The sequence below is a fragment of the Nostoc sp. DedSLP04 genome (genome assembly GCF_034530775.1).
GTDB lineage: Bacteria > Cyanobacteriota > Cyanobacteriia > Cyanobacteriales > Nostocaceae > Nostoc.
The window spans coordinates 120,621-178,291 of record NZ_JAVRCL010000004.1; the positions used below are offsets into that span (position 1 = coordinate 120,621).

50 protein-coding genes, 1 tRNA gene, 2 pseudogenes, 1 CRISPR repeat array and 2 riboswitches (1 of these 56 only partly in view) are annotated in these 57,671 nt (G+C 42.0%); of the genes and pseudogenes, 27 read left to right on the forward strand and 26 right to left on the reverse strand.

The window, feature by feature from the left end:
* Positions 1-203 precede the first annotated feature (203 nt).
* From RMX89_RS03825 to RMX89_RS03855, 7 genes are all read left to right on the forward strand, one after another.
* Positions 204-443, forward strand: coding sequence for a helix-turn-helix transcriptional regulator (locus tag RMX89_RS03825; RefSeq protein ID WP_322685748.1), 240 nt, complete (start codon positions 204-206; stop codon positions 441-443).
* Between the two features lie 4 nt (positions 444-447).
* The gene (locus RMX89_RS03830) at positions 448-3,582 is read left to right on the forward strand and encodes a PAS domain S-box protein (RefSeq protein WP_322687985.1); all 3,135 of its coding nucleotides are present in this window, start codon (positions 448-450) and stop codon (positions 3,580-3,582) included.
* Entirely contained in the window at positions 3,579-4,055 is a 477-nt protein-coding gene (locus RMX89_RS03835; protein WP_322687986.1) for a response regulator, read from the forward strand. The genes RMX89_RS03830 and RMX89_RS03835 overlap by 4 nt, the downstream gene beginning before the upstream one ends.
* Positions 4,055-6,022 carry a response regulator gene (locus RMX89_RS03840; protein WP_322687987.1) on the forward strand — a complete coding sequence of 656 codons (1,968 nt, stop codon included), beginning with the start codon at positions 4,055-4,057 and terminating at the stop codon, positions 6,020-6,022. Before RMX89_RS03835 ends, RMX89_RS03840 begins: the two co-directional genes overlap by 1 nt.
* 574 nt (positions 6,023-6,596) lie before the next feature.
* A complete protein-coding gene (locus RMX89_RS03845; RefSeq protein ID WP_322687988.1) occupies positions 6,597-7,823 on the forward strand; it encodes a pentapeptide repeat-containing protein in 1,227 nt (408 codons plus the stop codon).
* A gap of 165 nt (positions 7,824-7,988) precedes the next feature.
* Positions 7,989-8,123 carry a hypothetical protein gene (locus RMX89_RS03850; protein ID WP_322687989.1) on the forward strand — a complete coding sequence of 45 codons (135 nt, stop codon included), beginning with the start codon at positions 7,989-7,991 and terminating at the stop codon, positions 8,121-8,123.
* Positions 8,124-8,217: 94 nt separating this feature from the next.
* Positions 8,218-8,541 carry a hypothetical protein gene (locus RMX89_RS03855; RefSeq protein ID WP_322687990.1) on the forward strand — a complete coding sequence of 108 codons (324 nt, stop codon included), beginning with the start codon at positions 8,218-8,220 and terminating at the stop codon, positions 8,539-8,541.
* 565 nt (positions 8,542-9,106) lie between these two features.
* Here RMX89_RS03855 and RMX89_RS03860 read toward each other — a convergent pair.
* A pseudogene (locus RMX89_RS03860) lies at positions 9,107-9,633 on the reverse strand (TRAP transporter large permease subunit); the annotation flags it as partial.
* 114 nt (positions 9,634-9,747) lie between these two features.
* Here RMX89_RS03860 and RMX89_RS03865 point away from each other — a divergent pair.
* Positions 9,748-11,277 (forward strand): YifB family Mg chelatase-like AAA ATPase, encoded by a 1,530-nt coding sequence (locus tag RMX89_RS03865; RefSeq protein WP_322672708.1) that lies wholly within the window; start codon positions 9,748-9,750, stop codon positions 11,275-11,277.
* 16 nt (positions 11,278-11,293) lie between these two features.
* Here RMX89_RS03865 and RMX89_RS03870 read toward each other — a convergent pair whose 3' ends face one another.
* Positions 11,294-11,587 carry a hypothetical protein gene (locus tag RMX89_RS03870; RefSeq protein ID WP_416211960.1) on the reverse strand — a complete coding sequence of 98 codons (294 nt, stop codon included), beginning with the start codon at positions 11,585-11,587 and terminating at the stop codon, positions 11,294-11,296.
* A gap of 251 nt (positions 11,588-11,838) precedes the next feature.
* Between RMX89_RS03870 and RMX89_RS03875 the strand changes: the two genes are divergently transcribed.
* From RMX89_RS03875 to RMX89_RS03900, 6 genes and pseudogenes are all read left to right on the forward strand, one after another.
* On the forward strand, positions 11,839-12,855 hold the full coding sequence (locus RMX89_RS03875; protein ID WP_322672710.1) for a YihY/virulence factor BrkB family protein: 1,017 nt from the start codon (positions 11,839-11,841) through the stop codon (positions 12,853-12,855).
* Positions 12,856-13,041: 186 nt separating this feature from the next.
* A complete protein-coding gene (locus tag RMX89_RS03880) occupies positions 13,042-13,593 on the forward strand; it encodes a DUF421 domain-containing protein (protein WP_322672711.1) in 552 nt (183 codons plus the stop codon).
* Between the two features lie 51 nt (positions 13,594-13,644).
* Entirely contained in the window at positions 13,645-14,940 is a 1,296-nt protein-coding gene (purB, locus tag RMX89_RS03885) for an adenylosuccinate lyase (protein ID WP_322687991.1), read from the forward strand.
* Positions 14,941-15,257: 317 nt separating this feature from the next.
* A pseudogene (locus tag RMX89_RS03890) lies at positions 15,258-15,437 on the forward strand (IS5/IS1182 family transposase); the annotation flags it as partial.
* Positions 15,438-15,480: 43 nt separating this feature from the next.
* Entirely contained in the window at positions 15,481-15,990 is a 510-nt protein-coding gene (locus RMX89_RS03895) for a nucleotidyltransferase domain-containing protein (RefSeq protein ID WP_416211961.1), read from the forward strand.
* A 289-nt stretch (positions 15,991-16,279) separates the two neighbouring features.
* Positions 16,280-16,834 carry a DUF4126 domain-containing protein gene (locus RMX89_RS03900; RefSeq protein ID WP_322687993.1) on the forward strand — a complete coding sequence of 185 codons (555 nt, stop codon included), beginning with the start codon at positions 16,280-16,282 and terminating at the stop codon, positions 16,832-16,834.
* 140 nt (positions 16,835-16,974) lie between these two features.
* Here the strand turns inward: RMX89_RS03900 and hemH are convergent, their stop codons facing one another.
* Entirely contained in the window at positions 16,975-18,141 is a 1,167-nt protein-coding gene (gene hemH / locus RMX89_RS03905) for a ferrochelatase (RefSeq protein WP_322687994.1), read from the reverse strand.
* A gap of 93 nt (positions 18,142-18,234) precedes the next feature.
* On the opposite strand from hemH, the gene RMX89_RS03910 reads away from it, so the two are divergent.
* The 3 genes from RMX89_RS03910 to RMX89_RS03920 all read left to right on the forward strand — a co-directional run bounded on the left by RMX89_RS03910 (position 18,235) and on the right by RMX89_RS03920 (position 21,516).
* Complete coding sequence (locus RMX89_RS03910; protein ID WP_322687995.1) at positions 18,235-18,858, forward strand: class I SAM-dependent methyltransferase; 624 nt, start codon at positions 18,235-18,237, stop codon at positions 18,856-18,858.
* 95 nt (positions 18,859-18,953) lie between these two features.
* Positions 18,954-19,475, forward strand: a complete 522-nt coding sequence (locus tag RMX89_RS03915; RefSeq protein WP_322687996.1) for a DUF29 family protein — start codon at positions 18,954-18,956, stop codon at positions 19,473-19,475.
* 14 nt (positions 19,476-19,489) lie between these two features.
* A CRISPR array of direct repeats spans positions 19,490-20,380; the repeat unit is 37 nt; unit sequence GTTTCAATCCCTAATAGGGATTTAGATAAATTGCAAT.
* A 305-nt stretch (positions 20,381-20,685) separates the two neighbouring features.
* The gene (locus tag RMX89_RS03920) at positions 20,686-21,516 is read left to right on the forward strand and encodes a dienelactone hydrolase family protein (protein WP_322688031.1); all 831 of its coding nucleotides are present in this window, start codon (positions 20,686-20,688) and stop codon (positions 21,514-21,516) included.
* Positions 21,517-21,610: 94 nt separating this feature from the next.
* On the opposite strand, the gene RMX89_RS03925 is transcribed toward RMX89_RS03920, so the two are convergent.
* The 4 genes from RMX89_RS03925 to RMX89_RS03940 form a co-directional block, all read right to left on the reverse strand.
* Positions 21,611-22,552: an alpha/beta hydrolase family esterase gene (locus RMX89_RS03925; protein WP_322687997.1), complete on the reverse strand. Its 942-nt coding sequence runs from the start codon at positions 22,550-22,552 to the stop codon at positions 21,611-21,613.
* Positions 22,553-22,665: 113 nt separating this feature from the next.
* Positions 22,666-22,908, reverse strand: coding sequence for a hypothetical protein (locus RMX89_RS03930; RefSeq protein WP_322672720.1), 243 nt, complete (start codon positions 22,906-22,908; stop codon positions 22,666-22,668).
* 278 nt (positions 22,909-23,186) lie between these two features.
* On the reverse strand, positions 23,187-23,459 hold the full coding sequence (locus RMX89_RS03935; RefSeq protein ID WP_322672721.1) for a hypothetical protein: 273 nt from the start codon (positions 23,457-23,459) through the stop codon (positions 23,187-23,189).
* A 290-nt stretch (positions 23,460-23,749) separates the two neighbouring features.
* A complete protein-coding gene (locus RMX89_RS03940) occupies positions 23,750-26,869 on the reverse strand; it encodes an MFS transporter (RefSeq protein ID WP_322687998.1) in 3,120 nt (1,039 codons plus the stop codon).
* Between the two features lie 725 nt (positions 26,870-27,594).
* Between RMX89_RS03940 and RMX89_RS03950 the strand changes: the two genes are divergently transcribed.
* The 3 genes from RMX89_RS03950 to RMX89_RS03960 are packed head-to-tail and all read left to right on the forward strand — an operon-like array spanning position 27,595 to position 28,306.
* Positions 27,595-27,798, forward strand: coding sequence for a high light inducible protein (locus RMX89_RS03950; RefSeq protein WP_322672723.1), 204 nt, complete (start codon positions 27,595-27,597; stop codon positions 27,796-27,798).
* Positions 27,799-27,839: 41 nt separating this feature from the next.
* Positions 27,840-28,052 (forward strand): high light inducible protein, encoded by a 213-nt coding sequence (locus RMX89_RS03955; RefSeq protein WP_322672724.1) that lies wholly within the window; start codon positions 27,840-27,842, stop codon positions 28,050-28,052.
* Between the two features lie 41 nt (positions 28,053-28,093).
* Positions 28,094-28,306, forward strand: a complete 213-nt coding sequence (locus tag RMX89_RS03960; RefSeq protein ID WP_322672725.1) for a high light inducible protein — start codon at positions 28,094-28,096, stop codon at positions 28,304-28,306.
* Positions 28,307-28,641: 335 nt separating this feature from the next.
* On the opposite strand, the gene RMX89_RS03965 is transcribed toward RMX89_RS03960, so the two are convergent.
* The 4 genes from RMX89_RS03965 to ntrB form a co-directional block, all read right to left on the reverse strand.
* Entirely contained in the window at positions 28,642-29,262 is a 621-nt protein-coding gene (locus tag RMX89_RS03965) for a universal stress protein (RefSeq protein WP_322672769.1), read from the reverse strand.
* A 203-nt stretch (positions 29,263-29,465) separates the two neighbouring features.
* Positions 29,466-29,654, reverse strand: a riboswitch (cyclic di-AMP (ydaO/yuaA leader).
* A 37-nt stretch (positions 29,655-29,691) separates the two neighbouring features.
* Positions 29,692-30,528 (reverse strand): nitrate ABC transporter ATP-binding protein, encoded by an 837-nt coding sequence (locus RMX89_RS03970; protein WP_322688032.1) that lies wholly within the window; start codon positions 30,526-30,528, stop codon positions 29,692-29,694.
* 50 nt (positions 30,529-30,578) lie between these two features.
* On the reverse strand, positions 30,579-32,021 hold the full coding sequence (locus RMX89_RS03975) for an ABC transporter substrate-binding protein (protein ID WP_322687999.1): 1,443 nt from the start codon (positions 32,019-32,021) through the stop codon (positions 30,579-30,581).
* 87 nt (positions 32,022-32,108) lie between these two features.
* Positions 32,109-32,960, reverse strand: coding sequence for a nitrate ABC transporter permease (gene ntrB, locus RMX89_RS03980; protein WP_322672727.1), 852 nt, complete (start codon positions 32,958-32,960; stop codon positions 32,109-32,111).
* A gap of 97 nt (positions 32,961-33,057) precedes the next feature.
* Positions 33,058-33,286, reverse strand: a riboswitch (cyclic di-AMP (ydaO/yuaA leader).
* A 416-nt stretch (positions 33,287-33,702) separates the two neighbouring features.
* Here ntrB and RMX89_RS03985 point away from each other — a divergent pair.
* Complete coding sequence (locus RMX89_RS03985; RefSeq protein ID WP_322672728.1) at positions 33,703-34,893, forward strand: HAMP domain-containing sensor histidine kinase; 1,191 nt, start codon at positions 33,703-33,705, stop codon at positions 34,891-34,893.
* Positions 34,894-35,016: 123 nt separating this feature from the next.
* Here the strand turns inward: RMX89_RS03985 and RMX89_RS03990 are convergent, their stop codons facing one another.
* The gene (locus tag RMX89_RS03990) at positions 35,017-36,327 is read right to left on the reverse strand and encodes an aminopeptidase P N-terminal domain-containing protein (RefSeq protein ID WP_322688033.1); all 1,311 of its coding nucleotides are present in this window, start codon (positions 36,325-36,327) and stop codon (positions 35,017-35,019) included.
* Between the two features lie 734 nt (positions 36,328-37,061).
* Between RMX89_RS03990 and RMX89_RS03995 the strand changes: the two genes are divergently transcribed.
* The gene (locus RMX89_RS03995) at positions 37,062-38,303 is read left to right on the forward strand and encodes a VCBS repeat-containing protein (protein ID WP_322688000.1); all 1,242 of its coding nucleotides are present in this window, start codon (positions 37,062-37,064) and stop codon (positions 38,301-38,303) included.
* Between the two features lie 133 nt (positions 38,304-38,436).
* Here the strand turns inward: RMX89_RS03995 and RMX89_RS04000 are convergent, their stop codons facing one another.
* The 8 genes from RMX89_RS04000 to RMX89_RS04035 all read right to left on the reverse strand — a co-directional run bounded on the left by RMX89_RS04000 (position 38,437) and on the right by RMX89_RS04035 (position 44,911).
* Positions 38,437-39,204, reverse strand: a complete 768-nt coding sequence (locus RMX89_RS04000; protein ID WP_322688001.1) for an MBL fold metallo-hydrolase — start codon at positions 39,202-39,204, stop codon at positions 38,437-38,439.
* A 3-nt stretch (positions 39,205-39,207) separates the two neighbouring features.
* A complete protein-coding gene (locus tag RMX89_RS04005) occupies positions 39,208-39,807 on the reverse strand; it encodes an aminodeoxychorismate/anthranilate synthase component II (protein WP_322686002.1) in 600 nt (199 codons plus the stop codon).
* Positions 39,808-40,101: 294 nt separating this feature from the next.
* Positions 40,102-40,557, reverse strand: a complete 456-nt coding sequence (locus RMX89_RS04010) for a diacylglycerol kinase family protein (RefSeq protein WP_322688002.1) — start codon at positions 40,555-40,557, stop codon at positions 40,102-40,104.
* Between the two features lie 153 nt (positions 40,558-40,710).
* Positions 40,711-41,238, reverse strand: a complete 528-nt coding sequence (ybeY, locus tag RMX89_RS04015; RefSeq protein ID WP_322688034.1) for an rRNA maturation RNase YbeY — start codon at positions 41,236-41,238, stop codon at positions 40,711-40,713.
* A gap of 124 nt (positions 41,239-41,362) precedes the next feature.
* Positions 41,363-41,518 carry a DUF3285 domain-containing protein gene (locus tag RMX89_RS04020; protein ID WP_322688003.1) on the reverse strand — a complete coding sequence of 52 codons (156 nt, stop codon included), beginning with the start codon at positions 41,516-41,518 and terminating at the stop codon, positions 41,363-41,365.
* A 130-nt stretch (positions 41,519-41,648) separates the two neighbouring features.
* Positions 41,649-42,771, reverse strand: a protein-coding gene (gene prfB / locus RMX89_RS04025) for a peptide chain release factor 2 (protein ID WP_322688004.1) whose coding sequence is annotated in 2 segments (ribosomal slippage) — positions 41,649-42,698 and positions 42,700-42,771 — 1,122 coding nt in all. Because the reading frame shifts where the segments join, the coding sequence is not laid out codon by codon here.
* 127 nt (positions 42,772-42,898) lie between these two features.
* Positions 42,899-44,051, reverse strand: a protein-coding gene (locus RMX89_RS04030) for a PCRF domain-containing protein (RefSeq protein WP_322688005.1) whose coding sequence is annotated in 2 segments (ribosomal slippage) — positions 42,899-43,975 and positions 43,977-44,051 — 1,152 coding nt in all. Because the reading frame shifts where the segments join, the coding sequence is not laid out codon by codon here.
* 131 nt (positions 44,052-44,182) lie between these two features.
* The gene (locus tag RMX89_RS04035) at positions 44,183-44,911 is read right to left on the reverse strand and encodes a Bax inhibitor-1 family protein (protein WP_322688006.1); all 729 of its coding nucleotides are present in this window, start codon (positions 44,909-44,911) and stop codon (positions 44,183-44,185) included.
* 656 nt (positions 44,912-45,567) lie between these two features.
* On the opposite strand from RMX89_RS04035, the gene RMX89_RS04040 reads away from it, so the two are divergent.
* Positions 45,568-46,353, forward strand: coding sequence for an RNA polymerase sigma factor SigF (locus RMX89_RS04040; RefSeq protein ID WP_229498888.1), 786 nt, complete (start codon positions 45,568-45,570; stop codon positions 46,351-46,353).
* 51 nt (positions 46,354-46,404) lie between these two features.
* Here the strand turns inward: RMX89_RS04040 and bchD are convergent, their stop codons facing one another.
* On the reverse strand, positions 46,405-48,435 hold the full coding sequence (gene bchD, locus RMX89_RS04045; RefSeq protein ID WP_322686006.1) for a magnesium chelatase ATPase subunit D: 2,031 nt from the start codon (positions 48,433-48,435) through the stop codon (positions 46,405-46,407).
* A gap of 121 nt (positions 48,436-48,556) precedes the next feature.
* On the opposite strand from bchD, the gene RMX89_RS04050 reads away from it, so the two are divergent.
* The 4 genes from RMX89_RS04050 to rnc all read left to right on the forward strand — a co-directional run bounded on the left by RMX89_RS04050 (position 48,557) and on the right by rnc (position 51,644).
* The gene (locus tag RMX89_RS04050; RefSeq protein WP_322688007.1) at positions 48,557-48,868 is read left to right on the forward strand and encodes a hypothetical protein; all 312 of its coding nucleotides are present in this window, start codon (positions 48,557-48,559) and stop codon (positions 48,866-48,868) included.
* A gap of 42 nt (positions 48,869-48,910) precedes the next feature.
* Positions 48,911-49,519 (forward strand): hypothetical protein, encoded by a 609-nt coding sequence (locus RMX89_RS04055; RefSeq protein WP_322688008.1) that lies wholly within the window; start codon positions 48,911-48,913, stop codon positions 49,517-49,519.
* A 513-nt stretch (positions 49,520-50,032) separates the two neighbouring features.
* Positions 50,033-50,818, forward strand: coding sequence for an NYN domain-containing protein (locus RMX89_RS04060; RefSeq protein WP_322688009.1), 786 nt, complete (start codon positions 50,033-50,035; stop codon positions 50,816-50,818).
* A gap of 139 nt (positions 50,819-50,957) precedes the next feature.
* A complete protein-coding gene (rnc, locus tag RMX89_RS04065; protein ID WP_322688010.1) occupies positions 50,958-51,644 on the forward strand; it encodes a ribonuclease III in 687 nt (228 codons plus the stop codon).
* A gap of 150 nt (positions 51,645-51,794) precedes the next feature.
* Here the strand turns inward: rnc and ftsH2 are convergent, their stop codons facing one another.
* The 5 genes from ftsH2 to RMX89_RS04090 form a co-directional block, all read right to left on the reverse strand.
* A complete protein-coding gene (gene ftsH2, locus RMX89_RS04070) occupies positions 51,795-53,681 on the reverse strand; it encodes an ATP-dependent zinc metalloprotease FtsH2 (protein WP_322688011.1) in 1,887 nt (628 codons plus the stop codon).
* 461 nt (positions 53,682-54,142) lie between these two features.
* Entirely contained in the window at positions 54,143-54,637 is a 495-nt protein-coding gene (locus RMX89_RS04075; RefSeq protein WP_322672743.1) for a hypothetical protein, read from the reverse strand.
* A gap of 223 nt (positions 54,638-54,860) precedes the next feature.
* On the reverse strand, positions 54,861-56,306 hold the full coding sequence (gene gltX, locus RMX89_RS04080; RefSeq protein ID WP_322688012.1) for a glutamate--tRNA ligase: 1,446 nt from the start codon (positions 56,304-56,306) through the stop codon (positions 54,861-54,863).
* Positions 56,307-56,439: 133 nt separating this feature from the next.
* Positions 56,440-56,513 (reverse strand) — tRNA-Asp (locus RMX89_RS04085).
* A gap of 110 nt (positions 56,514-56,623) precedes the next feature.
* A protein-coding gene (locus RMX89_RS04090) for a serine/threonine-protein kinase (protein WP_322672745.1) crosses the window boundary here: on the reverse strand, positions 56,624-57,671 show its 3' portion. Its footprint extends 467 nt past the window's final position; only the last 1,048 of its 1,515 coding nucleotides appear in the window; its start codon lies off the right edge, out of view; it ends in the stop codon at positions 56,624-56,626.

Genomic DNA, 57,671 nt, shown 5'->3' on the forward strand with positions numbered 1-57,671 from the left:
AACCTTTTAGCTTCATCGTTGAACCTTTGAGCTTCATCGTTGAGCCTTTGAGCTTCATCGCCGAACCTCTGAGCTTCACCGTTGAACCTTTGAACTCAAACGGTTCAGTTAGAGACGGAAACAGAGAAAATATTCCCTGAGTAAGAGACAATGAATAAGACATCTGTCCTACGCTAATTATCCTATGGGGATAAAACACAGAGATGTCTCTAACAAAGCAGCTGGAAATTTTAGATTTAATTCGGGAACTTCGTCAGCAGCTCAATCTTTCTCAGAAACAGTTTGCTGCTAAAGTCGGAGTTTCTTTCAAAACAGTCAACCGTTGGGAGAATGGGCATACAGTCCCTTCACTGATAGCGCTAAAACTAATAGAAGAAATGTTACGGAAGATGGGTGAACCTGGCAAAAGACTGCTAACTCAGTATTTTCCAGAAGCAGAGTAGGGTTATGAGTCGTAAGGCAAGGGCATCTGAATCTCAAACAATCTTTGCTGGCGGTAGAGACAAGGGCGCATTCATCCGGGAGAAACTGCTGCATTATGGTGTTGCTTTTCTATCCGTTGCCTTAGCACTATTGGCAACTCTGCTACTCCATCCATATCTCATGCCAACGCCTGCGGCACTATTTTTTGCTGCGGTGATGGTGAGTGCCTGGTACGGTGGCTTGGGGCCAGGGTTACTTGCTACCCTTTTGTCTACTTTTGCAGTCAATTACTTCTTTTTTAAGCCACTCGATGCGCAGAACATTACAAATCTGAATATTCTAGTTCCCTTGGTAGTGTTCATCCTGACAGCAGGATTAATCAGCTGGCTTAACGAATCACGCCGCGCAGCCCAACGGCAAGTAGAGGCAAGCCTGAAGTCACTATACGAAAGTGAAGCTCGGTTTAGTCGCTTAACCGAGTCCAATATTATTGGGATGATTGTGGCTAATCTGAACGGCTTAATCGTTGAAGCCAATGATGCCTTTCTCAAAATGCTCAATTATACCCATGAGGATTTGCGCTCTGGTCGAATCCGCTGGGGCGAGATCGTTCCACTCCAATATATTGAGGTAAGCGAGCAAGCGATTCAAGAACTAACAATGACTGGGAGTTGTAAGCCCTTTGAGCAGGAATACATCCGCAAAGACGGCTCTCTAGTTCCCGTTCTAGTTGGTTTTGCTAAACAGGGAGATCGGACAATCATTGGTTTTGTACTTGACTTAAGCGAACGCAAACAAGCCCAAGCAGAAGCCCAGCATCGCTCCCGCCAAGCAGAAGAAGCCCAGAGCATTTTGCAAATGCTTCTAGAACACGTCCCAGAGGGAATTACGATCGCTGGTGGCCCCCCTGATTTCCCAATCATCGCTAACAGCAAACTCGCGCAAAAACTTTTGGGCAGACCGAATGAATCTCTGATTGGTATGTCTTCTGAATCTTATGTTCAGCTTTACAGTCTGTTCTTGGCTGATGGTGTAACGCCGCTCACCTTAGAGCAACTACCTTTATACCGTGCTACGCGCTATGGCGAAATCATCCGCGATGAAGAATGCATCATTGAACGTCCAGATGGTACTACAATTACAGCGATCGCCAATGTCGTACCAATTCGAGATTCCCAAGGTGAGATTATTGGTGCAATAGATTGCTGGCGCGATATCACCAACCGTAAGCTCATAGAAGAAGCACTGCGGCAACGAGAAACAGAACTTCGTTTAATTACAGATACACTGCCAGTTCTGATTACCTTTGTAGATTCAGAACAACGCTACCGCTTCAACAACCGAGCCTATCAAGATTGGTTTGGGCATTCGACGGTAGAAGTTTATGGAAAGCATCTTTGGGAAGTATTGGGTGAATCCGCTTATGAAGTGCTTCGTCCTTATGTGGAACAAGTACTAGCAGGAGAACAGGTAACATTTGAAAGTCAAGTTCCTTATAAAGATGGTGGCACACGTTACATTAATGCTATTTACGTTCCCCAGTTTAATAGACAGGGAATCGTTGAAGGGTATGCGGCGTTAGTCACCGATATTAGCGAACAGCAAGCTGCGCTACGCGATCGCAACCAGGCAGAAGCAGCACTGCGCGAAAGTGAATCCCGCTTTCGCCAGATGGCAGATACCACTCCCATACTGGTGTGGATGTCCGGCACTGACACACTTTGTAACTACTTTAATAAATTCTGGCTAGATTTTACCGGGCGGACTCTGGAGCAAGAGATGGGCAATGGGTGGGCTGAAGGTGTACATCCCGATGATTTTCAGCGTTGCTTAGATACATACACCAATGCCTTTGATGCCCGACAAAAATTTACAATGGAATATCGCCTCAGACGCTTTGATGGCGAATACCGTTGGCTTTTGGATACTGGTGTGCCACGCTTGACACCAACAGGAGAATTTCTCGGCTATATCGGCTCTTGTGTTGATATCCACGATCGCAAGTTAGCAGAAAAAGCGCTACGTGACAGCGAGGAGCGATACCGAATTTTAACGGAAGTCTCACCGCAAGCTATTTGGATGGGCGATCGCGATGGTGGTATTACCTATTGCAATCAACACTGGTTGGATTTCACCGGACTGACAATGGAGCAGACTACAGGCTATGGCTGGATTTATGCCATTCACCCCGATGACCGCGATCGCGTCTTTAAAAGTTCGATGCAGGCTGTTGCTAACGCGACCAACTACGAAATAGAAATTCGCTTTCGTCAAGTTTCTGATGGTAGCTATCGTTGGCATATTGTCCGGGGTTTACCATTTCGAGATCCAAGCGGACAGATTATCAAATGGGTGGGCATCGCCAGCGACATTCACGATCGCAAAGTTGCCGAAGCCGCCCTGCAACAACTCAACGAAATGCTAGAGCAGCGAATTCAAGAGCGCACTGCCCAACTCGAAGCCGCTAATAAAGAACTCGAATCCTTCTCTTACTCAGTCTCTCACGACTTACGGGCACCACTGCGCCACATCGCCGGATTTGTCGAATTGCTTCAGAAGCGCCATAGCTCAACAAGCTTAGACCAAACAAGTCAGCGCTATTTAAAAATAATTGCCGACACTGCCAAACAAGCAGGAATACTGATCGATGAGTTGCTGACATTTTCTCGGATGGGGCGCACCGAAATGCGCTACATCAACCTCAATATGGAGGAATTGGTAGATGAGGTAAAACGCGATTTAATTGCAGAAACTCCAGGACGCACAATCCATTGGCACATCGAATCACTGCCAGAAGCGCAGGGCGATCCCTCCATGCTGCGGCTGGTGCTTCGCAACCTGATAGGCAATGCCGTAAAATATAGCCAGACTCGAAACCCAGCAGAAATTACTGTTGGCAGTATTGAGAATGAAAACGAAGTTGTCTTTTTTGTACGAGATAACGGCGTAGGCTTTAATATGCAATATGTCCACAAGCTATTCGGAGTATTTCAACGTCTGCATAGCGACCCACAATTTGAAGGCACTGGTGTTGGATTGGCAAACGTGCAACGCATTATTCATCGGCATAATGGTCGAGTTTGGGCAGAGGCTGTAGTTGACAGTGGCGCCACCTTTTATTTCTCGCTGCCTAAGTTGTCCAAGAAGGAGAGTGAATGAAAGAACTGAAGAGGATTTTGCTAATTGAAGACAGCGCCAACGATGCAGAGTTAATCCTAGCCGCCTTGTCAGAAAACCATCTCGCCAATGAAGTAGTGGTGGTACGTGATGGCGAAGAAGCATTAGATTATCTTTATCGCCGCGGGTTGTTCCGGTTGCGAATGGAAGGGTATCCTGTTGTGGTGTTGCTCGATTTGAAACTGCCTAAAATCGATGGACTAGAAGTGTTGGCGCAACTCAAATCTGACCCAGTAATGCGAGTAATTCCAGTGGTAGTATTGACCTCTTCCCGCGAAGAGCCTGACCTAGTTCGCTGCTACGAGTTAGGGGTCAATGCTTATATTGTCAAACCAGTAGATTACCGTGATTTTGCCGATTCTATTAAAGGTGTTGGCTTGTTTTGGGCAGTGATCAATCAGCCTCCAGTTGGGGCTTTACCTCCAGCACCTCATCCTCAAAAGGAGAGCAACTAATGAATCTCCTGCGTTTCCTCCTTTTGGAAGATAGCCTGTTAGATGCAGAGCTAGCCCAAATGATATTAACCGAAGGAGGAATTAATTGCGAACTGATCCGAGTCGAAACCGGTGCTGATTTCCTAGCTGCTTTGGAAACAGACGTTTTCGATTTAATTCTTGCCGATTATGCCTTGCCGTCTTTTGATGGAATTTCTGCCTTGGAAATTGCCCGGAATCGTTATCCTGAGATTCCTTTTATCTTTGTCTCTGCCGTACTGGGTGAAGAATTAGCGATCGAAGCTTTGAAGAACGGTGCAACCGATTATGTATTAAAGCAAAGACTAGGGCGGTTAGTTCCTTCGGTGCAACGCGCATTGCGGGAAGCTAAGGAGCGGCGTAAGCGCAAGCAAGCAGAGGAGTCTTTACAGAAGAGTGAAGCCAAGTATCGCCGAATTGTTGATACCTCTTATGAGGGAATCTGGATGATTGACTCCCAAACCCGAACCGAGTTTGTGAATCAGCGGATATCGCAGATGTTGGGTTATCCGGCAGCAGAAATACTCGGTCGTTCTATATTTGATTTTATGGATCTGGCTGATGAGATCGCAGATCGAGCAAAACTGGAGTGGTTCAAAGGAGAAGAGAGCGATCTTAAAGAAGGGCGATTGCGTTGCCAGGATGGTTCGTACATCTGGACACTGATTTCTGCAAGAGCGATTTTGAACGAACAAGGCGAGTGTTTAGGTGCGATCGCCATGCTAACTGATATCACCGATCGCAAACGCAGCGAATCAGAACGCGATCGCCTTTTGCAACTAGAGCAAAGAGCCAGAGCGGAAGCTGAGGCTGCTAACCGAATCAAAGATGAGTTTTTGGCAGTACTTTCTCATGAATTGCGATCGCCCTTGAATCCGATTCTCGGTTGGGCAAAACTGTTGCAGAGCCGGAAATTTGATGAGGCAGCACTCAAGAAAGCCCTGAAAACTATTGAGCGCAATGCCAAATTACAAGCTCAATTAATTGAAGACTTACTAGATGTTTCTCGCATCCTCCAAGGCAAACTCAGCCTCAACACGATCCCAGTCGATCTCGTATCCACCATTGAAGCCGCAATAGAAACAGTGCATTTAGCAGCAGAGGCTAAAACTATTCAGATTGAGACGAAGCTCGATCCAAATGTGGGGAAAGTTCTGGGCGATCCAGCGCGCTTACAGCAAGTTTTCTGGAATCTTTTATCGAATGCCGTCAAGTTTACTGAGACTAAAGGAAAAGTAAATGTGCGATTGGAGCGCATCGACGCTCAAGCGCAGATTACCGTCAGCGATACAGGTAAAGGCATTGACCCTGATTTTCTACCTTATATGTTTGATTATTTCCGTCAAGGTGATAGTACAACAACTAGAAGGTTTGGTGGATTAGGGTTAGGTTTAGCGATCGCTCGTCACTTGATCGAGATGCACGGCGGAACGATTGGGGCGGAAAGTCCTGGCGAGGAGCAGGGAGCGATTTTCACAGTTAAGTTACCGCTGATCGAGGATAGTACGACGATCGAGGATGACACAAATACTGATTCCTCAACTGCCGTTTTTCCCTCCTCTCCCCTCATGGGTTTACAAGTGCTGGTTGTGGATGACAATGATGATAGCCGCGACTTTTTCAGTTTTGTACTGGAACAGTTTGGCGCGATCGTCACCGCAGTAGCATCAGGAGATGAAGCATTACAAGCGCTAACCCAGTCAAAGCCAGATATCTTACTCAGCGATATTGGAATGCCAGAAATGAACGGCTATATGCTGATACAACAGGTGCGGACTCTGGAAGCAAAAGTCGGGGGAAAAAAGATGCCTGCGATCGCTCTGACTGCTTATGCAGGCGAAATCAATCAGCAGTACGCACTAAAAGCAGGATTTCAACAGCACATCGTTAAGCCTGTAGCACCAGAGGAATTACTCGTGGCGATTTCTAACTTAGTCCAATCTACTTAGGGTTGGCGATCGATCTGAGTAATTGAACTGGCTTCAGGTTAAAGATTTTAAACTATTCTTCACAAGTAATATGGTCTTTTTAATTGTCTGGAATACTCCGGGTAATACAGAAAAATGTTGTGCCCCAACAGCGTGTTGATATAAAAAATTTATTCTCTTGTCAAAAATTTATATCACCCTATTGACAGTATTTTTCAAGTAATTGAACTACACTACTTTTCATTCTCTGTCTGGATCGTGGGCTAAATACCTGAAAATTTTATCAAATAAATCTGAGTGAAAAAGAGTGTAGAGATGTAGCAGTACTAAGTCTCTACACGGTTTCTGGATACAGCATATTTAATTTCATCAGATATCTAATCATTCGTGAATAATCACCTCCCTGGCTTCTCTAGAAAGTCAAGGGTCTTGTTCCTCACAAATGATTCAGGATTGTTATATAGATAATTTTTATATAGTGGATTTAATAGTTCGCCAATTTTATCCGTGTTTGTACTCTATCATAACTTTACGGATACTCTTAGAATCAACCTAAATTTATTTCCGTAAGGAGTCGGATATGAAGACTTATGACATGTCTTTCATAAAGACCAATGGACTCACGACTTTGTTGGCATTTGTCTCGGTTATATTTATTTTATCATTCACTCTAATTATATTATTTTTTGAAAGTATTCAAGGATTTTCAAATCAAGAAAAAATTGAATACATCTCTCAAGCATTAACAACAATTGCCATAATTATTGGGGGATTGGCATTAATTCTTAATGCTTACTATACCTCTAAACTCTCTCTAGATGAGAATCACAGCTTGTTAACGCAACTACTAACTGGAACAGTAGCTTGGGATAACAATATTGTAAATTGTATCAATCAGACACCACTAACTCCCCAAGAAATTGTTTCCGAACGTTTTTCTAAAGCGATTGAACAACTGGGAAATGAAAAGATTGAAACGCGATTTGCTGCAATTTATGCTTTAGAACGAATTGCCAAAGATTCCTCGAAAGATCATTGGACAATCATGGAAATCCTTGCTGCTTTTATCCGCGAGAATGCCCCAGTAAATAGGGAATATGAGGATGAGTCACTACAATCATCAAAACTTCCTACAGATATTCAAACAGCCTTAACTGTCATTGGCAGACGCGATTCATCTAAAGATCCAGTCAATCAGAAACTTGATTTACGCAATACAGACCTTAGCAATGCAGACTTAACAGATGCTAACCTCTCTAAAGCAATTTTTGTCGGAGCTAACTTGCAATGGGTCAATTTTACCAAAGTAAACCTTTCTGAAGCAGACTTATCTGTTACCTGTCTTTGTGGCTCAATCTTTTATGAAGCCAACCTGCAAAAAGCAATCCTCCCAGAAGCCAATCTCCAAGGCGCAGTTCTTAGAAAAGCGAACCTTTCTCAAGCCATCCTTTACGATGCCAATTTGGAAGGGGCAGTTCTTTGTGATGCCAACTTGGAAGGAGCAGTTCTTTGTGATGCCAACTTGGAAGGAGCAATCCTTTGTGATGCCAACTTAGAAGAAGTTAACTTTGAGGGTAGCAATCTCCAAGATACAAACATGATTGGCAGTAACTTGCAAGGGGCAAAACTTGCTGGCGCTAATCTAGAAAGTGCATTACTTAGTACAGCTAACCTCCAAGAAGCTAATTTTCAAGAAGCTAACCTCTGTGGAGCCAACTTGAGCGGCTCGGAAAATGTAGAATCACAGCAGATTGAACAAGCAATTGGCGATCGCACAACAATCTTACCGGAAAACTTGAAAATACCCCAACATTGGTGGTAATAACAACCTAAAGTTTCACCATCTAAAACTAGATTACAAGATAGGGACGCATAACTATGCGTCCCTATCGTGTTTAATTTAGTATCCAAAGCTAAAAAATTGCTAAAAACCTGATAAATATTCTCTATCAGCCTAAATTTTTCGCAATTTAAATCACAAACAATTATGAAACGGCGAGAGGTTTTTAACACAGCTGCGATCGCCACTGCAACTGCTGCTAGTCTAGTTTCCTGTAGCCAAGCTGGTAAATCCCCTCTTTATTATAAAGTTATGGTAGTTTTGCAACTGAGCGATCGCTGATCTTATAGATTGGGTTGACAGAAGAAAATCCAAGACCCTCAGAAGGAGAATTAAACGCTGTAGGATGAGGGATAAATAAATTCTAGAGATTTCTGTGAGCGAAACCGTCTATATTGAAACTAGTATTTTGGAATACTTGACTGCCAGATCGACAGATAACTTGATTCAGGCAGCAAACATGAAAATCACACAAGATTGGTGGAATATTCGTCGCGGTTCTTTTGTCCTTTATGCTTCTGAGATTGTAGAAGATGAAGCGGCTAGGGGAGATGCAGCGATCGCGGATCAAAGGCTGAATTTGTTAGAGTCTTTAACGTTTCTCGATCTCACAGAAGAAGCGATAGAGCTTGCACAAGAGTTTTTGCAACAAAGCAACCTACCACCAAAAGCCTCTAATGATGCTTTCATATGTCATTAGCAACAGTTTACGGTTTAGACTACCTGTTAACATGGAACTGTAAGCATATGGCAAACGCCCAAATCCAGAGAAAGCTATCACAAATTAGCTCTGAACTTGGATATGAATTACCAGTCATCTGTACACCCTATGAGTTAATGGGATACGATTTTACAGGAGAATAATCTATGTATAAAAACGAAATTTTAGAGGAAATTCACAACTACAGAGAGGAATACGCTAGCTCATTTAACTATGACCTGAACGCAATCTTTAACGATCTACGAAAGAAACAGATTGCTCATGGGCGTAAAGTTGTAAAACTTCCGATCAAACGTCGGTCTAACAAATCACTGCACCCGACGCAAACTGAGAGCGTGTCTACTTTAGCGTAGTGCATCTTTGTGCGAGTCAGTTCAGCTTTGATACTACTGGGGGGTCTGACTTTTTAAACATTATTATCGCGTTTCTTGATATTGCGCGATCGCCACACAAGACGGTCAAAATACCATTGTACTATGAGAGCAAGACAATATGACCTTTTCCTTGCTGTAAACAAAACCAGGAGCAGTATATTTTAGATAATTCACCAAGGCTTTAGAGCTGATACCAATCCTGGAAAAACAATAATTAACACCACCAATAGTTGCAACAAAATAAACGGTATTACACCGCGATAGATATCCTTTGTCGTAACTTCTGGTGGGGTGACACCACGCAGGTAAAACAGCGCAAAGCCAAAGGGAGGTGTAAGGAAAGATGCTTGCAAATTTGCTCCCAAAACTACACCATACCAAATCAAGTCAATACCTAATTTTTGGGCAATAGGTGTAAACAATGATACAGCAATAAGGCGATTTCGAAAAAGCCGAGGATAAATACTACTGCTATGCTGACAACCAAAAAGCCAGTTTTACCACCGGGGAGATTGGCGAGAACATCGAACATAAAGCGATCGCTATTTAACCCTCGACAGACTAAACTAAAAGCTGTGGAACCAAATAGGATAAAAACTACCATGCTGGTGATTCGCAAAGTAGTATCACAAACTTGACGCAGATATTCTAAGGTAAGTTTACGATTAGCAGCCGCCAGTGCGATCGCACCACCACAATCAAATGTAGATGAAAATTGCTGTAATTGAGAAAAATCGTCTATGTGGTTTCACTAATGCCAATTTACCAACTCATCTGCTAGAGATCCTAAAGGTTTACTATTATATAAGCAATGCTTGCTAGAGTCTGGAGTGCATCAATTGTGGGCATCGATGCCGTCAAAGTAGGCGTAGAAGTCGATGTGTCAGGGGGATTACCGGGAATTGTTGTCTTGGGACTGCCAGATTCAGCGATTCAAGAGTCAAGAGAAAGAGTCAAAGCAACTTTGAAAAATACTGGCTTTGCCTTTCCGATGCGAAAGATAGTAATTAATTTAACCCCGGCAGATTTACGCAAAGAAGGCCCCTGTTTCGATTTGCCTATTAGTGTGGGAATTTTGGCGGCTTCTGAGCAAGTTAGCGCTGATTTGTTGGGGGATTATCTATTTTTGGGCGAAGTCTCTTTGGATGGCAGTTTACGTCCTGTGGCTGGTGTATTACCGATCGCAGCAGCAGCCCAAAAGATGGGAATTGCAGGTTTAGTTCTCCCTGCTGATAATGCCCAAGAAGCAGCAGTGGTTGAAGATTTAGCTGTTTACGGCTGCAAGCATTTGTCTGAGGTGGTGGATTTTTTAAATAATCCGGGGCGTTACAAACCTGTGCAGATAGATAGTACAATACAGACAACAACAGTATCCTACCCTGGCGCAGATTTACATGATGTGAAAGGACAAGCTCATGGGCGTCGTGCTTTAGAAATTGCTGCGGCTGGCGGGCATAATCTCATTTTTGTCGGGCCGCCTGGTAGTGGGAAGACGATGCTAGCAAGGCGCTTACCAGGAATTTTACCGCCGTTGAGCTTTGCCGAATCTTTGGAAGTGACTCGCATTCATTCGGTAGCTGGTTTATTGAAAAATCGTGGTTCATTGGTACGCGATCGCCCTTTTCGCAGTCCCCACCACTCGGCATCCGGGCCTTCTCTTGTGGGTGGCGGTAGCTTCCCTCGTCCTGGAGAAATCTCATTATCTCACAGAGGCGTGCTTTTCTTGGATGAGCTGACAGAATTTAAACGAGATGTTTTAGAATTTTTGCGCCAACCTCTAGAAGATGGCTATGTCACAATTTCCCGCACCAAACTATCGGTAATGTTTCCCGCGCAGTTTACTTTGGTGGCGAGTACTAATCCCTGTCCTTGCGGTTACTATGGCGATACTATCCAACAATGTACTTGTTCTCCCCGCCAACGCGAGCAATATTGGGCAAAACTTTCCGGGCCGTTGATGGATCGAATTGATTTACAAGTTGCAGTGAATCGCTTGAAACCAGAAGAAATTACTCAACAACCGACGGGAGAAACATCAATATCAGTACGCGAACGAGTGCAACAAGCAAGCGATCGCGCAATTACCCGTTTTCAAGGAGAAACAAATCTGCGTTGCAATGCCCATTTGCAAAGTAGTCATCTCCAGAAATGGTGTAAGTTAGATGATGCTAGCCGCAATTTATTAGAAGCAGCAATTAGAAAATTAGGTTTATCGGCAAGAGCAAGCGATCGCATTCTCAAAGTAGCACGGACTATTGCAGATTTAGCAGGAGAAGATGAGTTAAAAACCAATCATGTAGCGGAAGCAATTCAATATCGCACAATTGATAGAATGCAATAAAAGGGAAAAGGGAACGCTAAGACGTAGGAGAAATTAACTCACCAATACGTTTGAGAATTTGCAAAACTGCGTACAGTTCCCTCGCGGATGCAAACGGAGCAAAAACTCTTGACAAATCGTACTGTGGTGTATTTGTTTGCATCACTTTGACAAATAAAATATCGTCTCCATTCGTCACCATTCCAAACACAGGTTTACTGGGATTGGGGTTAGCCATCATATAAGCTAGAGCTTGCGGTACAGGCGACCAAACTGAGAGTGTGGTTTTTTTCGACTCCAACACCATCACCCACAACCGATCTTGTAACACTAAAACATCAATTCGTCCGCGCAGTATTTCCTCGTCATTGCTTCTAGGTAAAAATTACTTTGCTATAAGATCGATATCAGCGCATCTTTATTATCACCAATTGGCGCGATCGCATTGTCATGTGACTATAAAATTCTAAATTCCTCCCCAAGAACGCTTCACAAACACCCTTGGGAGGATGCCGTAACTCAACAAATCAGTATCCAATATATCAGGGACTAAGCAACATCCCTTACAAGGAGACTGATTGGATGAATTTGCAAGAAATTTGGAAGTTATTACAAGAGACATTCAAAGAATGGAGTGACGATAAAGCCTCGCGGTTAGCGGCGGCGTTAGCTTATTACACGATTTTTTCTATTGCACCATTGCTAATTATTGTAATTGCGATCGCAGGTGCAGTATTTGGAGAGGAAGCGGCAAGAGGTCAAATTGTCGGACAAATTCAAGGTTTAGTCGGGGTAGATGGCGCAAAGTTTCTCGAAACAGCCATTCAGAATGCTAACCAACCAAAGACAGGAGCGATCGCTTCGACTATTAGTGTCCTAGTTCTACTAGTGGGTGCTACAGGCTTATTTACTGAGTTGCAAGATGCCATGAACACGATTTGGGAAGTGAAACCCAAACCTGGACGTGGCATAAATAACATGATTCGCCTCCGCGTTTTGTCTTTTGCAATGGTGATTGGAATTGGCTTTTTACTTTTAGTTTCTCTAGTAATTAGTACGATATTAGCAACCTTAGTAACATACTTTAGTAATTTATTGCCAGGTTTTGATTTCATCTGGCAGATTGCTAATTTAGTCATCTCTTTTGCAATAACTACAGTACTGTTTGGACTAATTTTTAAAGTTCTACCAGATGTCAAAATTGCATGGAGTGATGTTTTAATTGGAGCGTCTATCACCTCAATTTTGTTCTCTATTGGGAGATTTTTATTAGGACAATATTTAGGTAATGGTAGTTTTGGATCGACCTATGGTGCTGCTGGTTCACTGGTGGTGATTTTAGCTTGGGTTAACTATGCCGCACAAATTCTTTTCTTCGGTGCAGAATTTACTCAAGTTTATTCCCGAAGGCATGGCAGCGGCATAGTCCCAACTAAAAATGCTATACATGTATCTGATAACACAAACTATAATGGCAAGGCGCCAACAGAACAAGTATCGAATAAGAAGAAGCCATCTTCTCGCTTGATTAATCGCTTATTCCAGTATTTTAGGAAGCCCAAACGCTTAAAACAGAGAAGAAAAAATCAGCGATTTTAATGCTTGATTGCTGGAGATTTATATTTGTAAATCTGATAGATATGAAAGTACCTAATATCCAGTCCAGTGAATTAGTTTTTATTGCTACAGTTGATGAGTAGAGTATTCAGCAATTCTGAATTCTGACTCTTTTTTATACTGGATTTTTTCCAGAAGTCTATTGAACAAGGAAGAAAATCAGTGCTAATGGAAAAATGGTTTTTTATCAATTGGCAAGCAATTTTTATTCCTAGTATCAGCATTTTTGAGTTGATTATCCGCGGATCGCTAGTTTACTTAGCGCTGTTCTCAGTGTTACGCCTGCTTCCTAGCCGACAACTAGGAACACTAGGAATTACTGATTTACTCGTAGTTGTGCTATTTGCGGAAGCTGCTCAAAATGCTATGGCAAGTAATTACACATCAATTACTGAAGGCGCTATTCTGGTAGGAACAGTGATTTTTTGGAGTTACTTGCTGAACTGGTTGGGTTACAAACTTCCCCAGTTCCAACGTTTCCTGAATCCGCCACCGTTGCTACTAGTAAAAAACGGTCGGATGATTGAGCGCCATCTGCAACGAGAGTTAATTACAGATGATGAGTTGATGAGCAAGTTACGTCAGCAAGGTGTAGAATTTTTAGCTGATGTGAAGTTCGCATATATGGAGGCTGATGGCAGGATTAGTATCATCACGTCGGATTCAAAAACTACTGCTGTCCCTGAGGAAAAAGTCGCGTTAAAAAGCGATCTACATTAATTAGACATTAATTAGACTGTAAAATATGACGGTTGTATTCTGTGCCGAACTGTGATTGAGCGTTATACTTTGCCCGAAATGGCTAATCTGTGGAGTGAAGCCTATAAACTGAAAACTTGGCTGCAAGTCGAAATTGCTGTTTGTGAGGCTCAAGCTGAACTTGGTTACATTCCATCTGAGGCCGTTGAGGAAATTAAGGCCAAGGCAGATTTTGATCCAAAGCGGGTTTTAGAAATTGAGGCTGTAGTCCGCCATGATGTCATTGCTTTCTTGACAAATGTCAATGAATATGTTGGTGATGCCGGACGCTACATTCACCTGGGTTTAACTAGTTCGGATGTTTTGGATACAGCTTTAGCACTGCAATTAGTTGCCAGTCTGGATATATTGTTGCAACGTCTGGAAGATTTGATTGAGGTAATTCGCCAAAAAGCACGGGAACATCGTCATACAGTAATGGCTGGCCGATCGCACGGTATTCACGCAGAACCGATTACTTTTGGTTTTAAACTAGCTGGTTGGTTAGCAGAAGTGTTGCGACACCAAGAACGCTTGAGAATACTCCGCAAAACGATCGCGGTGGGTAAAATTTCTGGTGCAGTCGGAACTTATGCCAATATTGAACCGCGTGTAGAAGCGATCGCTTGTCAAAAACTCGGACTCGAACCCGATACAGCCTCAACCCAAGTTATTTCCCGCGATCGCCACGCCGACTACGTGCAACAATTAGCTTTAGTAGCCGCAACCATTGAACGCTTTGCTGTAGAAATTCGCAATCTCCAAAAAACAGACGTTTTAGAAGTTGAAGAATTTTTCGCCAAAGGTCAAAAAGGCTCCTCAGCCATGCCACACAAGCGCAACCCCATCCGTTCGGAACGACTGACAGGAATGGCACGACTCGTCAGAAGTCATGCCGGTGCAGCTTTAGAAAACGTTGCTTTATGGCATGAGCGAGACATTTCTCACAGTTCTGTAGAACGGGTAATTTTGCCAGATGCTTGTACTTTGACGCATTTTATGTTGTCAGAAATAACCGATTTGGTGAAAAACTTGTTGGTTTATCCTGAGAATATGAAACGCAATCTCAACTGTTACGGCGGCGTTGTGTTCAGCCAAAAAGTGTTACTGGCTTTGATAGACAAGGGAAGCAGCCGAGAAGAGGCTTATGCGATCGTTCAAGAAAGCGCCCACGCCGCTTGGAATCAGCCAGAAGGAAACTTCCAAGACTTGATTAGCAAAGAGCCGCGTGTTACCCAAAAGTTGTCTCCAGCAGAACTAGAGGTTTGTTTTGATCCCCAGCAACATCTGCGGCATTTAGAAGAAGTTTACCAACGATTAGGTATTTAAGATTAATTTACTTGTAGTAGGCGTTTAGGCACTTACTATAAGTAAATTACCCCAAAAATATGCAGATATCATCAAAAAAGATATATAGCCGTAGCTACATAGGTTAGGAAAATGTTGATTGCTAAAAGCCTTGATTTCACGCTTGTTTATACTCAAGAACTGCCTTGAAAATAAGGCAGGAGGCAGAAGGCAGTTCTTGCTGGAGGAAAAGACATTTTCATTGTTCCTTGTGAGCGCAGCTCATAGAATCTCTTGCAAAAATGTTTTGTCGTATGATTAAAAATTTGGCAATTTGCGATTAGGAAATTTGATTAACAGTGAAAATAGAGAAAGCTAAACACTTTACTTTTACTTCAATAAAATTTAAGCGTATGACTGGAGTAAGCCGTCAAACCTTTGAGTTAATGCTGGATGTAGTTAGTTAAAGCTGATGCTCAAAAGAAAAAAAAACAGGTCGTCCTCCATTAATTATTGAAGACCAAGTTTTAATGGTGATTTAGTATTGGAGAGAGTACTCAGATGCAAGAATATGAGCCTGAAATGACTGCACAGGAAGTGATTAAGATAGTGCAGCTTTTTGAGGAGAATGCAATTGAAGTTTACATTGATGGGGGATGGGGAGTTGATGCTTTGCTTGGAAAGCAAACTCGAACCCATACTGACTTAGATATAGCTGTTCAGCACAAAGATGTGGCTCAAATAAGAGTTTTACTTGAAACTAGAGGCTATCAGGATAGGCTTTGCGACGATACACGCGATTGCAACTTTGTTTTGGTAAATCACCAAGGGAATGAAATCGATATTCATTCGTATACATTTGATTCAACGGGTAATCATATTTATGGCATTGAATATCCGTATGACTCACTATCCGGACATGGCTTGATAGCTGGATATCCTGTAAGATGTATATCGCCTAAGTGGATGGTGAGATTCCATACTGGATACGCGTTTGATGAAAACGATTACCGCGATGTTAAGGCGCTGTGTTACCATTTCGGCATCATGCTGCCTTGGGAGTACGAGGAGTTTGAGAAGAACTGTGGATAATAGACTTCTTGGCATTTGTCGGGGTAAAGGGGAAAGGGGAAAGGGAAAAGGAATAAAAAAACCTTTCCCCAATAAAGATGAGTCCTTTTTCCCGCAAGAGTGCAAAAGTTACTTTTGCAAGAGGTCTAATGTTTAGGATGAGCCTGTTAAAAAACTGCGCCTAAATTTTGCTGTATAAAGATACCAACAATATTTAATATTGCAATCTGTTGGATGCTCGAATTATTGCTAGCACTGGGTAGTATACATTACAAATACTTACTTATTTATTAGTATTACGAGTGCTTTGATGATTGAAATCCTAGCCACACTTTCTGCCTCTGCGGCAGCAGGAATGAGAATAGGCATACCTTTGCTAATTATTGGCTTATTGCAGGGTAGCAACTTGTGGTCACAAGTTCCAATCTTATCTCACATTTCTCCACCAATATTATTATGTTGCCTCACCAGTTGGTCATTAATTGAATTATTAGCCTCAAAAAAGCTTTGGGGGCAAAGATTGCTCCAAGTGGTTCAGTTATTCATGTCTCCCCTTGTAGGGGCGATTATGGGGTTAGGAGTAGCTACAGCAACAGCAACCCCAAACTGGCTGATTGCCATAATTGGAGGTTTATTAGCTTTGGTACTCCAGCTCGTCCAAATTGGTTGGTTCTATCGGTTACGTGGCTTACCGTTGTGGGCAGTCTTTCTTCAAGATACCTTGTGCATTGCTCTAGTACTATTTGCCTTTGATGCTCCTTGGCAAGGAGGAGTAATTGCTTTAATACTGCTCTGGTTCGCAGTTCGTAGTGCTAAACAGTGGTATGACTGGTATAACAAAGGCAGAAAAGGGCATGGGGCATAGGAAATGGGGCATGGCAGACAAGTGAGATGAGGAAGTATGGGAAGTAGGAAGACTAAGGGGAGATTTGCACTAAGCTTTTCGCCTCTGCCCAATGCCCAATGCCCAATGCCCAATGCCCAATGCCCAATGCCCCATTCCCTTTATTGCAAAAGCCCAATCATGTGCAAGAAGCCGTGACCGGTAATCAGTTCTACGATTAAGGCAATAAAACCCAACATCGCAATCCGACCATTCCATACTTCAGCACTAGTTGTCAAACCCCATTCCCAACGCTCTTGAGGGTACATCTTGACCATTTTTTTCATTTGAGCAGCTTGCGAAAGCTTGAAACTGGGGTTTCTCAGTGCATCAATCACTAATTCGGCTAGTGCATTAATAAATACTGGATGAGTATTAGGAGCAGGTACGCGGCGGAAGTTGTGAATTCCTGATTCTTCGGCTACTTCTCGATACTCAATATCAATTTCTTGTAGTGTCTCGATATGCTCTGAGACAAAACTGATTGGCACCACAACCAAATCTTTCACGCCTTCTGCGCCTAGTTCTTTGAGGGCATCTTCAGTATAGGGTTGGAGCCATTCTACTGGGCCGACACGACTTTGGTAAGCTAAGGTGTGAGCATTGGGTCGATTGAGAGTCTGCATAATCAACGCAGTACATTCTTCAATTTCCACTTGGTAAGGGTCGCCTGCTTCTTCAACGTAGCTTTTCGGAACGCCATGAGCGCTGAAGAATATATGAACGTCATTCGGGTTGGGGAATTGCTCAAGTTCTTGGGCTATGAGTTGCGCCATTGCTTGAAGATAGCCTGGTTGTTTATACCAAGAAGGAATGACGGTGTAATCAATAGGTTGGAGTTTTGGATCTTCTTGCCAAAGCTTGTCTAAAAGCCGGAAGCTGGAACCACTGGTACTGATAGAAAACTGGGGATATAGTGGTAATATTACCAGGTGTTCTACCTTGTCTTGGGTAATTTGTGCGATCGCCTCTTCTGTATAAGGATGCCAATAACGCATTCCCACGTAAATATTAACTTCTTGCCCTAAAAAACCTAACTGTTCTTTTAAAGCTTCCCCTTGAGCTTCTGTGATCTGCCGCAACGGGGAACCACCACCGATTTGCTTATAATTTTCTTGAGATGTTCTGGTTCGCCGCGTGGCAATAAACCAGGCTAGGGGCTTTTGCAACCAGCGAAATGGTAGGCGAATAATTTCCGGATCGGAAAATAGATTGTACAAAAACGGCCCAACATCTTCTAGCTTATCAGGGCCACCGAGATTGAGTAATAAGACGCCTACACGACCCATAGCAGTTACTTTCCCCCAATCTTTTCAGGTTTTTTACTAATGTTAACAATATATCTTTATTAAATATAAAGCTTAATAGCAAGGAAATATGCAATGGCAACAATTTTAAGAGATTGGAGTTACCGTTATCAGTGGTTTTATGATGGTATCTCTCGTTTAGCAGCCTTAAGTGTAGGTGGTGAAGCCCGTTTTCGGCAATTTGCTTTGCAAGGCTTAACAATTCACTCAGATACTCAGGTTTTAGATTTATGTTGTGGTAGTGGCCAAACGACGGAGTTTTTAGTAAAAACTTCACAAAACGTAACAGGATTGGATGCTTCACCCAAGTCTTTACAACGGGCGCGGCTAAATGTACCGGAAGCTTCATACATAGAAGCTTTTGCTGAAGAGATGCCATTTGCAGATAATTTGTTTGATGTGGTGCATACCAGCGTTGCATTACACGAGATGCAGCCTCAGCAATTACGAAAAATTATTAATGAAGTTTATCGGGTGTTGAAGCCAGGAGGAGTATTTACGCTGGTGGATTTTCACGCTCCGACAAATCCGATATTTTGGCCTGGGATATCGGTGTTTTTGTTGTTGTTTGAGACAGAAACGGCTTGGGAATTGCTGAAAACTGATTTAGCTGAGTTGTTAGCTAAGACTGGCTTTAAAGTGAGTAAGTTTACTTTATATGCAGGTGGGAGTTTGCAAGTGATACAGGCGAATAAATGAACAATACTACTTTATTAATGGCAGCTAAGAGACTCTGCTATTAATAAAGTATAGGTGATTTTTATATAGTACTTAAGCAGGTAGGCGGTGAAAAAATGACGCAGGAACTAATAGACCTCAAAAAGAGTATTTTGGAAGGACGTTATGCAGATGCCTTAGCAATTGTAGACGAATTAGAAGGTATGAGTAAACAAGTTATTCTGCGGAATATCCAAGCTTATTTAAGAATTCTGCTGATTCATTTGATTAAAAACCAAGTAGAACAACGATTAACTGGTTCATGGGCAGCTTCTATTCGTAATTCAATTAGAGAAATTAGAAGTCTTAACATCAAAGATAATAAAAAATCTTACTATATTAATTTAGGTGAGTGGGAAAGTTTAATAGAAGAGGAAGTGATTGAAGATGCGATCGCTGATGCCAGCGATGAAGTAATGAATGGAGTATATAATCAATTCCAACTGTCTGAAATAGTGGATAGGAACCAAATTATTCAGATTGCGTTGAAGTTTTTGGCGCTAACTTATTCTTATTCAGCTAAGGAATTAACCGCAGTTGTGGCTGAAAATTTAATTCAGTTATCCGGTGGAGAAGATTGGAAAACAGGTAGGCGATAAAATGTTTGAATCCCGTTTCAATCCCTAATAGGGATTTTGATGAATTGCAATAATAAATAAAGAGTAAAGAGTGTTCACATCAGTTTCAATCCCTAATAGGGATTTAGATAAATTGCAATGTTAGTTATTAGTTATCGTGTGGAATTCACTCCTGTTTCAATCCCTAATAGGGATTTAGATAAATTGCAATAAATAAACTGCGCAAAAGCAGAGGATGAGAGATGGTTTCAATCCCTAATAGGGATTTAGATAAATTGCAATCAAAGACACTTAGACAAATTGGAGGTGAATAAAAGTTTCAATCCCTAATAGGGATTTAGATAAATTGCAATTTCAAGATGCCATATCGGTCGCAATGGCGATCGCTGTTTCAATCCCTAATAGGGATTTAGATAAATTGCAATTCAGTTCGCGAGTGCCTAAACAAAGTTATTAGAGGTTTCAATCCCTAATAGGGATTTAGATAAATTGCAAAGCCGTCTGTAGGACTATTTGTGAGCGATCTGGGGTTGTGTTTCAATCCCTAATAGGGATTTAGATAAATTGCAATGGGAGGAAACACCGGACACTCCCAAAGAGTTCTAGTTTCAATCCCTAATAGGGATTTAGATAAATTGCAATTGCCAAATCTCTATTTTGCCACTATCCCCCATGTGGTTTCAATCCCTAATAGGGATTTAGATAAATTGCAATGCTCACCCAGTAAGCTATAGGTTTCTTTTTTGTAGTTTCAATCCCTAATAGGGATTTAGATAAATTGCAATCAGTTGTGCCTGAATAGGACTTGTAACCTTAAAGGTTTCAATCCCTAATAGGGATTTAGATAAATTGCAATGATTCTGCATGAACCTCGTTAGATTCTGTTAAAGTTTCAATCCCTAATAGGGATTTAGATAAATTGCAATGCGGGAGCCTGAAAGCCAAGCTATATTTAGTTTTCAAGGTGCGGTTGCGCGGTTCTAGAGCAATCATAGCATTAGAGAATTTCTTTGGGAAGAGTATCGGGAAAGGTTGAAGGCTGAAACTTAATTATTGTAAGCATTTCAAAGATTGCGCAGATGAATTTGGACAATTAGTGGGGTGAAATGCTTGCTGGTGTTGAGATAAAAGCACTTTTTTTCGGGTGTGAATTTTGTACACCTACCCTTGCGCGCATTTGACCATACAGTAACCTAAATATAAGGGAACTTAGTAATTCAACGTAGAGATGATGAAAGAAATAACGCGCCGCAAATTTATTGCAACAGCGACAGTGGCGACAGGTTTTGCCCTTGCAGTACAACCCATTTCTGCCGGAGTCATCACTACTGATGCCAAGGGGTTAGTAGCTGGTGCAGTGAAAATTCCTGTTAAAGATGGCGAAATTCCTGCCTATAGAGCAGCACCAGCTACCGGTGATAATTTCCCAATCGTTCTGGTAATCCAGGAAATTTTTGGCGTACACGAGCATATCCAGGATATCACTCGTCGCTTTGCTCGGTTGGGATATTTAGCGATCGCACCCGAATTATTTGTGCGTCAAGGCGATGTCTCGAAGTTAAGCAACATAGACGAAATTCGTCCAATTGTCGCCAAAGTACCAGATGCCCAAGTATTATCCGATCTTGATGCTACAGTAAACTGGGCAAAGAAATCAGCTAAGGGTAATGGCGCGAAGTTGGCAATTACAGGCTTCTGTTGGGGCGGTCGTATTACCTGGTTATATGCAGCACATAATCCCCAGGTGAAGGCAGGTGTAGCTTGGTATGGGCGACTTGTGGGCGATGCTACCGAACTTCAGCCCCAGTATCCCGTGGATATTGCATCAAAACTCACAGTCCCCGTTCTCGGACTCTATGGTGGCAAGGATACAGGTATTCCTGTTGATACAGTAGAGCAGATGCGCGATCGCTTAAAGTCCAGCAGTAGCAAATCTGAAATTATCGTCTATCCCAATGCACCCCACGCATTTTTTGCCGATTATCGCCCCTCCTACCGCGAACAAGAAGCTCAAGATGGTTGGAAACGCCTGTTGGCATGGTTTAAGCAAAATGGTGTTTAAAAAATTATAGCAACAGTCAAAGTGGTTAGGACATCAACAGACGATAAAACTTAGACACAAAAAGGCTTTTCACCCAGTCCCTTGCTATAGCTACTTATGAACTGTGACGCTGAAAAAAGTTCCAAATTGTTTCACTGGCGTTCAGCCCCAACTTCGCATTGAATTTGTTTAGGTTCTCGTCAGTTGAAGCACCACCAGGCCAGAAATGTCCACCGTTGACTACCGCTAGCTGCCAGACTTCGGAATTGCCACTGCAACCTGTGTAGATAGCGGTTTTTACTTTATCTTCAGAAAAATTTGGAGATTCATTTGATAAGGTACATCGATCGTGCGATCGCCAAAACTGTACCATGTCTGAGATCGAAACCAGCGCTCCTCGTTGAGTGCGATCGTCACCTTCATAAAGTACATCGCGATCGTTTGTACCGTTGATCGTTAACATCGATATGGGAGTTTGAGGCTGGCAACTAGGTTTGAGTCTAACTGGAAGCGAACCAGCTACTGATGCAAAACCAGCAATTTTATCAGGTAACTTACAAGCCAGTGCTTGAGTAAGTATGCCACCTCTAGAAAAACCAGTGGCATAAACTTTATGACTATCAATATTAAGTTGCTGCTGAAGATGATTAATCAAAGCACTGACAAATAAGACATCATCTACCTTTCCTTGAGCGTTACCTCTAAGACTCCATTTTTGGTCAATTCCATCTGGATAAACAACAATAAATCCTTTTTGGTCTGCTAATTCATTAAAGCGAGTCACATTACTGATAGACCGACCATTACCATCATCTCCATGAAACACTAAAACTAATGGTATCGGGTGGTGTAGGTTATAAGATTTTGGAGTGTAAAAATAGTAAGTCCGTAACTTTCCTTGATCGTATAGTTCTCCATAATTATCACCAATCAAGATTTTTTCTTTAGTTATATTTTTTTCGTCAGCCTGAATGGAATCGCAGGCTGTTACTAAACTAATTCCTAGTATAAATATTAAAATTTTTTTTAAAAGATGAGAATTTTGAGATATATTCATGTTGATTAAATTGACTTATCTTAACTACTTGTCTTTAATTATAAGTCTTATTCAGCAACAAAGTTTTAACTAATAGAGGCTAACAACTAAAGTTGTTAGCCTCTATTTAGATATTAAACTCTGACATTTACATAACGAGCAGGAACTCTAACTTTAACCCACCTGTGACCGCGTCGTACTGTTTCCCAATGTGCAGGAATTAACTTCCGTTGATATCGGGCAACAACAGGTCTACGCACAATAGCAGCTCTATGAACATTGGGTCTGACAATGATTTCTGCTGCTGATGCTTGTGACGGTAAGGAGGAAATTGCAAATGGGAGAGCAAGTAATGTACCTAATAAAATACGTTTCATATCCAAATCTCCATCAATTAATTTGCTTGAGTTTTATACAGCATTTATCAATAATTCGCGAACAAATATTCTTACTCATTAGCTTTACAGTAAGCTTTGTTTGTTACACGACTTAATTGATTTGCTGTATTGCTCTCAGTTTAAAATGCTGAATAAGAAAACACAGTGTAGTAAAGTCATAATGTCAGTATGACTTTATTCACATTTTAAACTTTGGACAAAAAAAAAGGAGTTTAGAATTCTCCCTCAAGTCTTATTTATTACTTAATAAAGTATACTTACTGAATTCTGTATGCAATCATTCCAATCAATACGGCAAGACCTAGCGCTCTGCGAAAATAATTAACGCCTTGAAATAGCTCCATCCACGCCCAAGTAAATAATGCGCCATTTGCCACAAAGTCTAATACTGTATTGATTTTACCACTTGTAAAAACTAGAGTGAGTAAACTAGCTACTATCCAAAGAATAAGTGGTGGGTTTGGCATTTGAGCCACAACAATTTTGCCACTGCTGTCACGGAAGGTTTTATCAACTAACGTGTTTTCCATTGTTTGAAATTACTACTTAGGTAAAATTATTAACTTGCAAAAATTACGCAGTAATTTATTGATAATAGGCTGAGATTTAATTGCAAGTTATTTAAAAAAATTAAAACATTAAACCAATTCTATTTTCACCCATCTAATTGCTGAGATTAGAGCAGTAAAGGATATTCATATATGACTATATTGAAAGACATAATTACACAAATGCCAATGCGTATTTCTTTATTCTCGACGTACTTAAAATAGAAAAGCCTCCCATAATGGGAGGCTGAAAAGTTAGCGGAGACAACTTGTTAAACTACAGCGATCGCTCCTCCTAATGCAGAGAAAATGGCGGAGACGAATGCTGTGGCAAACAGCCACCACGCTGCTGTAGCTGCGGCTTTGCGGGTTTCTTCTGCTTGCCGCTGTGCTTGATGCTTTACCTGTTCTAGACGGCGTTGGGCTTCCTGCTGTATGCGTTCTGCACGTTGTAATACTGTGTTGCGTACCCGTTCAATTTGGTCGATGATTCGGTTGGCATCTTCTTCGGAGATGTCCTCACGAGAACTCATGATTGCCACTAGAGTATCACGGTCAAAGGAGGACAAGCGATCGCGCAGGGCATCAAAACCCGCTTGGGGATCGTCAAAAACTGTGCGAAGATCGCGCTTAATACTATCATAGTTAAGTTCTGGGCGATCCAGGGAGTTGAGATAGTTACGAATGCGGGCGAAAACCCCGTCAATTGCATCTTGAATGCCCCGTTGAATGCTGCGTACTTGTTCGACAAATTGATCCCTTACGGACACCATATTATCGGCAATCCGCGCTGCTTCTTCATCAGAAATATCTTCCCGAATTTTCAGCAGGGCAATGATGGTATCACGGTCAAACTGGGAAAGGCGATCGCCAAAACTTTCTACGCCGACTCGCGGGTCGTGCAACAATAATTGCAAGTCGCGTTTGATACCTTCAGGATTGAGTTCTTCTTTACCCGTTTGACGCAGATACTCTTCCAAATAACCTTTGAATGATTCTACTCTTTGTTGTGTACGGCTAGCTAGACGACGAGGCGCACGTACAAAGTTACGAATCGAAGTTTGGGTGGAATCAATGATTTCATTGACTTGTTCTTCACTCAAATCTTGGCGTTGACTGAGCAATTTCACCAGTGTATCGCGATCTACCCGCGACAACCGACGGCGCAATGCGACGGCTCCTTCTTTGGGATTTTCAAACAATTTGGTCAAATCTCGCTGAATACCTTCTGGATTCAGTTCTTGTTTGCCAGTATTTCGGAGATAATCTGCGATCGTTGTTGTCACAGAGTCGTATTGCTCTTTAGCTTTATCGACTACAATTTGAGGTGTGTGGCGAATATTATACCATGACTCCTCAGTAGCATTGATGATTTGATTAACTTGATCTTCACTCAAATCTTCCCGTTGACTCAACAATTGGACTAAGGTATCGCGGTCAAAGCGAGACAAGCGTGCCCGAATTGAGCTAATTCCAGCTTGCGGATCTTCTAGTATCTTTTTGAAGTCGGCGCGGATGGCATCAGGATTCAGTTCTGATTTGCCGGTGTTACGCAGATATGATTCTACATTTATCCACAGGGTTTCTGCTTGATATTGTGCCTGTTCTGCTAGTCCTTTGGATTCTACCAAAACGCGATCGCGTTGTTTTTCCAACTCATCGACAATGCTATCTACTTCATATAACTGGACATCGTTACGTTGTAGCAATATCTGCCGAATTTCTTGGCGATCGAGGTGCGCTAGCCGCAATGTCAGGGTTTCATAATCTGCTTCTGAGTCTTCCAGCAGTGGTTTAAAATTCTGCTCGATGCCTTCGGGTGTCAAATCTGCCTTGGGAGTAACGAGCAGATAACTTTCTACTGCGCGTTGCAAGTCTTGAACTATATCTCTTTCTTCAATAGCTCTGACTGTTACTAGCACTTCTTGGCGGACTGTTTCTAGCTGATTGGCAATGCGCTGAATTTGGGCTTGGGTAAGCAATCCCCGTTGTTGCAGAATATTGGCAAAATCATTACGGGATAGTCGTTCTAGTTCCCGGCGGACGATTCCAGGGTCGGCTGCTGGGTCGTAGATGACATCATGAAATTCCTGGGCAATTCTTTCTGGACTCAGTTGCCAAGCATAAGTATTGTGCAGGTAGTTTTCAACATCAGCCCGAATTGGGCTATAGGGTTGTGATGGTGTTGGCAAACCTAGCTTATCTGCTTGTTGAGAGACTTTATCTTTGGCGGTGGTGAGACTACGCAAGATTTTTTCCACATCCAAATCAGGCAAATCTGCCCGTCCCAGCACAGTGGCGGTTAAGGCGGATAGTGCTTGCTGGATTGTACTTTGCATTGGGCCAGAGCCTGCCTTTTGGTTTTGGTCAGTTTCTTTGGAACCACCCTGTTCTGCTAATAACCGATCCAGTTTGGCGTTGAGTTCATCTGTTTTGGTTTGTCCTGGTGGGAGTGATTTCAAATAATCCATTAACTCACCCAGCCGATCTGCGGTGGGTGCTTGCTGACTTACCACTTGCTGCCAAACCTTATATAAGGTATCAGAAATCCGGCTAACGTCTTTTTTGGAAAGATCGGTGCGGCTGCTGACTAACTCGATAAACTTTTGGCGGTCGATGTTGCGGATATCTGGAGTCCCAGCGATCGCTTTTAATTGCGGATCGTTGAGTAAATTTTCAAAATCACTCCGAATCTTTGATACATCGAGTTCTGGAGGACGAATCTTTTCTAAGTAATCTTCAATGTTTTCTCGGATACTTACGGGGTCGATGGCGCTTCCTAGTTCTCGACGGACAGCAGCAGCGGCGGCTTCAGCTGTGGCTACCACTTGGTTATTTACAGCTTTCGCACCTAGTGCGGCGGTAGCAGTTCCCATAATCGCCTGAAAGCCAGATGTTGCCGTATTGACAACTGAGCCAATTAAGGAGCCTACGGTGGTGGAACTTACCCAAACTAAGAGCAAAAAGTAAGCACCCCAAATCACTAAACCGAGAATCGCTCCCAATCCTCGGTCTGAGATCACAAGGCTTAATTTTACTGCTAGGTAAGAAGCGATTAATAAGGCGATCGTCACAGTGGCTAATGTCCAAATTCCCACTGCTGTACCGATTTTGCGAATATTACCGCCCAAACTTTCCACCTCCCTACTATCTGAATCCGAGTCAGATGAGTGCCCCAGGTAGGAAATACCGAATGCAAGGGAGAGATTAGTTAGAACTAATTGGAAAGCAAAGGCAAGAATCACGCCGGAGATTAAAGCCACAAAAAAGCGTGGCCCGGAAATGAGAACCGATGCTTGTTCTGGTGTGACGTTTGAGCGTTCTAATGGAACCTGTGCTAACCACAATAGTGGTTTATAGAGTCCCACCATGATTTCCGTACTTTGGAACATTGGATTTCCTTCTACCTACTAAGTTTAAATTTGGGGGAATTAAGAATTTCTTGAGAAGCAACTCTTAGTATTTATTATGTTTGTACCTATGGCAATACCTAACTCTTTAGATCACAATCGTAGAATTTACGTCTTTAAAGCATCTCTCCAAAGGCTGAAACCCTCATACAGCGAAAGATATAACTTTTGTTATCTCTTGGTAAAGAACATAATTCAATGGCAAGCAATCTTACTTAATTTACTGCTAATTTTAATTTTAATTGTTTAATTTATAGTGAGTAACTCTATTTTAAAAATAGTTTGCTTTCAAATAGTTTAGATTTATTTCAATATCTGTTTTTATCACCCTCTCTAGGTGGATTTATTTATAATAATACGTTTAAGCATCGGTCAGAAGAAGTGCTTGTCTTTTGTGTCTATAGACAGAAAGCATTCTAGTTATTAATAGCTACATTAAAGTTAACAAACGAATTGTTGAGGGCAAGGAAATGGCAACTCCTTTTTCTAGAGATTTGCTAATAATGTCAACAGAATATAATAGTTGCGATCGCAATGATTTTCTGTTTTATTAGACTCCTCAAGCCTCAATTTTAAACGGTCGTTTTGCAATGATTGGCTTTCTTGCCTATTTAATTTGGGATTTAGTTGGCTATAAAGTTTTGTACTTGATTGGTTACGAGAGCATTTAAAGAATAAAAACCAACTTGATTAGGAAGGAAAAAACAATGAAAACTCGTCCCTCTACTGATTTACCAGCTGTTGCACCGGAATACAACGGTATAGACCGGAATGCATTTTTGTTTGGTTGGACTCCTCAAGCCGAAATTTGGAATGGTCGCTTGGCAGCTATTGGTTTCCTTGCTTATTTGCTTTGGGATTTAGCTGGTTATAGCGTCTTGCGTGACGTTTTACATTTGATTAGCTACTAGAAACTAAACACCTAAAAAACTATTAAATTTTGGAGAAAAAAATGGCAACTCAAGAAACTCGTCCCTCTACTGATTTACCAGCTGTTGCACCGGAATACAACGGTATAGACCGGAATGCATTTTTGTTTGGTTGGACTCCTCAAGCCGAAATTTGGAATGGTCGCTTGGCAGCTATTGGTTTCCTTGCTTATTTGCTTTGGGATTTAGCTGGTTATAGCGTCTTGCGTGACGTTTTACATTTGATTAGCTACTAGAAACTAAACACCTAAAAAACTATTAAATTTTGGAGAAAAAAATGGCAACTCAAGAAACTCGTCCCTCTACTGATTTACCAGCTGTTGCACCGGAATACAACGGTATAGACCGGAATGCATTTTTGTTTGGTTGGACTCCTCAAGCCGAAATTTGGAATGGTCGCTTGGCAGCTATTGGTTTCCTTGCTTATTTGCTTTGGGATTTAGCTGGTTATAGTGTCCTGCGCGACGTTTTACATCTGATTGGCTACTAGTCGTCTGCTACAAGCATTATGATAGGTTAAGATATGTTTGTAGTAAGCACTTAAGTGCTTATAGCGCTTCCCATTCAGAGACGGTACAATATTGCACCAATTTGGCAAATTTACCAAGATTGTTAATTCGTAGGTTGGGTTGAGTAACAAAACCCAACCTATACATTTTTATTTTTTAGCCTTAGCAGTATTGCATTGGCTTCTACAAATGCTTGCCAGTTTTCCACATACGACCTTTGAAAGTTTATTTATTGTGTAGCAAAAAAGTCACTTACAAGTAGGTGACTTTTCTCCGATCAAAATTTGACAAAAATTACTGAAATTTTAAAGAGTGATTATTCATCAATACTACTGGGAATACCCAAAACAGCACAGGGAAATTTAGAACCTAGTGCTTCAATCATTGGATGATTGACAGAGTTGCAACCTAGAAACAGAATATCAGCCGCTTCTGATTCAACAACTTTGCGAAGTTCTGTAGAAATGCAGCCAAATCGCAAATGAGATTTGAAAGAACCCTGCCATTCTTCAGCCAAACTTCGGGCTTGCCAGAGAATTATATCTGCTTGTTGTAGAGGAGCGATCGCTGTCTGTAATTTAGGTTGAGTTAATACCTGTGTGACAGACTTTGATACTTCACTAACTTCACATTCTAATGAAGATTGTTGTTGGGGAAAACTCAAGATATTTGAATACTGATTGCTTTGATTATCTTCTACTACATAAACGGCTTGAACTGTAACTTCTGTATTGGTGGCCAAACGCGTTTGATGGGCAACCCAAAAGGCAATATCTAATGCCGTATGACTGTTGGGAGATGCATCATAAGCAACAATTAAATTAACTGCTTTCGCCTTTTGAAGTTTTTTAGAAAAAGGTTTTTTTGGTTCTGGCAGTAGTACCATTTGTTCGATTAAATCATCTCGGCCTGTGGCACTTTGCAGACGTGCTAACATTGGCTTTATTTGCACAGCTTTACTTCTCCTAATGAAATGAATTAGCAATGAGAAGCAGGGCGACCAATTTTAGATTTTGGACTTCGGCTAGGTTCAGTCGAAGGATTTTGGATCTTAGATTGAGTGATGATAACCAAAATTTCAAATCTTAAAATTAGTCAAGGAAACCCCAATAATAACTGTATTACAGCCAAGGTCTTGGGGGTTCCTTCCATTGCCTACGGAGTTAGCTGACGGGCTAAGACTGGAAGGTGTCTCTCTCTTAGAAGTGCTGAGTGCTAAGTGCTGAGTTAATATTAATAATTCTTAACTTCTGACTCTTAACTCCTCATTTTCTATGAGATACGCCCCACAATATGGTTCCTCCGTTCCAAATTCAGCTTTCATGGATTTGAATTAGGCTACCCACTAAAAAAATGATAATCTAATTTACTCGTCTTGGGCAAAATATCGATCGAGGAAATTTAGGGCGTGGTTGCGGAGTTCAAAATACTCTTTTGAGTTTCGCATGGCGGCGCGATCGCGCGGATGCTCAAAAGGAACTTCTAAAATCTCCCCGATATTAGCAGCTGGGCCATTGGTCATCAAAACGATGCGATCGGACATATAAATTGCTTCGTCTACATCGTGGGTAATCATCATCACTGCTTGACGATTATTTTCCCAAATATCCAATACCTGCCGTTGCAATTTGCCACGAGTTAGTGCATCTAGTGCCCCAAAAGGTTCATCCATCAGCAACATTTTGGGACGAATTGCTAAGGCTCTGGCAATACCTACTCGTTGTTTCATACCTCCAGAAATTTCATCAGGATATTTGTCAGCCGCCGCCGTCAAGTTTACCATTGCCAAGTGTTCATTTACAATGCTAATTTTCTCGGCACGATTAGCATTTTTTAGCACTTCATCTACGGCTAAACGGATATTTTCTCGCACTGTTAACCAAGGTAACAGAGAATAGTTCTGAAATACCATCATCCTTTCGGCTCCTGGCTGACGAATTTCTTTCCCATCTAGCCTGACTGAGCCGGAAGTGGCTTTTTCTAAACCAGCTACTATTTTGATTAGAGTTGATTTCCCACAACCTGAGTGACCAATTACAGAAATATATTCATCTTCATCAATCGTTAAATTAACTTTATCTAAAACGACAAAATTATCTTTATCAGGTGTCGGATAAGACTTGACTAAATTTTCAATTTCTAAAAATCCAGCGCGGGGCAGAACTTCGGTCTGGGTATTAATAGGTAATGAGGTATATTCCATCATCAAAGGCTCCGGAAACAATTTAGTCAATCAATATTTGAACTTGGGATTTAAGACATGAAAAAACGAGTGTGAGCGTTAGCCCTGATGGCAAAACTATTCAAATAACCCACCGGATCGCTGGGGTCGAAGCCTTTCTTATCTATAAATACCTCTGGTGGTTCGACCTTGTAATCATCCTTGGGACATTGGATGCCCATTTCCGATGCTATCTCGCGGTATAAATCCGTTCTCCAGCCTTGTCCAGCTAGTTTCTCAGCATTTTTGGGGAATTCCTTGATTTGTCCCCACCGTGCTGCTTGTGTCATCAACCAGAGACTTCTCGATCGCCATAAGAATGTGGAGTGTTCTCCTGGCTGTTTGGGAAGGTTGTCAGGAATATCGAAGAAAATCGTGGTGTCAGCAGCTTTAATGGTGCGGTCTTTGCCATCAAAGCCGCCATAGTTGTAATTGCCGAGAATTGCCGGACTTGTAAACTTCGCAATTGGCGCACCTTTCTTTTTGGGTCTAGCACCCGTAAAGGAACGGTCTGTAAGCAGTTCGGCTACTTCTTGGCGGTTTTCTGCTTTGCTGCAATACTGGCAGGCTTCAATCATCGCCTTGACTAGAGAACGATAGGTTTTGGGATATTTCTCGATGAAAGATTCCATCACGCCCAAAAGTCGATCTGGGTGTCCCAACCAGACTTCTTTACCTTGTGCAAAGGTAAAGCCAATGTTTTCATTACCAGTTATTGCTCGTGTATTCCAAGGTTCTGCAACCATGTAAGCTTGCATTGCCCCAATCCGTACGTTTGTTACCATTTGGGGAGGCGGAACGATAATGATGCGAAACTCTTTAAGCGGATCGACACCTGCGGCGGCGGATAAGTAACGGATAAAGTATTCGTAAATGGAGGAACTTAATACTACTGCCCAAACTCTGTTTTCTGGCGGTTGGTTGTCAAAGTAACCTCGGAAATCGCGCCCAAAGGCTTCTAAAGCGCCATCGCCATATTTTTCTTGATACTCGTACCACGGACGCAGCCCAAAATCCCACATGGCTTTATTCATGGTCATGGCGTTACCGTGGCGATGTATGGTCATCGCTGCACACAATGGGGCGTGGCGTGCGCCTTCGGCACCAATTCTGGCGTTGGTAACTGCACCAGATACTACGGGTGAAGCATCCAGGCGACCAAAAATTACACCGTCGCGGGAGGTGGCCCAACTGGCTTCGCGGTTGAGTGTAACGTTTAAACCATACTTGCGGAAGAAACCTTTTTTCCAGGCGATCGCAAATGGCGCACAATCATTAACGGGAACGTAACCAACTGTAAGATCGGCTTTTTCTAGGTCGCCGCTTTTTACTACTGGTTGCACAGCTAAGGCTTCTTCTGTCAATCCTTTGGCCGATCTATCTCCTGAAATCCCACAAGAGGACAGTGCTATTCCCGCCGTTGTTGCTCCTATTCCCTTGATAATATCTCGTCGAGTCCAGTTAATATTACCCATTCTTGTAGCTCCATTGGTGATTGATTGCTCGCGTTCCAGGCGCAGAGTCTCGCTAAATTTTGCTGTTTTGATCGCAGGCTAATTTTGTTAGTTGGAAGTTTTAGGGCGATGGGTTACTAATTCTTCGATTTTGCCCACGGCATAATCCAGAATTAACCCAGTTACACCAATTACCAACACAGCTAAAAAGACTGAACTCAGGTTTAAGCGACTCCATTCATCCCAGACAAAGAAGCCGATACCAATACCACCTGTGAGCATTTCCACGGCGACGATTACCAGCCAAGCTATGCCTAAACTAATTCGTAAACCTGTAAAAATATACGGCAAACTTGCAGGCCAAATGATTTTTGTAATCCGTCGCCAACGGGGCATTTCTAGCACTCGTGCCACATCTAAATAATCTTTGGGAACGCTAGAAACTCCTAAAGCGGTATTAATAATTGTTGGCCATAAGGAAGTAATAAAGATGACAAAAATGGCTGAAGGATCTGCTAAGTTGAAAATTGCTAAGGCGATGGGTAGCCAAGCTAGGGGCGATACAGGTTTAAAAATTTGAATAATCGGATTAAGCGCTATCATTGCCGGTCTGGACATGCCAATTAGAAACCCCAGAGGAATCGCTACTACCGCACCCAACAAAAAGCCTATTAATACCCGGCGCAGACTTGCGATCAATAGCCAACCAATTCCTAAATTCCCTGGGCCTCGCTGATAGAAAGGATTTAAGATGTAGTCTAAATTAGCGATTAGCGCTTCTGGTGGAGTGGGCATCAATTCATGGTTGGCAAGTGCAACAATCCACCACAACACAATTATTCCCAAGAAGCCTAATACAGGTAAAAAGAAGACATCCCTGACAATAACAGGTTTTGTTTTTTTCCAAGCAGCTTGTCCAGCGATCGCAGCGATCGCAGCCAAATTTAGTTGAAATATCATTTACGACCTCAACAGATTTAAGTGCAGGTACAAAAAATCCGAGCAGTACCAGCCTTGGACACCGATGAGATCGGAACATTATAAAAATGCCGTCTCTTCAGTCTCCTCTCAATGCCTACGAAGTTAGCTGACGGGCTAGGGCTGAGAGATGCCCTTCACAAGAAAGTTATGAGTTATGAGTTATGAGTTATGAATTAAATATTAGTATTAGTAAGTTCCAACTCCTCACTCTCAACTCCTCACTTTCTATGAGATACGCCCCACAATTTGGTTCCTCCGCTCCAGCGTTATGCACTGTGACACGCTGAATTAGGCTGACTTACTCTAATGGATACTAAATTATGCACAATATAACATCGATCCTCAGTAAAAGCCATCTATCTTATGATAATTATTGTTTATTTTAATACTTAAATTAAATGTTAATAACTAGTTAATGGCAACAAATAAGACTTGTGTATCTAGTTATGTTGTGAGTTAACTCCTTGCACAGACAGCTAAACAATATAGTTAAGCAAAGTATCAAAAATATTACGTGCTTGATTAATATTTTTTAATATAAAACGGAATATACTGATAAAATTTTATATACGACTACTTAATTAGCAAACAAAATAACATATATAATCTATTCCTTTTGGTAGGTGAACTAAATTGTTAAATTTGGTAAAAACCCACTGCACTCGCTAAACTAATTGGATATGGAAGTTTACTCATCTATCTCCTAGCTGAATTTAACATAATGGATTTTAGTCAAGTACTGGCTGAAAAAACGGATACCATCGTCGATAAATGGATTTTAGCGGTTCGCAAGGATAGACGGATTGAAAGTGCTGATGACCTATCTTATACAGCCGTAAAGGATCACGTCCCTGATGTTTTGAAAGCTATGGTGACAGTGCTTTCAAAATCTCAAGATAATGATATTCAGTCAATAGTTACTGCCAGTTTTCAGCATGGAGCTATTCGTGCCGAACAAGGCTTTGATGCAGCAGAAATCGCTAGAGAATATCATCTGCTGCGAACAATAATACTTGATGCTCTACAAGCAGATTTATTGGAAGGAACACCTGTAGAGATAATTCGTTCTATGCGTTTGATTGACGCTATCCTAGACGAAGCGATCGCTCGATGTTTCAAGAGTTATGTTGAGGAACGCTTGCGGGAATTACAGCAGTTGCAAGTATCACTAAGGCTCCATAACGAGGAACTCACGCGGTTAATTAGCGCCAATCAAGAGTATCTTTCTCAACTAGCCCACGAATTAAAACATCCTCTAACTTCTATTATTGGTTATTCGGATCTGTTTTTACGCCAACAACGACGAAAGGCTGATATAAAAGACAACTATACGAATTTAGAACATATTGAGCGGGTACTACGCAATGGTAGACAGTTACTCCATTTAATCAATGATGTACTAGAACTTTCCCGCTATGAGGCAGGACAGACAAAAATCCAATTAGCGCTTACCGATGTGCGGGAATTAATCGATAATATCTGTCAAATGTTGGAACCTTTAGCTGCGGGAAAAAATTTACAAATTGTAGTCGATTGCGATCGCATCCCTGAAAAATTAATCACAGATTCGTTTCAGTTGCAACAAATTATTACAAATCTTATTAGTAATGCGATTCGTTATACAGAGTCGGGGACTATTATTATCATGTGTCAGGTGTTGGAGAAGCAGAGATGGGCGATCGCAGTTTCTGACACTGGGATTGGCATTGCACTCGAAAACCAAGCCCAGATATTTGAACCCTACTTTCGCGTCAGTTCTAGCGATCGCCCATATCTTCCTGATAGTACAGGATTGGGATTAGCGATCGTCTCGCGTTTAGTAAAACTATTGCAAGGTCAAATTAACCTAGCCTCACAGGTAGGCGTTGGTTCTACTTTCACCGCAATTTTTCCTTTAGAAGTGGAGTTTTAAAAGTCACGGTTACACAAGCAAAGTCAACCTCCGTGGACTATACAAAATCAAGGGTTTTGTCTGTATAGCCACGATTTCAACGCCAGGGCTTTTCTTAGCGATGATGTCTACCATTCCCATTTTTTATCTTTCGATTTCATCTATTTCTTTGGGAACCCCCGCAGTTAACACCTCATGTCCCCCAGGCGTAACTAATACATCATCCTCAATCCGAATGCCAATCCCAACCCATCGAGGATCGGTCTGTGGCTGGTCTTCTGCTAGTTTGGTATCTGGCACAATATATAGTCCCGGTTCCACTGTCAAAATTTGACCTGGTTGTAAAATTTGTGGTTTGTCTTCACCATGCTGATAAACACCGACATCATGGACATCTAAACCTAACCAATGGCTGGTACGATGCATATAATATGGTTTGTATTTTTCCTCTTCAATTAACTTATCAATTTCACCTTTGAGGATGCCAAGTTCCACTAAACCTTCCGTGAGAACGCGCACTGCTGTATCGTGAACTAACTTGAAGGGATTACCTGGTTGGACTTGAGCGATCGCTTGTTTTTGCGCCTCCAAAACAATCTCATACAATGTCTTTTGTTCTGACGTAAATTTACCCCCAACAGGAAATGTCCGGGTAATATCCGAGTTGTAATAACCATAGGCACAACCAGCATCAATTAGCAGTAATTCTCCATCCTGCATTTGACGATTATTTTCAATGTAATGGAGTACGCAAGCATTGACACCAGATGCCACAATCGAAGGATAAGCAGGCCCCATTCCACCCCGGACTCGAAAGATCCGTTCCATCTCCGCCTGGATTTCGTACTCATAACGTCCCGGTGCGGCGATTTCTTGGGCATAATTGTGGGCTTCAGTTGCGATCGCAGCTGCTTCACGCATCAATTCCAACTCAGCTTCGCTTTTGATCAATCTCATGCTGTTGAGGACAGGGCCAGTATCTTCAATAGCGATCGGCCCAGTACCACGCTTCGGATAAGTCCGCAATAAACTTTGATAATGTTTGAGGATTTGGTCGTTAAAATTGCGATCGCGTCCTAAGTGATAGTAAATCCGGCTGGCTTTTTCTAAATACTGCGGTAACTTTTCATCTAACTCGCTAATGGGGTATGCTTCATCAGCACCATAAATTTCCTTGGCTGCATCTACCCCACAAAGATAACCAGTCCATACTTCTTTTTCGCGATCCTTCGGTTGGACAAACAGCACAAACCGATGTTCTGCGTGATGCGGCGCTAACACTGCTACTGCTTGTGGTTCATTAAAACCAGTCAAGTAAAAAAAATCACTTTCTTGGCGATAAACATACTCGACATCGTTGTGCATCACTGCCATTGGCGCACTGCGAAAAATGGCTGTCCCATCACCTATTTTTGCCATTAATTGCTCGCGACGCTGCCGATATTCTGCTTGCATAGTTGATGTACTTTTAATAGGTATTGTATTCTTTGACACTTTTAGCAACTAACAAATGCACAGATGATGCCTCTTAATAGCTGCTAATCTAAGTTATTCTAACCAATATTTGTTTCCACTCAAGTTATACAGCAGAATACAGAATTCAGGAGTAAAACACACTTTATACCTGGGTAACAGACTTAGCTTGTGTACCTAACCAAAAAAATATATTAGGAATAATGTAGCGATCGCTTCTATCTTAATTAAGTCTGTTTAATTAAACATAAAATAAATTTCTAGTTTGTAGATATATTTTTGATACAACCTTCAAATGTCCAGGACTTACGCAACTGGCATATTATTTTCAGTTCGTAGTGTTCGCGTAGCGTCTCGCAGAGAGGATTTTAATCCTCAAAATAAGGGCTAGAGCCGCTTACTACAAACTACAAATCCGATTTTTTTGTGACACTTGCGTAAGTCCTAATGTCAAAGAAAATAGATAAAATAATCATTTTTATCTATAAATAATCATATAAGCAATTACAAAATATATTTTGCAAATGCTTATATAGAACTTGAAAATTTTAGAATAATAGTTTAAAACAAACAAATATTTATCTTCCAGAAATGACATTAATAAATAAAAAATAGTTATAAAGAAAAATTGAAACCCTAGCAAATGTTATTTCGTTACAGAAAGAGATTACAAAAAAAAGTTAAAAGAATATAACACCCAATAATAAAAATACACCATGCCGGCAAATTCAAATTCCTCACCCTTAGCTTTGAATACATCTCGATTGTTATCAGATTCTTTTGCAAAATCAGAAATCTTGACAACTTCTCTTAAGAGTTTAAATTATGATTTGGGGTTTGGAAATAAGAGTTCTTCAATAGCACTAGAAAGTCAACCGGTAACTGCGCCTGTTAAAACGTCAGCAAATCCCAATCCTAATCCTTACTTAACTAGTGCGGCGATTACTCCTGACTTTAACGGGGATGGTAAAACAGACAAAGTTTGGGTCAATTCTGCAACAGGTGAGATTATCATTCGGTTGATGGATGGCACAAAAGTTATCGAACAGGGTTCTTTGGGTCAATTTGACCTATCCGCCTATGATTACAAAATTGCTGACTTCAATGCTGATGGCAAAACCGACTTCTTATTACGCAATAAGACAACCGGTGAGAATAGTATTGTCTTAATGGATGGCACCAAAGTTGGTAGTGCGGCTGCTCTAAGTAGCGTCGATCCAGCTTGGACTCCTCAGATTGGAGATTTCAACGGCGATCGCAAAACCGATATCTTCTGGCATAATGGCACAACTGGCGAGAATGCTATCTGGGAAATGGATGGCACTACTGTTCTGAATGCAACTGTTCTAGACACTACAAACACAGCACTAACTCCTACAATTGTTGATTTCGACGGCAATGGTAAGAGTGACATCTTCTGGCGCGATCAGACCACCGGCGATAACACAGCTTGGTTTATGGATGGTACGCAAAAGACTGAATTGGCGCTGCAATCACAAGATCCCGCCTGGACTCCTACCCTTGGTGATTTCAACGGCGACTATAAGACTGATATTCTCTGGAGAAACGCTCAAACCGGTGAGAACAAGGTTTGGACGATAAATGGTATTTTAGTCACAGAGGGTGCTTTGGGCACACTTGACTCATCCTGGACTTCCAAAATTGGTGACTTCAACGGTGATGGCAAGACCGATATCTTCTGGCACAATGGCACAACTGGTGAGAACACTGCTTGGTTGATGGATGGCACAACAGTTGCAACTGAAGCTTTCTTACCAGCTAATAACGCGGCCTTGACACCATCTCTTGGCGATTTCAACGGCGATGGCAAGACTGATATCTACTGGCGCGATCAGACAGCAGGTACAGACAACATTTGGACTATAAATGAAACGACAGCAGTTGAGACTCCTATCAGCGATGCAGATAAGCTGACCGGAGAGTGGTATACGTTCTAAAAGTTAGGGGCATGGGGCATTGGGAATTGGGCATTGGGCAGAGGAGAAAGAGGTAATTTTTATTCTTCCCCCTGCCCCCTGCTCCCCTGCTCCCCTGCTCCTCTGCTCCCTGATTCCTTCATTTCCTTACTGCTCAAAACTTGTAGCTCAAAACTTGAATCTCGCCATTCTCCGGCAAATCTTTAGGGCTAATAGAAATACTATCTGCACTGCTACGCCGCACTTTCATACCTTGCATTAAGGTTAGAAAATTATCTAGTGGTGAAAGATCGCATTTAGCAGCATCAGCAGCCTGTGTCCGGTAATGAGTCGGAATCACTAACTTGGGATTTAATACTTGAACAGCCTGCTTTGCTTCCTCAGCATTGTAGGCTTTTGCACTGCCTCCCACTGGAATAAATGCCACATCGGGACGCCCCATCAGGATTTTTTGCTCAATAGAAATAGGTGCAGCAGCCCCGCCTAAGTGTAGGATATTAATTCCGCCTTGCTTCCAACTCCAAGCAGTATTTGAGCCAAACTGCTTACCACCTTTGCGATCGTGGTCTATAGCAATTCCTTGGAATTTAATGCCTTTAAACTCATAAACTCCTGGTTCATAGATCAGTTTTGCATTTCCCGGTAATACATCCACAGCACCTTCGTCAAGCAGTTGGCTGCTAATCAGTACCAAATCTGCTGCAACTTTTGGGGGACGATACTTAGCAGTACAACCGATTGACCGAAATGGATTGACGAGAACTTTCGCACCGCCACCAGTAAAAAGAAAGCAAGTATGACCCAACCACTGAACTGATAAACCGCTAGATTGTGCGTCAGCTTGAGATTCAGAACCCAAGGTAGTAACTAAAGCTGTGGCCAACCCCGCCCCAGCATAGCCCATCAACTGTCGTCGTTTCATTAATTATGCTCTTGACTGTAACTGTTGGAGAAAATTTCGCAATAACTGTTTTCCTGAAGATGTCAGGACACTCTCTGGATGAAACTGGACGCCCTGAATGTGAGGATAGTTCCGGTGTCGCACTCCCATAATGGTGTTATCTTCAACCCAAGCGGTGATTTCTAACACATCTGGGCAAGTCTCACGTTCGATTACCAAACTATGATACCTGGTGGCGGTCAGAGGATTTTCTAATCCCCGGAAAACCCCCACTCCAGTGTGAGACACCTGAGAAGTTTTGCCATGCATCAACTCTGGAGCAGAAATTATTTTACCACCGAACACTTGACCAATGCTTTGATGTCCCAAACAGACACCCAAAATTGGTAACTCTTGTCCTAGCTGTTCAATCAATTCTAAAGAAATGCCGGCATCTTCCGGGCGACCAGGCCCTGGAGAAATAACTACAGCTTCCGGCTTTAATGCCTGAATTTCATCTATGGATATCTTGTCGTTACGAAAAACTTTAATATCATCTGCCGCTGGGAACTCTGATGCCAATTCTCCCAGGTACTGCACTAAGTTATATGTAAAACTATCGTAATTATCGATAACTATAATCAAAGCTTATCATTCCTGGTTTTACGACTGATCAGTTGCAAAAAGCATAGATAAGTATCTCATGCTATTTGTTCATTAGGTGTAAAAATAATGTTGACGTAGACGTGTAAGTATGAAGTGGCTACTCTACGGCCATTTTCTAAAGATTACCAAGTAATCCTTTAGCCAGGATGCTTGGCACGTTGGCGTAGCCCGTCGTAGACATCGCACGATTTAAATTTTAAATATATTCTGCAAAGGGGATTCGGACAGAGTGTGATTCTCTTAATGAGTCACTTAGCGATGCCTAAATCACGTCTACAAAGTCGATATAATTAACCTTACCAGAGGAGGGAGCAATAGCGTACCTGCTACTAGCATCGCTACGAAAGCAGAGACAAGCACTGCACCAGCTGCACAATCTTTAGCAATTTTTGCCAAATCATGGTATGTCTGCTTAACGGTTAAGTCCACAACGGACTCGATCGCTGTATTTAGTAACTCTAATGCTAAAACTAAACCACTAGTTATACCAATTACCGCTATTTCTACCGCTTGTAGATGCAAAAAAACGCTTAAAGCAATAGCTAAAGCACAAACACTTACGTGGATGCGAAAATTACGTTGAGTTTGAAAACTATAGCTGATTCCAGCCCAAGCATATTTAAAACTAATAAATAAATTAGAGGCTACTTTCCAGGAGAATTCCCGTTCGTCAGACACCAGTGTTTGTAACGAGGTAGGCGTTGGTGATGGAGAAATTTTTTGCGACATAGACTTAAAAACACAAGAACAGAGTTGCTACAGTGGGAATATTCGCCGATCTTAATGGCAGAATTAACTTTGAGGCAATCTTTAAGCAATTTTCCACAGAAGTATTATAAAAGTATTACCCAAAATTAACATTAAGAGATACTTTAATTACTGCTATTCCATGTCAATAGCAATACCTATTGCATTCAGCAATCCCACTTGCTGTTTTAACATTCGCTCCAAACTTTTTTCATCAGGATGATCCCAGCCCAACAGATGCAATAAACCGTGAGCAGCTAACCAAGCTAGCTCAGTTGGTAAGCTATGTTCCTGTTGTTGAGCTTGGCGCTGTGCTGTATCTACAGACACAATAATATCACCTAAGTATAATGGGACAGAGGCAAGCATTTCTTTGCTTTGAGGAAAATCCACTTCCAAAGCAGCAAAGGCTAAAACATCTGTCGGCTTATTTTGCTGACGATATTGAGCATTCAGTTCTTGAATTTGCAAGTCATCTGTCAAACGCAGCCCGATTTCATAACTTGGCGCTGGTGGAATCTGAGGGTGAAGTATTTCCAACCAGTGATTAAACCAGTTTTCCCAAGTTTTAGGTGTAATTCGGGCATTAGTCTCGTCAATTTTTACAGATGTTGTCGGGGACAACTCATAAAAATACTCCTCCACATATAGTTCAACTCTCAGGGGCACACAGTCTCCTTGTCTGAGGTTTACGATTTGTCGTTAAGACTGTCTTTTGTCCTTTGTCATTGGTCATCTGTCCTTTTAAATATAATTAATGACTAATGACTAATGACTAATGACTAGTTTAGTGAGTGAGGTAAGCAAGACCAATAAGCAGAGCTAAAAGCCCTACAGCAGTCAATCCAAAATGCTTTAGAGAAGTTCCACCCTTCCGCACCATGTTTCGCATGGCGAGTTTGACATAGCTAGGTTGAGGTTCTGTTGAAGGTGAGTTGCTCATAGTTATTTGTCTACAGACTCTTTTATAACTGTAACAGTTGGTCTGGGATAGAATGGCGATCGCCCATATATTGCTAAGGCGTTTCACACAGAAACGCCTTAGCAATCGGGATGTTATGTAATGAGTGCCTTTATGCCAGAGTGTTTTCTACTAGTTTATTTTCTTGGCGCAGATAAGCTTGAATGAATGTATCAAGTTCACCATTCATCACATCGCCAATCGCTGTTGTTTCCGTGTTTGTACGCAAATCTTTCACCATTTGGTAAGGGTGAAACACATAGTTACGGATTTGGTTTCCCCAGGAGGCTTCTACCATATCGCCACGAATTTCGGCAATTTCTTGGGCGCGTTGCTCTTTGGCTATGACCAACAGCTTTGCTTTGAGGCGATTTAAGGCTTTTTCTTTATTTTGCAGCTGCGATCGCTCTTCTGTACAGCGCACGGCAAGACCCGTGGGCAGGTGAACAATCCGCACTGCTGTTTCTACTTTGTTGACATTTTGCCCACCTTTACCACCAGAGCGGGTTGTGGTGATTTCCAAATCTTTATCTGGAATATCCAATTGCACAGAGTTATCAATCTGCGGCATCACTTCCACCCCGGCAAAACTGGTTTGCCGCTTGCCGTTAGCATTAAAAGGGGAAATCCGCACTAAGCGATGTGTACCCATTTCCGATCGCAAGTAACCATAAGCATAGCGACCAGTAATTTCTAGGGTTGCCGATTTAATTCCGGCTTCATCACCTTCCGACTCTTCAGCTAAAGTTACCTTATAGCCGTGAGCTTCGCCCCAACGGGTGTACATCCGCATCAGCATAAATGCCCAGTCTTGAGCATCTGTGCCACCAGCACCAGCAGTAATTGTCAGTACAGCACCTTCGGCATCATAGGGGCCGGAAAGTAACTGTTGTAACTCCCACTGATCTAGGTCACGATTGAGTTTAGTGATGGTAGATTCAGCTTCTTGGAGTAGTGCCTCATCGGTTTCTAACTCCAACAATTCAACAACTGCCTTAGTATCTTCGAGATTGGCGTGCCAGCGATCGTATTGCTGGAGGTGGGCTTTTAGGTCGTTGAGTTCTTGCAGAGTTTGTTGGGCTTGGGTTTGGTTATCCCAAAATTCTGGTTGAGCTGATATTTTTTCGAGGTCTTGAATTTTGGCTGTCAGTGCAGGTACGTCAAAGATAGTCCTGGGTTTTACCCAGGCGGCCAGACAACGTTTCGATTTCGCGTTTGAGTTCTAGGACATCCATAATGCTTGCTGAATGATAGATAGAGCGCTTTGGATTAAAAAATTGCTCTTTATTCTACTTATGTTTTTTGATTTTAGCTGTAATTGGGCAAATTTTTTCTGCACTACTTAAATCTAAGTTAGAAAAGTTACTTTAAATTATCAAGCGCTTTTTTACTTACTGAAGTAGTGTGATTTAACTGTTGCAGATAGGCTTTGATAAACAAATCGATTTTACCATCTAAAACCTCTGCCGCAGCAGGTGTTTCTACATTGGTACGTAAATCTTTCACCTTGGTGTAAGGATGCAAGATATATTCACGGATAAGCTTGCTGGATAGAGATTTTATCTGTCCGGGTTGAATTTCATCAAGCTGGACATTTTGGGCTAGTGCGTAGGCGTAGCCCGTCGTAGACATCGCAAACAGTTTACTCTTGAGAATAGCCAAGGCTTTCTCTTTGTTTTGCAGCTGGCTACGCTCTTGGTTACAAGATACACTAATCCCAGTCGGAATGTGAACCATCTTTACCCACGTTTCTGTTCGGTTGACATTCCCCCGATGGCGATAAAAAGTAATTTCCAAATCTTTCTCTGGAATCTCAAAATCAATAGACTCATCTAAAATCGGGCTGACTTCTACACTGGCTAGGCAAGTATGCCGTCTGCCATTGCCATGAACAGGAGAAATTCGCTCTATTCTTGCATGAGTTCCTTGTTCCGATCTTAGCCAGCCATAAGCATAACGCCCTGTAATTTCTAGGGTGGCATGTTTGAACCCTCCTAAATCACCTGTTGACTCTTGCACTAGATACACTTTATGGTTATGATTTACTGCCCAACGATGGTATAGCTGTAATAATATAGCTGCCCATTTTTGGGCATCTATACTTCCAACCTCAGCCGTAATTGCCAAGAATGCCCCCTTTTGGTCGCAGGGGCCGGACAGGAATTGTTCTATTTCTACTGTTTCAAGTTCTTTTTGGAGTTGAGTTAGGTTGGTTTGCGCCTCTTGCAATAATTCTTCATCAGCAGATAATTCTAGTAGTTCTAGTGCAGCTTTGATATCTTCTAGAATGAAGTGCGATCGCTGATATTGTTTCTTCTTAGCGTTGAGGAATTCAATTTCTTGAAGTTTCTGATAGTAAGTGACAGAATTATGCCAGAAAGTAGGTTGAGAAATTAATTGATTCAACTCTTGAGTTTTTGCACTCAGTTCTGGGAGGTCAAAGACAGCTTTCAGCCTTGGTCAAGATATTAGACAACCTTTTTACTTCAATTTTGATATTTAAGAGTTCAAGCATAGTTTTGCTCACTTGAGGCTTAACTTATCTATATATCCTACTATTAAAACGATGAAAAACCCGTGGTTGCTAAAAATTCAACCACGGGTTTTATTTTATAAAACTTTACTTGTCTTAGTGCCTACAGACAATTAATCGCGGCCATTGATGGCAATTAGCAACCGCAAGATAAAGACGAACAAGTTGATGTAAGTTAAGTACATCGACAAAGCAGCAGGCAAATATTGGTCATCGCTGTAAGTGCGGGGCAAGATGTAGAAATCGACAACAGAAACCCCAACAAACAGGAATACTCCCAAACCGGAGATGGCAATTTCTAACCAATTTGGCGCGTAAACACCAAACATGGCAAATCCGAATTGGGCAAGACACACAACCACCAAGGCAATGACACCAAGATTGATGGTTTTCGTCAAAGCCATGCCATCTTGTTCAGAAAGATTTGAACCAATTTGACGGGCAGCAATAAAGGTGACACCACAACCAAGGGCAGCTAACCCAATGCCTTGAATGCCAACGCCTTGGGATCTCAAAGCGACAAATACCAAGCCACTGAGAGTATATCCAGACAAGAGGCTGTAGGTTGCCAACAGAGGTAGTGCAAGACCCTTATTACCTTTTTGGGCAACATTTTGGGCAACAAAGAACAAAATTAACTCCAAAATCACCGCACCAATGAAGGTGGGAAAGAATATTTCGGGGTTAGTACGGATAATTCCTAAACCGCCGTAGGTTCCTAATGCGGTTAGCACCAATCCACCACCGACGTAGGGGAGGGCGTTGGCAATCACGTTTGGGCCAACGAGAGCGTGAGATTTAGCCTCACGGATAGCTTCACGAAAATTACTGGTATTGCTCATATTGAAAAACTGTTTTTTAGGAAAACGTTCTGCTTATTCCTATTCTTACCAATCTTTGCCGTTAACGGACAAGGATTTAATATCGTTGCCAAATCTGAAGGGCGGCTTTGTTGTTGAAAATTAGAGTCGTCAGTTTTTGAGGATTTCACAGCATCTTTAGTACTGATAGCATACTCTTTACCCTTGATTGCAACCTATTTTGCGATTAATTCAATACCGATCCAATACTTGTCGGGTTTTGGGGAAAAGGGGAAAGAAAAAACCTTTAACCTAAACCCAGTAACCTTTTCCCAAATCCAATTCCGAGTTAAAAATCCACAAAGCGTGCAGTATTGACTACCGATCCACTTGCACTCAGTATGACAGATGACTATTAGGTAAGTGATGCATTTTTCAGCATAAATAGCTAGTTTTTGTTGCAAAAGCTAAAGATTATTTACCATTCAACAGTTATATAAAAAGCAAAAATCACCTGTGACAAAGAGGTTCGCAAAATCATGCGTACAAATACTGAATTGTGGAGTTAGACCCCTAACAAGTTCAGTGAAACGACGATGGCTTATTCTTCCCTGACTCAGCAAAATAATAACAGCTTAGAAGAAAATATACGCAGCTCCATTTTCTCAGGAATAGGAGTTACAACAAAGGTAATTTATATGGCAACAAGTGAGTCCTCTTTACGAACTGATGGTATAGAATTATTGCACTTGTATCACCAGAATCCATCTATTAAACTTCGTAATAAACTTGTACAGTTACATACTGGCTTAGTACGGAAGATGGCTCATAAATTCAGCCATCAATGCAATGAACCTTATGAAGATTTAGAACAAATTGGGTATTTTGGTTTGATTAGGGCTATTGAGCGTTTCGATCCTAGCCAAGGATATGCTTTTAGTTCGTTTGCTGTGCCATATATTCGCGGTGAGATGCTGCACTTTTTGCGCGATCGCAGTACTCTATTAAAAATTCCTCGTCGTTGGCAAGAATTATATAATGAAGGACAAAAGATTCGCAAGGACTTATCAATCTCTTTAGGTCGCCCGCCCAAGGATGCTGAAATTGCCAGCCAACTTCGGGTATCTGTACAAGAATGGCAAGAAACCAAATTAGCTGCTCAAAACCGGATGCCTTTGAGTTTAGATGCAACCGCAGTTAACTATGTTGATTGCCAAATAACCTTAGGTGAGGCACTTCCTTGTCCTCGTTCTCATGTGCTTCTGCAACAAGAAGAAGAACGCCAACAACTCCAAGGAGCAATCAATATGTTGGAAGAAAAGCCCCGTATGGCAGTTGAAATGGTATTTTTGAAGGAACTTTCTCGCAAGGATGCAGCTAAGAACATTGGTACTAGTCCAATGACAGTAACCCGCTATCTGCAAAAGGGAATTCAAGATTTGATTTGCTATTTACAACCACAGGTAATGCCTACTGGCTCGTAGTCATAGCTAAGTCAAAAATCCAATGACAAATGACAAATGACAAATGACAAATTATCTAGATTTTAAATCAGCGATCGCACCTTTGGTCATAGCAGCAATAGCTTGATCTGTCGCTTTCGGCAAATGATAATATTTACCGCCTGCTGTTTGCGATAATTCTTTAGCAAACCCAGTAGACACAAATTTACTTTCTGTATCAATTACTAATAGTTGCATTCCTAAAGCCCGGATTCTCGCAGCAATTTCTAATAATTCTCCTTTGATATCTGGCTTTTCTCCTGGTTCTAGCTGTTCGCCCAAAGAACGCGCTAAAGGAATATTACCTCGCCCATCGGTGATTGCTACAAGGACAACTTGCCCAATATCTCCACTCATCTGAGCATTTAAGCCGACGCGCACAGCTTGAGTTAAACCATGTGCTAAGGGCGAACCCCCACCACAGGGCAACCTTTCTAAACGGTTACGCGCCAAAGCAATAGAACGTGTTGGAGGCAATAATACCTCGGCCTGTTCTCCTCGGAAGGGAATTAATGCTATTTGGTCGCGGTTTTGATAAGCTTCAGTCAATAGTTGCATTACTGCACCTTTAGCCGATTGCATTCGATTCAGTGCCATTGAGCCAGAAGCATCTACCACAAATACTACCAACGCCCCGGCTTTACGTACCAGGCGTTTCGAGCGAATATCAGGCTGTTCGACAATAACTTTTCTATCTGGTTGTCTTTCTCTTCGTGCTTTTTGATAAGGAGCCGCAGCTCTCAACGTGGCATCTACTGCAATGCGTCGCGCTTTCCCTTTGGGCAACATTGGCTTAATGTAGCGTCCCCTGTCATCCGAAAAGATGACACTGCGACTACCAGATTTACCTTGCCGCTTTGCTGTTTGAGTAAAGTAAAGCACGCTGTCATCAAGAATTACCCCTTCTGGATCGAAGATAAACTCTTCCGGGATACTGGGCGGTTCTTGCTCTTGATTTTCTTCCTGTTCTTCCTGTTCTTCTTGTTCCTCTTCTGATTCGTCTTGGGGTTCTTCTTGATTTTGTGGCGGCGGCGGAGGCGGAGGTGGTGCTTGATCTGGTGGTGGTGTCTGCACAACTGTGGCGCGTGGTACAATTACCAGTTCCACCGCACGGCGCAAATCTTCGGCATTAACTGTTGTTCGTCCCTCTAAAGCTGCGGCGGCTTTGGCAACCCGCGTGGCGAATAACTCGGCCCGATGTCCCTGAACTCCACCGCGAATTGCCTCATCTACTAAGTAGGCAATTTGTTCGTGGGTGATGATTACTTCTTTCAACCATTCCCGCGCCAAGATGATTTGGGTTTTGAGAGAGTCTAAATCTTCGTTATACTGTTCGAGAAAGTCTTGGGGAGATTTAGAATAAGCGATCGCTTGATCGACTGCTTCTACTCTTTGATCTAAGCCGAGTACACCGTCAGCAGATAGTGCGATCGCAATTCTATCTAGCAAATGCTCTCGTAATCCGCCTTCTTCTGGATTGTAGGTAGCAATAAATAGGGATTTGCACGGATGCTGAAAACTAATCCCTTCCCGTTCGATCTGGTTGCGTCCCTCAGATAATACTGTTAAAAGTTGATTTGATATTTGGTCATCTAATAAATTAATTTCGTCTACGTACAGTACACCCCGGTTTGCTGTAGCGAGTAACCCAGGCTGAAAAATCGTATCACCTTGTTTTACCGACTTTTCAACATCTACTGAACCGAGGAGTCGGTCTTCGGTGATACCTAGAGGAATTTGCAAAAAAGGCGCGGGAATGATTTCGACGGGAACATCTTGAGTGTCTTTGTCTGCGTACTCCGCCAACAGTTGATCGTCCCATTCTTCGGGGCGATTGGGGTCGCAATTGCTGATTGAACCTTTGACAACTTCAATCGGTGGTAGTAGAGCGTGGATAGCACGAGCCATTACAGATTTTGCCGTACCGCGACGACCTGCGATCGCCACTCCTCCCAAACCAGGATCAACTGCGGCTAATAGTAAGGCTAATTTAATTGCTTCTTGACCGACTACGGCTGTCAAGGGAAAAGCAGTGATGGTGGGATTGATAGTAGGCGCAGGCATTGTTTGCTTTCATAGCGAGTCTCGGCCTTTAGCATACCAATTTCTGACACATTTAGAATATAAGTGCGATCGCCTCTGGTGAGCGGTTATCGCGATCGCATTTCCCTTGGGAGGAAGATTGATGAGTATTGCCCAGACTAAACGCTTCACAATAGCTGAATACCACAAGCTTATAGAACTGGGTTTTTTCCATGAAGATGACCACATTGAATTAATTAACGGAGAAATTATTGAAATGGTATCCAAGGGTACAGCTTATGAAACTTGTTTGCGAAACTTATTGCGAGAACTTCCAAAAATTGGTAAATATAGTTATTTAAATAAACGAATTATTTTATCAACATCAAGTAATAAATTTCCTTGCTTCCCGGATTTTTCTCTTGATTTAGTGAGGGTGTTTCCGCCCAAACTGAATTTTTCAGCTTTGCTATAGCAATGAGATAAGATTCAGTCATAAGACTAAGGAGTAAGTTCTATGGCTTATAGTGATTTTAAACTTATTGAGGTTATTGATTCGTTTGGGTTAGTTATCCACGAGTCATCTGGATTATTTGCAAACATACAGGAGCAAGACTGTAGTGATTTGTTATCTACCATTCTTAAGGAAAATGTTGATTTAGCAGTAGCAATAAGTTCGGAAAAAGCTCGGAGCGAAATGATAATTAGTCCAATTTTATTAGAAATTAGACGCAAATTTAATTATGAAATAAGTTTGTTTTCTGGAGTTGATTTTACTGTTGATAGCCAACGAGGACTAAATGGATTTTGTGATTTTATTTTGAGTCTTTCTTCGGAACAGTTGCTTGTACGTAGTCCGGTGGTTGTCTTAGTAGAAAGTAAAAATGAGAATTTAAGGTCTGGTTTAGCACAATGTATTGCTGAAATGATAGCTGCTCAGTTATTTAACGAAAGAGGTGAAAATCAAATTAAAACTATATATGGTGCTGTTACTATCGGCACTATCTGGCAATTTCTCAAGCTTGAAAGTAATGTAGTTTCGATTGATTTGAGTGAATATTATATTAAGGATATTAAGAAAATTTTAGGTATTTTGTATGGTGCGCTCGCGCAAAGTAAACCGTAAATTATTATTAGCTAAAATGTTTTTGCAATAATCCTATAGAGCCTTTTTAAAATTCATGGATATGGGTGAGCGCTTTTACGAAATCTTCATAAATAAATATCTTGACATCCAGGAGCAACTATGCAAATGTATATTTAAGACAGCAAAAGAACCGCACTCTAAAGCGCAGGTTTTTGGTGGTTGTCTCAGCAGTAGAATTCCTAGTTTCCTACCGAGCTTCATGTCGTTCCTTTGGCTGAATATTCAGCCCAATGTCAGGTCAACTAATTGCCTAGACTTTCAATGGGAAGACAAGATGTTTGGATGAATATTCAGGGGAAGGTATGACGCGAAACTTGCTAGGAAACTGGGAGTTCTACTGCTGAGACTTAAACCAAACGAAAGCGACGGTAGAAAACTTTATTGCAGGGTAGTACTTTTTGAGTACAAATTCCTCGTATAAAGCACCGCTACTGCTAGATGTGTAATTTGTTGAAGCTGTCCAGTTCACCAAAGAATTATGGACATATTACAATGACACACGCTAATAAATCTTTCAATACACAAACAAACCAGAAGCTACCTCTAGTTTCCATTTATTGGGATTATCAAAATGCTAAATTAAATCCATCTCAGGCTAAATCATTGTTGGATTTAGCACAATCTAAAGGACGTGTAATTAGTGCAAAAGTTTACTACAATGCACAGTGTCAAGCTCAAGTTTCTGTAAAGGATGATTTCGGCAATCTTTTTAACTGTCTTAATGTTCCTTGTCCTTTAAAAGATAGTGCAGATAACCAATTAATCGCTGATTGCTTAGGTGAAATTCACAGTAATATGTCTCCAGATATAATTATGCTCATATCAGGAGATGGAGACTTTGTAAAATTAGTTCATAATCTGCAAAAATTAGGGAAACAAGCCATCATTCTTGCTCAAAAAGGTAATGTAAAACAAAAGCTGAAAGAATTGGCTGATGAATTTTACTTTTTAGATGATTTACCTCGATTAACTAGCAATAAGACTCAACCTCAAAACACGGCTCTTATGTCTCAGATTAATTGCAAAGAGGCTATAGAGTATCTAATTGAAGCTATCAAAACTGCTTCAAGCCAAGGTAAGCCTACCGTATTTGGTCGCATTGATAAATTGATGCGTCAGCGTTGTGCTAACTATCAAGGATGCTCATCTATTTGTACAGATGATGGTAAGAAATTTAAGAATTTTAGCCAGTTTATTGATGTTGCTGTAAAGGATGGCAAAATACGAAAGCAAAATCAGGAGTTATTTTTAACTGAGTTAGAGATACTGGCTGCCTAAAATAGCTTTTAAAAACCCAATTGATTAAAAAATTGGGTTTTCCCAAGACACCGCAATTTGCGGTTTTTTTATGTCTGAACAAAGCAACACTTGTAAAGTTTCCCAACAGTCAATTTTCGCAACAAAACACAAAATAAAAATGCACAAACTTCTAATATTTCATAATGAAAAACTTCTACGCCGTGCGCTTACCCACCGTTCTTACGTCCATGAAAATCCCGGAGAAGGCGAACATAATGAACGCCTAGAATTCCTCGGTGATGCTTTACTGAATTTCTTAAGTGGCGAGTATCTATATAGTTGCCACCCAGAAATGGGAGAAGATGAATTAACTCGACGGCGTTCGGCGCTGGTAGATGAAAAGCAATTAGCAAAATTCGCCGAGGAGGTAGGTTTAGACTTTAGAATGCGGTTAGGAAAAGGTGCAATTAGAGATGGAGGCTACCAAAATCCTAATTTGCTCAGTAGTACATTTGAAGCAGTTCTTGGTGCTTACTATTTGGATAATGATTCTAATATTGAAACAGTCCGCGCAATTATAGAACCACTATTTGATTCTGTAGATCCTAAGCATATAATTGTGCCTCGTTCTAATGTAGACTCAAAAAACCGCTTTCAAGAATGGGTGCAACGCAACGTTACTCCAAATCCCCCAAAATACTTTACAGACCAAATCGGAGGCCCTTCTCATGCACCAGAATTCATCGCCAAAGTATTAGTAGATGAAAAAATTTACGGAGAAGGTAAGGGACGTAATAAAAAAGATGCAGAAAAAGCTGCTGCTGAAGATGCACTAGCTAAGTTGAAAAAACAAGGTTTGTTATAGAGTTTATGGGTTCATAAATTTTGAGAATTTTAAAATTAGAAGCTTTCTAACACTGAAAAAACGTAAAAAAATGAGGATGGTATACTCCACCCTCATTTTATTTTTTGTCACTTTACTCCTTTCGAGATGTAGCCAGAAAAGAGTCAAATATTATAGTTGCGGTACGTACTGCTGTTTCTCTGGTACTTCAGCGTACTCAGCCACAATCTGGCGGAATTCTTCGCCGTCAATGGTTTCCTTTTCAATGAGCAAATCTACTAAGCGATCGGTGACAGTGCGATGGTCACGGATGATCTTCTTAGCATTGTCGTAGCACTGCTCAACAATTTCTCTGACTTGTCCATCAATGCGGGAAGCAATGGATTCGGAATATTCAGACCGGGTTGTCCAGTCACGACCCAAGAAAACTTCTCCCTGCTGGCTTTCTAACGACAGTGGCCCTAAGTCGGACATCCCGAACCGAGTCACCATTTGCCGCGCCATTCCCGATAACTGCTGCAAGTCTCCACCAGCGCCAGTGGTAACTTCCGCAGCGCCAAAAATAACCTCTTCAGCGGCGCGACCACCCAAAGCACCAGTAATTCTAGCTTTCAGTTGAGAACGAGAAATTAACCCCTGTTCTTCATTGGGTGTAAACCAAGTTAAACCCTGTGCTTGTCCCCGTGGAATCAGGGTAACTTTCTGTACTGGGTCATGGTCTTTTAACAAAGTTCCAACTAAGGCGTGTCCGATTTCGTGGTAAGCAATCAAGCGCTTGCTCTTGCTGTCCACCAAAGGAGTACCTTCCATGCCTGCGACTACCCGATCCACTGCATCATCAATTTCGCGGAGAGTGATCGCTTCTTTGCGTCTTCTAGCAGTGAGAATTGCTGCTTCGTTGAGTAAGTTGGCTAAGTCAGCACCAGTAAATCCAGGAGTGCGGCGAGCGATCGCATCCAAGGATACACTTGCATCTAATTTCTTGTTCCGTGCATGGACTTGCAAGATTTCCAAACGCCCTTTGATATCGGGTGCATCGACTGTTACTTGGCGGTCAAAGCGACCGGGACGTAACAAGGCTGAGTCTAGTACATCAGGACGGTTGGTAGCAGCAATAATAATGATGCCTGTGTTACCTTCAAACCCATCCATTTCGGTGAGCAATTGGTTGAGGGTTTGCTCTCTCTCGTCGTTACCGCCGCCGATACCAGCGCCCCGTTGCCGTCCTACGGCGTCGATTTCATCGATGAAGATAATACAAGGGGCATTGTCTTTAGCTTTCTTGAACAAGTCGCGGACGCGGGATGCACCCACACCTACGAACATTTCCACAAATTCCGAACCGGAAATACTGAAGAAAGGTACGCCTGCTTCACCTGCGATCGCTTTTGCGAGTAAAGTTTTACCAGTTCCAGGAGGCCCAACTAACAGCACTCCCTTGGGAATCCGTGCGCCTACAGCCGTAAATCTTTCTGGCTGCTTCAGGAAGGTGACGACTTCTTGCAATTCCTCTTTAGCTTCTTCGATTCCAGCTACGTCGTCAAATTTGACGCCGGTTTTTGCCTCCATTTGGAAACGCGCTTTAGATTTGCCAAAGTTCATTGCTTGACCTGGGCCGCCGGGGAGGTTGCTAGAACGCCGGAACAAAAAGAACAACCCAGTAATCAATAAAACTGGAAAAATGAGATTGCCCAACAATCCCCAAATTGCACCATCATTGCGCATGGGGTGAGCATCAAAACTAATGGCTTTTTCTTTGAGCTTGCTAATTAACTCAGGAGCGTTAACAGGCAAATCCACACGCCACCTTTGGACATGATTTTCCAGGTCTGGATCGCGGGCTTCTATAATTGCTGTCCTACCGCCTTCGTAAAGATCCACACTGCTGACGCGATCGCTGTCCAAGTATTCTAGAAAGCGACCGTAAGTCATGCGGGTATTAGCTGTATTCTTACTCATGTCAGCAGGAGCGCCTGCAAACGCCCCTTGCCAGAAGAAAAAGCCAATTACCAAAGCCGGCAACGTCCAGAGTGCTACGACTTTCCAAGAGAATTTCATTTTAATTTGCCTCTAGATGCCTATACAACTCGTTAGCTCTAGTAACCGAATGTTCATCACTCTGTCACTTTAAGCTGTTAAACGGATGTTTATAAATCCATTTTGTTTAATTCGATCTCTTAGATGCACTGCCATAACGCGATTAGAGCATTATGGCGATGCCAACAAGAATCTTAATCAAAGTTAACTTAATTTTAATACAATATCGCACGAGAAAAGGGAGCGCAACGGGATGCAAAGACAGAGAGAATTTCTCCAGAATGCTCCTCGTATCGTTCCAGCCGCTCTGAATCATGATTCTATTTAGGGAGAGGCGATGAATCGCGTCTGTACAAGAGTGGGCGAAATGAGGGAGCAGGGGAGAAATCAATTCAAAATTCACTCATTCAAACATTTTAGAACTTCTGCCTTCTGCCTCCTGCCTCCTGCCTCCTCTTTCCCAATGCCCAATGCCCAATGCCCTACTTTACTTCTGTAATTTTTAGAGTGTAAGGAAGATACTTGCCCTTTTCATAGGAACCAACCCAAATTTGGTAACTTCCAGGTAGCCATTCACCAACAATGCCAGCATTTTTGCCATCAAAATCGTCATTGCACCAAGTACCACCGGGCCCTTTGATAATCATGGTGGTGTCTTCAGGACTTTGCACTTGCAGCTTTAGGTAGTCAAATTTACTTGTTAACGCTAATGTGTGGTCTGGTGTTTCATCCACAAATCCGGTACAAGGGCCAGTGGCTGTTTCGCTTCTGCCACCTACTTGACTCCCAGATATTGAGCCACCACTCATCCCGCGAACTGTCAGGGGGTCTGGCGAAAACTGAGGGCTAAGGGTGACATCTCCAAATATCGTTGGCGCTTCCTGAGCATCAACCGCAGCATTAACTGTCGATGTGATGAAGAGCGTAACTATCATAAACGATAATCTCATCCCTCTATTGAGCGCTTTTGTAGGCATTTTAATTACGTTTGCTTCTAAGTGTTTTTGAAGACATTAATTTTACACACCAAGTTCCCAACATGAGGAGAATTGACTACCTATTTTAGATTTGAAACTGGGGATAATTCATTAGTAATTAGTCAATGATTTCTTGTTCTTATAGTTGCTCTACCTAATGAATAGGGGCACACATTTGTACGCCCCTAAAATCTGAAATATTTCTAAAATCTGGAAGTAATCGCTACTTAGCTTCCGTTATAGCCCGACTCAAGCGCGGTTTATCCAAACCAATCTGATTTAGTAGTAACCAAGATTGGATCAAGTCGGGGCCATGAACATCTCCAGTTAAAGCTGCTCGGAGCGATCGCATCACTAAGCCTTTTTTGACTTTCTGCTCTTTCACAACTTGTTTAATAATGTCCTGGGCGACGGCTTCCGAGAGTTGCGGCTGATTTTCTAAAGCTGTGACAATCGCTTCAAGGACAGCAGCAGAACCTTCTTGCTTTAATTGTGTACTGCCTTCTTCGCTAAATTCAACTGTGTCGTTAAAAAACAGTTGACCTTGAGCTACTGCATCTACCAGGCGAGTCAAACTCTGGCTAATCAAAGTTACTAGCTGTTCTAACCAGGGGCGATCTCTTCCATCATCAAATTTATAGCCAGCCGCTTCCCAAAAGGGAATGAGTAAATCTGTGAGTTTATCTACTGGCGTATTGTGGATATACTGACTGTTCAACCAATCCAGCTTGTCCCAGTCAAACTTTGCACCTGCTTTATTGACGCGCTCAAAGCCAAATTCTTTAGCTGCTGTTTCTAAGGTAAATATTTCTTGTGTCGAGTCTGGTGGCGACCAACCCAGCAATGTCATGTAATTTACCAAGCCTTCAGCAGTAAAGCCCATTTTCTGAAATTCAGAAATGGAAGTGACGCCATCCCGCTTAGAAAGCTTGCGCCCTTCCATATTCAAAATTAATGGCGTATGGGAAAACTCTGGAATTTTTGCACCCATCGCTTCATACAGCAGAATTTGTTTGGCAGTGTTGGCGATGTGGTCTTCTCCCCGGATGACGTGGGTAATTTGCATATCGATGTCATCCACTACAACAACAAAGTTGTATAAAGGTTGACCGCTACCCTCTTCTGAGGCGCGGGCGATGACCATATCACCACCTAAATCACTACCTCGCCAAGACATCTTTCCTCTTACTAGGTCCTTCCAGACAATTTCCCGCCCATCTTCGATTTTGAAGCGAATTACAAAAGAACGACCTTCTGCTTCAAAGGCGGCGCGTTGTTCTGGGGTGAGGTTGCGGTGACGGTTGTCATAGCGAGGTGCTTCGCCTCTAGCTTTTTGAGCTTCTCGGAGCGCCTCTAGTTCTTCGGAAGTAGTGTAGCAGCGATAGGCTAATCCTTGGTCTAGCAGTTTTTCTACTGCTTCTTTATAAAGATCCAGGCGTTGGGATTGGAAAAATGGCCCTTCATCCCAGTTCAGTCCTAGCCAACGCAGTCCTTCAAGAATATTGTCGGTGTATTCGGGACGCGATCGCTCTAAATCTGTATCCTCTATTCGCAGTATAAATTTCCCACCGTGGTGGCGGGCAAATAACCAGTTGAATACAGCCGTTCTTGCTGTACCAATATGTAAATTTCCGGTTGGACTCGGCGCAATACGGACTCTAACAGTCACAGTTAATTCTCTCTTTCGCAAAGCATGATAAATGTAGCTTATATTTAAATCTTGAATCCTGAGTCAACCTCTTTGGGTAATTCAGAATCTAATATCACCTAAGTTAAGTGATTCGCTACTCATAAATTTAGAACGGGACTGACGGGGCTCGAACCCGCAACTTCCGCCGTGACAGGGCGGTGCTCTAACCAATTGAACTACAGTCCCTTGTTTGGCAACTTTGCTATTATCACTATTTTTTTTCTACTTGTCAAGTGTTTCGGAGTCTGGAATTAGGAATGATTTTTATTACGTATTTTTTAGGTGCGAATTATACGTTAAACAGACCGTGATAATACAACCTGTGGCTCTGATTCCAGATGCTGCAATATTCGGGATTGCATTTGTTTATACTGCTGTTTCAATAGCTGTTTGCTCAATTGGGGTTGAGAAGTGGGTGGTAGACGATGACTCTGTTGCACCCAAGTTTTTAACATTTGCCGTTGAGTTGGCTCAATGCGGCTGCTGAGAACCTTGATGCAGGAATGTGGTGCTTCCAGAGTAAAGAAAATCAAAGGATACTGTTCATTTTCAGCCAGGAAACTTACCATCCTCAGATTTTGGGGATTTTGCATATCTAAGTAGCACGGTAGCCACTTAGGAGCGAATTGCTGATTATAGAGTACACTTACCCACAACAACATTGGGTGAGGGGATGTCACAAAGACAAACTGGTTATAACGGGTAGAAACCGCATAGTTTTTAATTTCTTGTTTAGATAACATCAACCATAGCGCTGTTATAGATCCTTGGGGAGTGTCTAGAAGCTGGGGAAAAACAATTTCTTGAATTGGTTTATTTTGAGGCCACAAAAGTTGCCGATAGCTTTGTTCTACAGTAATTGGTAATGCAGAATTTAAGGGAGACTTAAAGGTGAAGTTTGTAGGTAAAGTAGGACAATTAGACTGTTCTATACTGTTTAAAACTTGTAAAATTTCAGCGATATTTTGAGGGCGATCGCTTGCTTTTTTAGCCAGACAAGCCATAATTAAATTATTTAACTTCTGAGGTATTTTAATAGTAGGTTTAACATCTGCGATCGTTTTCGGTGCTTCAAAATGATGTGCTTTATACCAAGCGCCAAAGTAATCAGTTTCTGTTTGCCAAGGCTTTTTGCCTGTGAGCATCTCAAACATCATCACACCCAGACTATAAATATCAGAGCGACTATCTAATTTTTCCCCATCTAGCTGTTCTGGAGAACAGTAGGGTAAAGTACCATTAAATCCGCTACTTGTACTAGCTGTTGATGCATAATTCAAAAATCTAGCAATACCAAAATCAAGAATTTTAACTAACTGGCCCAATATCGGATCGGGAATAACT

Coding starts and splice junctions, on each gene's coding strand:
- RMX89_RS04075 (WP_322672743.1), bottom strand. CDS start 54,637: ATGCCTACAAAAGCGCTCAATAGAGGGATGAGATTATCGTTTATGATA.
- RMX89_RS04000 (WP_322688001.1), bottom strand. CDS start 39,204: ATGAAACGACGACAGTTGATGGGCTATGCTGGGGCGGGGTTGGCCACA.
- rnc (WP_322688010.1), top strand. CDS start 50,958: ATGCACAAACTTCTAATATTTCATAATGAAAAACTTCTACGCCGTGCG.
- ftsH2 (WP_322688011.1), bottom strand. CDS start 53,681: ATGAAATTCTCTTGGAAAGTCGTAGCACTCTGGACGTTGCCGGCTTTG.
- RMX89_RS03995 (WP_322688000.1), top strand. CDS start 37,062: ATGCCGGCAAATTCAAATTCCTCACCCTTAGCTTTGAATACATCTCGA.
- RMX89_RS04060 (WP_322688009.1), top strand. CDS start 50,033: ATGACACACGCTAATAAATCTTTCAATACACAAACAAACCAGAAGCTA.
- ntrB (WP_322672727.1), bottom strand. CDS start 32,960: ATGATATTTCAACTAAATTTGGCTGCGATCGCTGCGATCGCTGGACAA.
- RMX89_RS03910 (WP_322687995.1), top strand. CDS start 18,235: ATGGCAACAATTTTAAGAGATTGGAGTTACCGTTATCAGTGGTTTTAT.
- RMX89_RS03850 (WP_322687989.1), top strand. CDS start 7,989: ATGAAACGGCGAGAGGTTTTTAACACAGCTGCGATCGCCACTGCAACT.
- RMX89_RS03940 (WP_322687998.1), bottom strand. CDS start 26,869: ATGTTCCAAAGTACGGAAATCATGGTGGGACTCTATAAACCACTATTG.
- hemH (WP_322687994.1), bottom strand. CDS start 18,141: ATGGGTCGTGTAGGCGTCTTATTACTCAATCTCGGTGGCCCTGATAAG.
- RMX89_RS04055 (WP_322688008.1), top strand. CDS start 48,911: ATGGCTTATAGTGATTTTAAACTTATTGAGGTTATTGATTCGTTTGGG.
- RMX89_RS03900 (WP_322687993.1), top strand. CDS start 16,280: ATGATTGAAATCCTAGCCACACTTTCTGCCTCTGCGGCAGCAGGAATG.
- RMX89_RS03840 (WP_322687987.1), top strand. CDS start 4,055: ATGAATCTCCTGCGTTTCCTCCTTTTGGAAGATAGCCTGTTAGATGCA.
- RMX89_RS03845 (WP_322687988.1), top strand. CDS start 6,597: ATGTCTTTCATAAAGACCAATGGACTCACGACTTTGTTGGCATTTGTC.
- RMX89_RS04050 (WP_322688007.1), top strand. CDS start 48,557: ATGAGTATTGCCCAGACTAAACGCTTCACAATAGCTGAATACCACAAG.
- RMX89_RS03970 (WP_322688032.1), bottom strand. CDS start 30,528: ATGGAATATACCTCATTACCTATTAATACCCAGACCGAAGTTCTGCCC.
- RMX89_RS03875 (WP_322672710.1), top strand. CDS start 11,839: ATGAATTTGCAAGAAATTTGGAAGTTATTACAAGAGACATTCAAAGAA.
- RMX89_RS04020 (WP_322688003.1), bottom strand. CDS start 41,518: ATGAGCAACTCACCTTCAACAGAACCTCAACCTAGCTATGTCAAACTC.
- RMX89_RS03990 (WP_322688033.1), bottom strand. CDS start 36,327: ATGCAAGCAGAATATCGGCAGCGTCGCGAGCAATTAATGGCAAAAATA.
- RMX89_RS03930 (WP_322672720.1), bottom strand. CDS start 22,908: ATGAAACGTATTTTATTAGGTACATTACTTGCTCTCCCATTTGCAATT.
- RMX89_RS03825 (WP_322685748.1), top strand. CDS start 204: ATGTCTCTAACAAAGCAGCTGGAAATTTTAGATTTAATTCGGGAACTT.
- RMX89_RS04010 (WP_322688002.1), bottom strand. CDS start 40,557: ATGTCGCAAAAAATTTCTCCATCACCAACGCCTACCTCGTTACAAACA.
- RMX89_RS03960 (WP_322672725.1), top strand. CDS start 28,094: ATGGCAACTCAAGAAACTCGTCCCTCTACTGATTTACCAGCTGTTGCA.
- RMX89_RS03880 (WP_322672711.1), top strand. CDS start 13,042: ATGGAAAAATGGTTTTTTATCAATTGGCAAGCAATTTTTATTCCTAGT.
- RMX89_RS03915 (WP_322687996.1), top strand. CDS start 18,954: ATGACGCAGGAACTAATAGACCTCAAAAAGAGTATTTTGGAAGGACGT.
- RMX89_RS03950 (WP_322672723.1), top strand. CDS start 27,595: ATGAAAACTCGTCCCTCTACTGATTTACCAGCTGTTGCACCGGAATAC.
- bchD (WP_322686006.1), bottom strand. CDS start 48,435: ATGCCTGCGCCTACTATCAATCCCACCATCACTGCTTTTCCCTTGACA.
- RMX89_RS03920 (WP_322688031.1), top strand. CDS start 20,686: ATGAAAGAAATAACGCGCCGCAAATTTATTGCAACAGCGACAGTGGCG.
- RMX89_RS04040 (WP_229498888.1), top strand. CDS start 45,568: ATGGCAACAAGTGAGTCCTCTTTACGAACTGATGGTATAGAATTATTG.
- RMX89_RS03835 (WP_322687986.1), top strand. CDS start 3,579: ATGAAAGAACTGAAGAGGATTTTGCTAATTGAAGACAGCGCCAACGAT.
- RMX89_RS03935 (WP_322672721.1), bottom strand. CDS start 23,459: ATGGAAAACACGTTAGTTGATAAAACCTTCCGTGACAGCAGTGGCAAA.
- RMX89_RS03975 (WP_322687999.1), bottom strand. CDS start 32,021: ATGGGTAATATTAACTGGACTCGACGAGATATTATCAAGGGAATAGGA.
- RMX89_RS03925 (WP_322687997.1), bottom strand. CDS start 22,552: ATGAATATATCTCAAAATTCTCATCTTTTAAAAAAAATTTTAATATTT.
- RMX89_RS03830 (WP_322687985.1), top strand. CDS start 448: ATGAGTCGTAAGGCAAGGGCATCTGAATCTCAAACAATCTTTGCTGGC.
- RMX89_RS04035 (WP_322688006.1), bottom strand. CDS start 44,911: ATGAGCAATACCAGTAATTTTCGTGAAGCTATCCGTGAGGCTAAATCT.
- RMX89_RS03985 (WP_322672728.1), top strand. CDS start 33,703: ATGGATTTTAGTCAAGTACTGGCTGAAAAAACGGATACCATCGTCGAT.
- RMX89_RS03965 (WP_322672769.1), bottom strand. CDS start 29,262: ATGTTAGCACGTCTGCAAAGTGCCACAGGCCGAGATGATTTAATCGAA.
- RMX89_RS03955 (WP_322672724.1), top strand. CDS start 27,840: ATGGCAACTCAAGAAACTCGTCCCTCTACTGATTTACCAGCTGTTGCA.
- RMX89_RS03895 (WP_416211961.1), top strand. CDS start 15,481: ATGACTGCACAGGAAGTGATTAAGATAGTGCAGCTTTTTGAGGAGAAT.
- RMX89_RS03865 (WP_322672708.1), top strand. CDS start 9,748: ATGCTTGCTAGAGTCTGGAGTGCATCAATTGTGGGCATCGATGCCGTC.